At 69.7% G+C, this 56,116-nt stretch carries 52 protein-coding genes (1 of these 52 cut by a window edge); 27 read left to right on the top strand and 25 right to left on the bottom strand.

All coding sequences use genetic code 11. The features are described 5' to 3' along the window. Positions 1–290 precede the first annotated feature (290 nt). The 5 genes from ACG00Y_RS10655 to ACG00Y_RS10675 all read right to left on the bottom strand — a co-directional run bounded on the left by ACG00Y_RS10655 (position 291) and on the right by ACG00Y_RS10675 (position 5,511). Positions 291–1,802: a tripartite tricarboxylate transporter permease gene (locus tag ACG00Y_RS10655; RefSeq protein ID WP_394478615.1), complete on the bottom strand. Its 1,512-nt coding sequence runs from the start codon at positions 1,800–1,802 to the stop codon at positions 291–293. A gap of 11 nt (positions 1,803–1,813) precedes the next feature. Beyond that, positions 1,814–2,275: a tripartite tricarboxylate transporter TctB family protein gene (locus ACG00Y_RS10660; protein ID WP_394478616.1), complete on the bottom strand. Its 462-nt coding sequence runs from the start codon at positions 2,273–2,275 to the stop codon at positions 1,814–1,816. A gap of 97 nt (positions 2,276–2,372) precedes the next feature. Then, positions 2,373–4,172, bottom strand: a complete 1,800-nt coding sequence (gene tfpB / locus ACG00Y_RS10665; RefSeq protein WP_394478617.1) for a type IV pilus assembly ATPase TfpB — start codon at positions 4,170–4,172, stop codon at positions 2,373–2,375. Positions 4,173–4,182: 10 nt separating this feature from the next. Next, complete coding sequence (locus tag ACG00Y_RS10670; RefSeq protein ID WP_394478618.1) at positions 4,183–4,956, bottom strand: spermine/spermidine synthase domain-containing protein; 774 nt, start codon at positions 4,954–4,956, stop codon at positions 4,183–4,185. A 12-nt stretch (positions 4,957–4,968) separates the two neighbouring features. Further along, entirely contained in the window at positions 4,969–5,511 is a 543-nt protein-coding gene (locus tag ACG00Y_RS10675; protein WP_394478619.1) for a DNA-deoxyinosine glycosylase, read from the bottom strand. Positions 5,512–5,562: 51 nt separating this feature from the next. Here ACG00Y_RS10675 and ACG00Y_RS10680 point away from each other — a divergent pair, with 51 nt between their 5' ends. From ACG00Y_RS10680 to ACG00Y_RS10690, 3 genes are read left to right on the top strand one after another with little or no spacing between them, the layout of a single operon-like run. Next, the gene (locus ACG00Y_RS10680) at positions 5,563–6,378 is read left to right on the top strand and encodes a mechanosensitive ion channel family protein (protein ID WP_394479676.1); all 816 of its coding nucleotides are present in this window, start codon (positions 5,563–5,565) and stop codon (positions 6,376–6,378) included. Between the two features lie 6 nt (positions 6,379–6,384). After that, positions 6,385–7,200, top strand: a complete 816-nt coding sequence (locus tag ACG00Y_RS10685; RefSeq protein ID WP_394478620.1) for an MOSC domain-containing protein — start codon at positions 6,385–6,387, stop codon at positions 7,198–7,200. Then, complete coding sequence (locus ACG00Y_RS10690) at positions 7,197–7,559, top strand: hypothetical protein (protein WP_394478621.1); 363 nt, start codon at positions 7,197–7,199, stop codon at positions 7,557–7,559. The genes ACG00Y_RS10685 and ACG00Y_RS10690 overlap by 4 nt, the downstream gene beginning before the upstream one ends. Here the strand turns inward: ACG00Y_RS10690 and ACG00Y_RS10695 are convergent. The 7 genes from ACG00Y_RS10695 to ACG00Y_RS10725 form a co-directional block, all read right to left on the bottom strand. Next, positions 7,540–8,364 (bottom strand): TatD family hydrolase, encoded by an 825-nt coding sequence (locus ACG00Y_RS10695; protein ID WP_394478622.1) that lies wholly within the window; start codon positions 8,362–8,364, stop codon positions 7,540–7,542. The genes ACG00Y_RS10690 and ACG00Y_RS10695 overlap by 20 nt on opposite strands. A gap of 148 nt (positions 8,365–8,512) precedes the next feature. After that, on the bottom strand, positions 8,513–9,367 hold the full coding sequence (purU, locus tag ACG00Y_RS10700; RefSeq protein ID WP_394478623.1) for a formyltetrahydrofolate deformylase: 855 nt from the start codon (positions 9,365–9,367) through the stop codon (positions 8,513–8,515). Further along, positions 9,364–10,044: a lipoprotein-releasing ABC transporter ATP-binding protein LolD gene (gene lolD / locus ACG00Y_RS10705; protein ID WP_394478624.1), complete on the bottom strand. Its 681-nt coding sequence runs from the start codon at positions 10,042–10,044 to the stop codon at positions 9,364–9,366. The genes purU and lolD overlap by 4 nt, the downstream gene beginning before the upstream one ends. Beyond that, entirely contained in the window at positions 10,037–11,293 is a 1,257-nt protein-coding gene (locus ACG00Y_RS10710; protein ID WP_394478625.1) for a lipoprotein-releasing ABC transporter permease subunit, read from the bottom strand. The genes lolD and ACG00Y_RS10710 overlap by 8 nt, the downstream gene beginning before the upstream one ends. A gap of 170 nt (positions 11,294–11,463) precedes the next feature. Beyond that, a complete protein-coding gene (locus tag ACG00Y_RS10715) occupies positions 11,464–12,306 on the bottom strand; it encodes an HDOD domain-containing protein (protein WP_394478626.1) in 843 nt (280 codons plus the stop codon). Positions 12,307–12,382: 76 nt separating this feature from the next. Further along, positions 12,383–13,669 (bottom strand): glycerate kinase type-2 family protein, encoded by a 1,287-nt coding sequence (locus ACG00Y_RS10720; protein WP_394478627.1) that lies wholly within the window; start codon positions 13,667–13,669, stop codon positions 12,383–12,385. Then, on the bottom strand, positions 13,666–14,850 hold the full coding sequence (locus ACG00Y_RS10725; RefSeq protein ID WP_394478628.1) for a urate hydroxylase PuuD: 1,185 nt from the start codon (positions 14,848–14,850) through the stop codon (positions 13,666–13,668). The genes ACG00Y_RS10720 and ACG00Y_RS10725 overlap by 4 nt, the downstream gene beginning before the upstream one ends. 273 nt (positions 14,851–15,123) lie before the next feature. Here ACG00Y_RS10725 and ACG00Y_RS10730 point away from each other — a divergent pair, with 273 nt between their 5' ends. Beyond that, on the top strand, positions 15,124–15,849 hold the full coding sequence (locus ACG00Y_RS10730; RefSeq protein WP_394478629.1) for a substrate-binding periplasmic protein: 726 nt from the start codon (positions 15,124–15,126) through the stop codon (positions 15,847–15,849). 36 nt (positions 15,850–15,885) lie between these two features. Here ACG00Y_RS10730 and ACG00Y_RS10735 read toward each other — a convergent pair whose 3' ends face one another. From ACG00Y_RS10735 to uraH, 5 genes are all read right to left on the bottom strand, one after another. Then, complete coding sequence (locus tag ACG00Y_RS10735; RefSeq protein ID WP_394478631.1) at positions 15,886–17,481, bottom strand: methyl-accepting chemotaxis protein; 1,596 nt, start codon at positions 17,479–17,481, stop codon at positions 15,886–15,888. Between the two features lies 1 nt (position 17,482). Further along, positions 17,483–17,986 carry a Cache 3/Cache 2 fusion domain-containing protein gene (locus tag ACG00Y_RS10740; RefSeq protein ID WP_394478632.1) on the bottom strand — a complete coding sequence of 168 codons (504 nt, stop codon included), beginning with the start codon at positions 17,984–17,986 and terminating at the stop codon, positions 17,483–17,485. Positions 17,987–18,107: 121 nt separating this feature from the next. After that, positions 18,108–18,875 (bottom strand): xanthine dehydrogenase accessory protein XdhC, encoded by a 768-nt coding sequence (gene xdhC, locus ACG00Y_RS10745; protein ID WP_394478634.1) that lies wholly within the window; start codon positions 18,873–18,875, stop codon positions 18,108–18,110. Continuing rightward, complete coding sequence (locus ACG00Y_RS10750; protein ID WP_394478635.1) at positions 18,872–19,012, bottom strand: hypothetical protein; 141 nt, start codon at positions 19,010–19,012, stop codon at positions 18,872–18,874. Before ACG00Y_RS10750 ends, xdhC begins: the two co-directional genes overlap by 4 nt. Before the next feature lie 73 nt (positions 19,013–19,085). Then, on the bottom strand, positions 19,086–19,439 hold the full coding sequence (uraH, locus tag ACG00Y_RS10755) for a hydroxyisourate hydrolase (RefSeq protein ID WP_394478637.1): 354 nt from the start codon (positions 19,437–19,439) through the stop codon (positions 19,086–19,088). Between the two features lie 38 nt (positions 19,440–19,477). Between uraH and puuE the strand changes: the two genes are divergently transcribed. The 13 genes from puuE (at position 19,478) to ACG00Y_RS10820 (ending at position 32,805) form a co-directional block, all read left to right on the top strand. Beyond that, positions 19,478–20,434, top strand: a complete 957-nt coding sequence (gene puuE / locus ACG00Y_RS10760) for an allantoinase PuuE (protein WP_394478639.1) — start codon at positions 19,478–19,480, stop codon at positions 20,432–20,434. Further along, the gene (uraD, locus tag ACG00Y_RS10765; protein ID WP_394478641.1) at positions 20,431–22,182 is read left to right on the top strand and encodes a 2-oxo-4-hydroxy-4-carboxy-5-ureidoimidazoline decarboxylase; all 1,752 of its coding nucleotides are present in this window, start codon (positions 20,431–20,433) and stop codon (positions 22,180–22,182) included. Before puuE ends, uraD begins: the two co-directional genes overlap by 4 nt. After that, positions 22,179–22,673, top strand: a complete 495-nt coding sequence (locus ACG00Y_RS10770; protein ID WP_394478643.1) for a hypothetical protein — start codon at positions 22,179–22,181, stop codon at positions 22,671–22,673. The genes uraD and ACG00Y_RS10770 overlap by 4 nt, the downstream gene beginning before the upstream one ends. Beyond that, positions 22,670–23,902 (top strand): ArgE/DapE family deacylase, encoded by a 1,233-nt coding sequence (locus ACG00Y_RS10775; protein ID WP_394478645.1) that lies wholly within the window; start codon positions 22,670–22,672, stop codon positions 23,900–23,902. Before ACG00Y_RS10770 ends, ACG00Y_RS10775 begins: the two co-directional genes overlap by 4 nt. Then, entirely contained in the window at positions 23,899–24,852 is a 954-nt protein-coding gene (locus tag ACG00Y_RS10780) for a LysR family transcriptional regulator (RefSeq protein WP_394478647.1), read from the top strand. The genes ACG00Y_RS10775 and ACG00Y_RS10780 overlap by 4 nt, the downstream gene beginning before the upstream one ends. A 109-nt stretch (positions 24,853–24,961) precedes the next feature. Then, the gene (locus tag ACG00Y_RS10785; RefSeq protein ID WP_394478649.1) at positions 24,962–25,987 is read left to right on the top strand and encodes an ABC transporter substrate-binding protein; all 1,026 of its coding nucleotides are present in this window, start codon (positions 24,962–24,964) and stop codon (positions 25,985–25,987) included. 4 nt (positions 25,988–25,991) lie between these two features. Further along, positions 25,992–26,480: a nucleoside deaminase gene (locus ACG00Y_RS10790; RefSeq protein WP_394478651.1), complete on the top strand. Its 489-nt coding sequence runs from the start codon at positions 25,992–25,994 to the stop codon at positions 26,478–26,480. Positions 26,481–26,493: 13 nt separating this feature from the next. Beyond that, on the top strand, positions 26,494–27,471 hold the full coding sequence (locus ACG00Y_RS10795) for an isopenicillin N synthase family dioxygenase (RefSeq protein WP_394478652.1): 978 nt from the start codon (positions 26,494–26,496) through the stop codon (positions 27,469–27,471). 294 nt (positions 27,472–27,765) lie between these two features. Further along, on the top strand, positions 27,766–28,797 hold the full coding sequence (locus ACG00Y_RS10800; RefSeq protein ID WP_394478654.1) for an ABC transporter substrate-binding protein: 1,032 nt from the start codon (positions 27,766–27,768) through the stop codon (positions 28,795–28,797). Continuing rightward, complete coding sequence (locus ACG00Y_RS10805; protein WP_394478656.1) at positions 28,794–29,612, top strand: ABC transporter ATP-binding protein; 819 nt, start codon at positions 28,794–28,796, stop codon at positions 29,610–29,612. The genes ACG00Y_RS10800 and ACG00Y_RS10805 overlap by 4 nt, the downstream gene beginning before the upstream one ends. After that, positions 29,609–30,370: an ABC transporter permease gene (locus ACG00Y_RS10810; protein WP_394478657.1), complete on the top strand. Its 762-nt coding sequence runs from the start codon at positions 29,609–29,611 to the stop codon at positions 30,368–30,370. Before ACG00Y_RS10805 ends, ACG00Y_RS10810 begins: the two co-directional genes overlap by 4 nt. A gap of 26 nt (positions 30,371–30,396) precedes the next feature. Next, positions 30,397–31,377 carry a porin gene (locus ACG00Y_RS10815; protein ID WP_394478659.1) on the top strand — a complete coding sequence of 327 codons (981 nt, stop codon included), beginning with the start codon at positions 30,397–30,399 and terminating at the stop codon, positions 31,375–31,377. 84 nt (positions 31,378–31,461) lie between these two features. After that, complete coding sequence (locus ACG00Y_RS10820; protein WP_394478661.1) at positions 31,462–32,805, top strand: HipA domain-containing protein; 1,344 nt, start codon at positions 31,462–31,464, stop codon at positions 32,803–32,805. Here ACG00Y_RS10820 and ACG00Y_RS10825 read toward each other — a convergent pair. Genes ACG00Y_RS10825 through ACG00Y_RS10835 form a run of 3 tightly spaced genes read right to left on the bottom strand, consistent with a single transcriptional unit; the run spans position 32,759 to position 35,474 of the window. Next, entirely contained in the window at positions 32,759–34,048 is a 1,290-nt protein-coding gene (locus ACG00Y_RS10825) for a hypothetical protein (protein WP_394478662.1), read from the bottom strand. The two genes, ACG00Y_RS10820 and ACG00Y_RS10825, sit on opposite strands and share 47 nt — an antisense overlap. Beyond that, entirely contained in the window at positions 34,045–34,836 is a 792-nt protein-coding gene (locus ACG00Y_RS10830; RefSeq protein ID WP_394478664.1) for a hypothetical protein, read from the bottom strand. The genes ACG00Y_RS10825 and ACG00Y_RS10830 overlap by 4 nt, the downstream gene beginning before the upstream one ends. Continuing rightward, positions 34,833–35,474 carry a hypothetical protein gene (locus ACG00Y_RS10835; RefSeq protein WP_394478666.1) on the bottom strand — a complete coding sequence of 214 codons (642 nt, stop codon included), beginning with the start codon at positions 35,472–35,474 and terminating at the stop codon, positions 34,833–34,835. The genes ACG00Y_RS10830 and ACG00Y_RS10835 overlap by 4 nt, the downstream gene beginning before the upstream one ends. A gap of 239 nt (positions 35,475–35,713) precedes the next feature. Here ACG00Y_RS10835 and ACG00Y_RS10840 point away from each other — a divergent pair, with 239 nt between their 5' ends. The 9 genes from ACG00Y_RS10840 (at position 35,714) to ACG00Y_RS10880 (ending at position 49,308) form a co-directional block, all read left to right on the top strand. Continuing rightward, positions 35,714–36,661, top strand: coding sequence for a diguanylate cyclase domain-containing protein (locus ACG00Y_RS10840; protein WP_394478668.1), 948 nt, complete (start codon positions 35,714–35,716; stop codon positions 36,659–36,661). Positions 36,662–36,663: 2 nt separating this feature from the next. After that, positions 36,664–40,746: a PAS domain S-box protein gene (locus ACG00Y_RS10845; protein WP_394478670.1), complete on the top strand. Its 4,083-nt coding sequence runs from the start codon at positions 36,664–36,666 to the stop codon at positions 40,744–40,746. A 51-nt stretch (positions 40,747–40,797) separates the two neighbouring features. Further along, a complete protein-coding gene (locus ACG00Y_RS10850) occupies positions 40,798–41,190 on the top strand; it encodes a DUF2946 family protein (protein WP_394478671.1) in 393 nt (130 codons plus the stop codon). 90 nt (positions 41,191–41,280) lie between these two features. Continuing rightward, positions 41,281–43,605 carry a TonB-dependent receptor gene (locus ACG00Y_RS10855; protein WP_394478673.1) on the top strand — a complete coding sequence of 775 codons (2,325 nt, stop codon included), beginning with the start codon at positions 41,281–41,283 and terminating at the stop codon, positions 43,603–43,605. Between the two features lie 10 nt (positions 43,606–43,615). Further along, the gene (locus ACG00Y_RS10860) at positions 43,616–44,932 is read left to right on the top strand and encodes a PepSY-associated TM helix domain-containing protein (RefSeq protein ID WP_394478675.1); all 1,317 of its coding nucleotides are present in this window, start codon (positions 43,616–43,618) and stop codon (positions 44,930–44,932) included. A gap of 10 nt (positions 44,933–44,942) precedes the next feature. After that, positions 44,943–45,113 carry a hypothetical protein gene (locus tag ACG00Y_RS10865; RefSeq protein WP_394478676.1) on the top strand — a complete coding sequence of 57 codons (171 nt, stop codon included), beginning with the start codon at positions 44,943–44,945 and terminating at the stop codon, positions 45,111–45,113. After that, on the top strand, positions 45,110–45,565 hold the full coding sequence (locus ACG00Y_RS10870) for a copper chaperone PCu(A)C (RefSeq protein ID WP_394478678.1): 456 nt from the start codon (positions 45,110–45,112) through the stop codon (positions 45,563–45,565). Before ACG00Y_RS10865 ends, ACG00Y_RS10870 begins: the two co-directional genes overlap by 4 nt. A 30-nt stretch (positions 45,566–45,595) precedes the next feature. After that, positions 45,596–47,671 carry a TonB-dependent receptor family protein gene (locus ACG00Y_RS10875; RefSeq protein WP_394478680.1) on the top strand — a complete coding sequence of 692 codons (2,076 nt, stop codon included), beginning with the start codon at positions 45,596–45,598 and terminating at the stop codon, positions 47,669–47,671. A gap of 212 nt (positions 47,672–47,883) precedes the next feature. Next, a complete protein-coding gene (locus ACG00Y_RS10880) occupies positions 47,884–49,308 on the top strand; it encodes a PepSY-associated TM helix domain-containing protein (protein WP_394478681.1) in 1,425 nt (474 codons plus the stop codon). An 11-nt stretch (positions 49,309–49,319) separates the two neighbouring features. On the opposite strand, the gene ACG00Y_RS10885 is transcribed toward ACG00Y_RS10880, so the two are convergent. The 4 genes from ACG00Y_RS10885 to ACG00Y_RS10900 form a co-directional block, all read right to left on the bottom strand. After that, positions 49,320–49,937, bottom strand: coding sequence for a PEP-CTERM sorting domain-containing protein (locus ACG00Y_RS10885; protein ID WP_394478683.1), 618 nt, complete (start codon positions 49,935–49,937; stop codon positions 49,320–49,322). A 1,062-nt stretch (positions 49,938–50,999) separates the two neighbouring features. Then, positions 51,000–51,449, bottom strand: a complete 450-nt coding sequence (locus ACG00Y_RS10890) for a hypothetical protein (RefSeq protein ID WP_394478685.1) — start codon at positions 51,447–51,449, stop codon at positions 51,000–51,002. 31 nt (positions 51,450–51,480) lie between these two features. After that, positions 51,481–52,002, bottom strand: a complete 522-nt coding sequence (locus ACG00Y_RS10895) for a c-type cytochrome (protein WP_394478687.1) — start codon at positions 52,000–52,002, stop codon at positions 51,481–51,483. Then, positions 51,999–52,823, bottom strand: coding sequence for an SRPBCC family protein (locus tag ACG00Y_RS10900; protein WP_394478689.1), 825 nt, complete (start codon positions 52,821–52,823; stop codon positions 51,999–52,001). The genes ACG00Y_RS10895 and ACG00Y_RS10900 overlap by 4 nt, the downstream gene beginning before the upstream one ends. Positions 52,824–53,005: 182 nt before the next feature. Between ACG00Y_RS10900 and ACG00Y_RS10905 the strand changes: the two genes are divergently transcribed. After that, a complete protein-coding gene (locus tag ACG00Y_RS10905) occupies positions 53,006–53,680 on the top strand; it encodes a hemerythrin domain-containing protein (protein WP_394478691.1) in 675 nt (224 codons plus the stop codon). Here the strand turns inward: ACG00Y_RS10905 and ACG00Y_RS10910 are convergent. Then, positions 53,647–56,116: the 3' portion of a winged helix-turn-helix domain-containing protein gene (locus ACG00Y_RS10910; RefSeq protein ID WP_394478692.1), read on the bottom strand. 170 nt of this gene lie beyond the right edge of the window; only the last 2,470 of its 2,640 coding nucleotides appear in the window; the start codon falls outside the window, past its right edge — the gene reads right to left on this strand; its stop codon occupies positions 53,647–53,649. The two genes, ACG00Y_RS10905 and ACG00Y_RS10910, sit on opposite strands and share 34 nt — an antisense overlap.

The following is a 56,116-nucleotide window of genomic DNA, read 5'->3' on the forward strand; positions in this document are numbered from 1 at the left end:
CCGCTTTCAACCCGTCGCTTTCGCAATCAGTTGTCAGCAGCAAAGAGGCGAGATTTTGATCTGCTTTCGCAGCATCGTCAAGTACTTTGTTGAATTCTTTTCGAACCCCTCTCAGCACACGACGAACTCAAAGCCCGCCCCAAGCTTTTCAGCTTGGCCCCACCAACTCCAATCACTCAACCCCTGCGGGTCGCGTTGTTGTCATCAGCGAAGCCCACGACTGTAGCACAGGTTTCGTTGTCGATGCAAACATTCCTGCGTAAACCGTCGTGGACCAGGACGGAGGCCCGTCAGGCTTCGTCCTGGAAGGCCTCCTGGCGCTTGCTCTTGATGGAGGGCAGCATGACCACGACGATCATCAGCGCAGCGGCGATGAGCAGGCCAGCGGACAGGCCGCGCGTCAGGAAGGTGCTCCAGTCACCTCGTGCCAGCAATAGCGCGCGGCGGAGGTTCTCTTCCATCATCGGCCCGAGGATGAAGCCGAGCAGCAATGGCGCAGGTTCGCAACCCAGCTTGTAGAAGATGTAGCCCACCACCGCGAAGCCGGCCGTCAGGAAGACGTCGAAGTTGTTGTTGTTCAGCGAGTAGGTGCCTACGCAGCAGAAGACGACGATGGCAGGGAACAGGAACCGGTAGGGCACCGTCAGCAGCTTGATCCAGATGCCGATCAGCGGCAGGTTCAGCACGATGAGCATCAGGTTGCCGATCCACATCGACGCGATCAGGCCCCAGAACAGCTCGGGATTGCTGGTCATCACTTGGGGGCCGGGCTGAATGCCCTTGATGGTCATGGCGCCCACCATCAGCGCCATCACCGGGTTGGGCGGGATGCCCAGCGTCAGCATCGGAATGAAGCTGGTCTGCGCGCCGGCATTGTTCGCACTCTCCGGCCCAGCCACACCCTGGATCGCGCCCTTGCCAAATGGCACACGCGGGTTGCGGTTGATCTTCTTCTCGAGTGTGTACGCCGCGAACGACGCCAGCAGCGCGCCGCCGCCGGGCAACACACCGAGAACAGAACCCAGCGAAGTGCCACGCAGCACCGAAGGCCAAGCGTCCTTGAAGTCTTCGCGCGTCGGCCACAAGCCCTTGACCTCCTTGGTAAAGACCTCGCGCTGCTCAGCAGGCTGGCCGAGGTTGGCGATGATTTCCCCGAAGCCGAACACGCCCATGGCGATGACGACAAAGTTGATGCCATCGGTCATCTCGGGGATGTCGAAGGAGAACCGGGGGGTGCCGCTGATGACGTCGGTATTGATCTGACCGAGAAGCAGACCCAGCACGATCATTGCGATCGCCTTGAGCAACGAGCCCGAGGCCAGCACCACGGCGCCGACCAGACCCAGCACCATCAGCGAGAAGTACTCGGCCGAGCCGAACTTGAATGCCAGCTCCGTCAACGGCGGCGCGAAGGCCGCGATGATGATGGTGCCAACGCAGCCGGCGAAGAAGCTGCCCAGGCCGGCCGCCGCAAGCGCAGCGCCGGCGCGGCCGCGGCGGGCCATCTGGTAGCCGTCGATGGCAGTGACGACCGAGCTGGACTCGCCCGGCACGTTGATCAGGATGGCCGTCGTCGAGCCGCCGTACTGGGCACCGTAATAGATACCGGCCAGCATGATGAGTGCGGGCGTCGCGTCCAGCGCGTAGATGGACGGCAGCAGCATCGCGATGGTCGCGACGGGGCCGAGGCCGGGCAGCACACCGATCAGCGTGCCCAGCACGGTGCCAAAAAAGGCATACGCCAGGTTCTGCAGCGTGAGCGCGGTCTGGAAGCCGAGCGCGAGGTTGTTCAACAGATCCATGTCGCTCGCCTTCAGCCGAAGTAGATGGGCCAGACCGGAAGGGTCAGGTTGAGGCCCTTGATGAACAGCGCCCAACTGCCGACGGTCAGCAACGTGCTGCTGATCAGCACGTCGCGCCAGTGGAACTCACTGCTCGCGAGGGACGACAGCAGGACGGTCAGCGGCAGCGTGCAGATCAGGCCCAGGCGCGGCAGCGCGAGACCGAAGACGACGATGGCCATGACGATGACGATCAACGGGCGCCAGGCAAAGGGGCCGACCGGATCACCGCCTTCAGACTCAAGCGTCAGCGCCTTGAACAGCACGATCCCGCCGAGCAAGGCGAGCATGATGCCGAGGCCGAAGGGAAAGTAGCCTGGGCCGGGCCGCGCCGAGGTGCCGAAGGAATACTCCGTCGAACCCCAGGCGAATGCCACGCCGACCACCAGAAACATCAAGCCGGACCAGAAGTCCCGCTGGCTCTTGATCTTCATCGCGTCTTGTCTCCATGGCGCCGCGAGACGGGCGCCGCTTGTCGACCGGAATTCTGTCAGCGCAGCCCAGCCGCCGCGCTGTGGATTACACGTACCGTCAGCCCTCCCAGGCGGGCGTGCTGCGCAGCACCTCTTCCACGGTGGTCACACCTTCGGCCACCTTCATCGCACCGGCCAGGCGCAGCGGGCGCAGGCCTTCCTGCACGGCCTGGCGGCGTAGCGATGGCAGGTCGCCGAGAGCCGTCTTGACGCCCTCCGTCACCGTCAGCAACTCATACAGGCCGGCGCGACCGCGGAAGCCCGTGTTGCGGCACTCCAGGCAACCAACCGGCTTGTAGGGCTTGACGCCGCCGCCCAGGCGCCAGTGCTTGACCAGATCGTTGAGGCTCTCGCGCGTGACGAGCGGGTCGGGCTGCTTGCAATGCGGACACAGCGTGCGCACGAGGCGCTGCGCCAGCACGCCGATGATGGTGGCGCTGAGCAAATAGCTCGGCACGCCGAGGTCCAGCAGGCGCGTGATGGCCGAAACGGAGTCGTTGGTGTGCAGCGTGCTGAAGACCAGGTGACCCGTCAGCGACGCCTGGATGGCCATCTCGGCTGTCTCCAGGTCGCGGATCTCGCCGACCATGATGATGTCCGGGTCCTGCCGCATCAACGCGCGCAGGCCCTCGGCGAAGCCGAAGTCGAGCTGGTTCTGCACCTGGGTCTGGTTGAAGGCCGGCTCGATCATCTCGATCGGGTCTTCGATGGTCGTGACGTTGACCTCGTCGGTGGCCAGGCGCTTGAGCGTGGAATACAGCGTCGTCGTCTTGCCGCTGCCGGTCGGGCCGGTGACGAGGATGATGCCGTGCGGCTGCTTGACCAGACTCTCCCAGCGGTCCGAGTCGTGCTGGCCGAAGCCCAGCGAGGCCAGGTCCTTGACCGCCGTGTCGGGGTCGAAGATGCGCATGACCATCTTCTCGCCGAAGGCGGTGGGCAACGTCGACAGCCGCATTTCGACTTCGTCGCCGCTCGGGTTGCGCGTCTTGATGCGGCCGTCCAGCGGGCGGCGCTTCTCGACGACGTCCATGCGGCCCAGCAACTTGATGCGCGAGGTCATCGCTGCCATCACGGTGGGCGGCAGTTGGTAGACCGTGTGCAGCACGCCGTCGATGCGGAAGCGGATGACACCCATCTCGCGGCGCGGCTCCAGGTGGATGTCCGACGCGCGCTGGTCGAACGCGTATTGCCACAGCCAGTCGACGACCTGCACGACACCCTGGTCGTTGGCGTCGAGCTGCTTGTTCGTCCGGCCCAGTTCGACCAGTTGCTCGAAGCTCGCCACCTGGCTCTGCTCGCCGGCCTTGGTGGCGGCGCGGACCGAGCGGGCCAGCGTGAAGAACTCGGTCGTGTAGCGGGCGATGTCCAGCGGGTTGGCGATGACCAGCTTGACCGGCTTGCGCACGTGCGACTCGATCTGCGCCACCCAGCCGATGTCGAAGGGCTCGGACGTGGCGATGGTCACGTCGTTGATGCCGAACTGCACCGGCAGGCAGCGCTTGGCCTCGGCATAGCCGATGGACATCACGTCGCCCACTCGGCCCACATCGACCTTGAGCGGGTCGATGCGCAGATAGGGCAGGCCCGTGCGAATGGCCAGCCACTCCGACAGCGCATCGATGTCAAGCGGCTTGCCTGTCGCCAAGTGCACAAGGCTGGCGTGGCCCAGGCGCACCAGCGGATGCAGCGAGCTGTCGCCGGCGCCCAGTCGCTGCTCGGTGCGCTGAGCCTGGGCCTCGTCGATGAGCCCGTCCTTCAGCAGCCACTTCAGCAGCTGTCGCCACTCCAGGCGGCCCTCGGTCTTGGCGGACGACGCGGCGGACGTGGACGCCGGCTTGGGCTTGGGCTGGGTTGTCATCTTGTCGGGCTCAAAGCGCTTGGAGGATGCTCGTCGGCAGCGGCCGCACCAGATGAAGCCACTTGCGGGCCGGCAGCTTGAAACGCGATTCGATCGTAGCCGCGCGTTGCTCCAGCACCTCGCGGTGCGGCACCTGCACGCCACGCGCCGCGACCACGACGGTGTTGCCCTCCTTCGTCGGCGCCAGGCTCCAGACCTGGCTGGACCCGAAGACCCGGGCGATGCGCTGCGCACTGCGCGCAAAGCTGGCGCTGCGACCGAAGAGGTTGACCGTCATCAGCCCGCCTTCGGCCAGCACGCCTCGGCAAGCGGCGTAGAAGGCCTCGTCGTCCAGCACCGGCGAAGCGGCCTCGTGGTCGTAGAGGTCGACGTTGAGCACGTCCGCCGTCTGCAGGTTGGAGCCGTCGTTGACCCAGCGCGCGGCGTCCTCGTTGACGACCTTGAACCGCGCATCGTCGGCCGGCAGCCGGAACCACTGCCGGCAGGCGGCGATGACCTCGGGGTTGATCTCAACGGCCGTCGTCTGCATCTTCAGCTGGCCATGGCAGAAGCGCGTCAGCGCCGCCGCGCCCAGGCCCAGCTGCACCGCATGGCCTTCGCTAAGGGTGGCGGGGTCCCGCCACAGCATCCAGGCGCACATGTGCTGGATGTATTCAAGTTCGAGCTGGTCGGGCTTGCGGATGCGCATCGCGCCCTGGACCCAGATCGAGTCCAGATGCAGGTAGCGCACGCCGTCGAATTCGCTCAGCGTGGCTGGGCCCCAGGGTGGTGTCTTGGCTTTCATTGGCGCAGCATCCTAGGCCACGCGTCCTTCGCACGGCAGGTAAAGCTGCAGTGCCGCGCGCCAGGCGTCGGTCTTGGCGGCCAGGCTCAACCCGGCATGCGCCGGGCTGGTGGAGGGCAGGCGCAGCACGGGCAACGCCGAGTCGCCCAGCGCCAGCAGCGTCTGCCTGTGCGCCAACGCGCCGTTGCAGGCGATGGCACGCAGGCACGGCAGACGGGTGACGAGGTCGCGCAAGTCGCTGGGCTCGGCGGCCTCGATGGCCGTGTCCAGGCTGCCCTCGCGCCGGCAGGCCGCCACAGCGTCCCACAGCGCAACGCGGTGGCGGCGCAGCGTCTGCAGGCGCTCGGCATAAGGCCGTGCGATCAGGTCGGGCTCGTCGAGCAGCGCGCCCATGACCGGCCAGAAGGCATTGCGCGGATGCGCGTAGTACTGCGCCGCCTGCAGCGAGGCCGCGCCGGGGAAGCTGCCCAGCACCAGCAGGCGGGCCTGCGCGTCAAACACCGGCGCGAGGCCGACAAGACGCTCAATTTCGGGGTTTGGAGGCTTGGCAAACACGGTCGGTGGCTGCGACGATGCGCGGCTTTTCAAAGGGAGTGACTCGACATGTTGAACACGGAAGCCATCTGGCTGTTTCTCAGCACGCAAGGCGCAGACTTCGGCCTGAAGATTCTCGCGGCCATCGCCGCCTGGGTCCTGGGCCGCTGGCTCATTTCAATCGCGCTGCGCGTTTTCTCCGCAGCGCTGGAACGCGGCAAGCGCATCGACTCGACGCTGGCGACCTACCTGCGGTCCATCCTCGGCGTGCTGCTGAACCTCGTCCTCATCCTCGCGATCCTGGACATCTTCGGCGTCAAGACCACCTCCTTCGCCGCGCTGCTGGCCGGCGCGGGCCTGGCCATCGGCACGGCCTGGGGCGGATTGCTGACGCATTTTGCGGCCGGCGTCTTCATGCAGGTGCTGCGGCCCTTCAAGGTCGGTGACTTCGTGCAGGCCGGCGGCGTGACCGGCACCGTCACGGAGATCGGCCTGTTCGGCACGACGATCAACACGCCGGACAACGTGCACACGCTGGTGGGCAACAACACCATCTTCGGCGGCGCCATCCAGAACTATTCGACGCTGGCCTTCCGCCGCGTCGACTGCCTGGCCAAGGTCGCCAACAGCGTGGACCCGCTGGACGCCATCGCGCGGCTGCGCCCGGCCATCGCGGCGATCCCGAACGTTCTGGACAAACCGGCGCCAGACATCGAGATCCTGCAGTTCACGCCCGAAGGCCCGCTGCTGTGCGTGCGGCCCTACTGCCATACGGACCATTACTGGCAGGTCTACTTCGACACGCACAAGGCCGTCGTGGCCACCTTCGGCGCGGCCGGCTACCCGGTGCCGGAGACGCCGATCGCACCTCGCAATCGCGAGGGTTGATGCCCCGTGGCTGACCTGATCGCCCGCATCGCCGGCCTGTGGCGCTACCCCGTCAAGTCCTGCGCCGGCGAGGCGGTCGACACGCTGCAACTCGACGCCGATGGCTGGCCTGTGGGTGACCGGGGCTGGGGCATCGTCGATGCGGGCGGCGAGCTGACGTGGATGGGCGCCCATCCGCAGCTTGCCCTCGTCCATGCGCGGCTTGCCGGCCCGGACCTGGAGCTGCAAGCCTTGGGGCGCTCGCTGACCGTGCCGGGCGACGGTGGCGACAGGTTGGAAGTGCGCGGCTGGAATGGCGAGCGGCAGGACTTCGATGTCCTGCAAGCCTGGGACGCCGGCGAAGACGCTGCCGCGCTGCTGCATGCCACTACAGGCGAGCGGCTGCGGCTCGTGCGCTTGAGCATCGAGGCCCAGCGCCGGCCTATCCTGAATGCGCTGCATGTCGTCGGCAACGGCTCGCTGCAGGCCTGGCAGGAGGCGCTCGCACGTCCGCTGGACGGGCTTGCACAGCGCGCGCGCCCGAACCTGCTGCTTCGCGCGGAAGACGGCGGCGAGCTACCACCCTTCATCGAAGACCTCGTGACCGAGGTTCGCATCGGCGCGTTGACGTTGCGCCGCACGACGGTCTGCGTCCGCTGCGTCGTGCCGACGGTGGACCCGGCCAGCGGCAAGGCGCAACCATTCGCTCTCGACGCGCTGACCCAGCTGAGCGCCGAACGTGTGCCCGGCGCGCCAGTGCAGTTCGGTATCTATGCGCACGGCAGCGGCGCCGGGCGACTCGACGTGGGTGCCTGCGTGGAGCTGACGCTTGATTTCACTTGAACCTGATGACTCGACAACCCATGAAACAACTGCTTCTGCTCACCACGCTCTGCGCCACGCTGGCGTGCCAGGCGGCCGAACCTGCTAGCCCGGTGGCCGCAGCCGGGAAGGAGACCCGAAGCCGCTGCCCGACCCTGCCAAGACTCAATTTTGCAAAGATGCCCAGCGGCAACCTGAGCTTTGTCGTGCGCTTCCTGATCAAGGCGGATGGCAGCGTCGAGAACGTGCGCATTGAGGGCAAGCGCGCCAAGGACATCAAGCGCATCGTCATGGACGCTTTCAACGGCTATCGCTGCCTGCCCGGCGAGGCCGATCAGGAATCCACGATGACATTCGGCGTCAAGGAGACCAGCTACTAGCCAGCCTGGGCAAGGCGGCAAGCGCGTTGGCCGACGTGATCGCTGCGGTCTTCTTGGCCGACCAGCCACGCAGCTCGCCCAGGCTCTCGGCAATGCGCGGCAGTTCTGCCGGCTCGTTGCGCCCCTGGCCCGCATCGGCCTCGCGCTCTGCAGCGGTCTTGTAGAGCCAATGCGGCGGGATGTCCGGCGCGTCCGTCTCCATGACCAGCGCGGTCTCCGGCACGATGGTCGCGATACGGCGGATCTGCAGCGAGCGCTCGAAGGTCAGCGTGCCGCCGAAGCCCAACTTGAAGCCCAGGTCAATGAAGGCCAGCGCCTGCTGTTCGCTGCCGTTGAAGGCGTGGGCGATGCCGCCATGCGTGAAGCCCACACGGCGCAGGCCGGCCAGCAGCTTGTCGGCGCTGCGGCGCACATGCAGCAGCACCGGCAGGCCAAACCGCTTGGCGAGCTTGAGCTGCTCGACGTAGAAGTGCTGTTGGGTGTCGGGATCGATGCCTGGCACGAAGAAGTCAAGGCCGATCTCGCCCACGGCGACGAGGCGCGGGTCGATGTGATGCGTTTCCAGCGCTTCGGCCAGCTTGTCGAGATCACCCTCGGCGGCGCGCATCACACACAGCGGATGAATCCCCAGCGCGTAGGCAAAACCATGCTCGATGGCCAGCAGGCGTACCGTGTCGAGGTTGGCTACAGCGACGGCCGGAATGACGATCTGCGTGACGCCCGCAGCCCTGGCGCGGGCCACGACCGCGTCACGGTCGGCATCGAATTCGGACGCATCGAGGTGGCAGTGGGTGTCGATCCACATTGCTAAAGCTCACAGGCGCGTTGCTCTGCGAGCCATCGCCCACCGGCATCAAGACAGCGATCTTGCTGCACCCAGCTCCACAACAAGTACCCGCCCACGACGGCTGCCAAGGCGAAGGCGAGCGCGACAAGGCGGGCACGCAAGGGGTCTACCGGAAAACCACCGTCCGGTTGCCGTTCAACAGCACCCGATGCTCGGCATGCCACTGGATGGCACGGGCCAGTGCCACGCACTCCATGTCGCGGCCGATGCCGACGAGCTGCTCGGGCGGCATGCTGTGGTCGATGCGCGCGACTTCCTGCTCGATGATCGGGCCCTCGTCGAGGTCGCTGGTCACATAGTGGGCCGTGGCGCCGATGAGCTTCACCCCGCGCTCGTAGGCCTGGTGGTAAGGCTTGGCACCCTTGAAGCTGGGCAGGAAGCTGTGGTGGATGTTGATGGCCTTGCCCGACAGGTCGCGGCACAGCGCGGGCGACAGGATCTGCATGTAGCGGGCCAGCACGACGAGGTCGATCTGGTTGTCCGCCACCACTTCGCGGATCTTGTCTTCCTGCGCCGCCTTCTGCGCCTCGGTGGCGCCCAGCAGCGGGAAGTGGTGGAAGGGGATGTTGTGCGAGGCCGCGAGCTGATAGAAGTCGCGGTGATTCGACACGATGGCCGGGATCTCGATCGGCAGATGGCCCGTCTGCACGCGGAACAGCAGATCGTTCAGGCAGTGGCCCAGCTTGGAGACCAGCAGCAACACGCGCGTCTTGCGGGCGCGGGCCACCAGCTCCCAGTCCATGCCGAACTCGGCAGCCAGCGGCGTGAAGGCGGCCTGCAGCGCGGGTTCTTCGGCTTGGGCCTCGAACTCGATGCGCATGAAGAAGCGCGCATGGTCCGCGTCGCCGTGCTGGTGGGACGTCAGGATGTTGCCGCCCTGCTGCAGCAGCATGCCGGTGACGGCGTGAACGATGCCGGCGCGGTCGGGGCAGGAGAGCTTCAGGACAAAACGAGGATTCATGACACTTGGAATTGACCCGCAACCAGCAGCAGTTGCCGGTCGCAGCGCGCCGCGAGTTCGCGGTCGTGGGTGACGAGGACGAAGGCCGTGCCCTGCTCGCGGGCGCGCTCCAGCATCAGCGCGAAGACGCCGTTGGCGGTGTCGCGGTCGAGGTTGCCGGTGGGCTCGTCGGCCAGCACGCAGGCCGGCCGCGTGACGAGGGCGCGGGCGATGGCCACGCGCTGGCGCTCGCCACCGGACAGCTCCGACGGGCGGTGCAGCACGCGCTCCTTGAGGCCGACGCGGGCGAGCATCTCGGCCGCCACTTCGCGCGCCTGGGCCTGCGGCTGGCGGCGGATGCGCAGCGGCATCGCAACGTTGTCCAGTGCCGAAAACTCGGGCAGCAGGTGATGAAACTGGTAGACGAAGCCCAGCTGCTGGTTGCGCCAGCGGCCGCGCTCGGCCTCGTCCATGGACGCGAGCGACTTGCCCATCAGCGTGACGTTGCCGGCGGTGGGCGAGTCCAGCCCGCCCAGCAGATGCAACAGCGTGGACTTGCCCGATCCCGATGCGCCGACGATGGCCAGCGTCTCGCCGCGCTTCACGTTCAGGTCGACGCCGCGCAGCACGGTGACATCCAGGCCGCCTTCCTCGAAGCGGCGCGTCAGGCCGGTGGCTTGAAGAATCAACTCACTCATAGCGCAGCGCCTCCGCCGGCTGCACACGGCTGGCGCGCCAGCTCGGGTAGAGGGTGGCGAGGAAGGCCAGGCTCAGCGAGCCGATGGCGATGGGGATGATGTCGGCCTGCTGCGGGTCGCTGGGCATCTGGCTGATGAGATAGATGCTGCCGGGCAGGAAGCTGACGTTCAGCAAGCTCTCGATGGCCGGCACGATGATGTCGATGTTGAAGGCTACAGCCAAGCCCAGCACCACGCCGGCCAGCGTGCCGATGACGCCCGACACCGCGCCCTGCACGATGAAGATGCTCATGATGGAGCGCGGGCTGGCGCCCAGCGTGCGCATGATGGCGATGTCGCTCTGCTTGTCGGTCACGGTCATCACCAGCGTCGACACGAGGTTGAAGGCCGCGACCGCGACGATCAGCGTCAGCACGATGCTCATCATGCGTTTCTCGATCTGCACGGCGTCGAACCAGGTCGCGTTGGAGCGCGTCCAGTCGCGCACGCGGATGTCCGGGCCCATGCGGCCGGCCAGTTCGCTGGCCACGCGGCGGGCGTCGTGCACGTCACTGAGCTTGAGCTGCACGCCGGTCGGCCCGCCGGTGCGGAACAGCTTGGCCGCGTCGTCGACATGCACCAGCGCCAGGCCCGAGTCGTACTCGTAGTGGCCGGAGTTGAAGATGCCCACCACATTGAAGCTCTTCAGCCGCGGCACGACGCCGGCCGGCGTGACCTGGCCGCCGGGCGCCACGACGGTGATCTTGTCGCCCTCGCCCACGTTCAGCTGGCGGGCCAGCTCGGCGCCCAGCACGATGTTCCACGCGCCAGGCTGCAGCCTGGCGTAAGCCGTGTCCTTCAGCTGCTCGCCCAGGCCGGTCACGGTCGCCTCTTCAGCCGGCGAGATGCCGCGGATGACGGCGCCGCGCATGTCCTCGCCGCGGGCGATGAGGCTCTGGCTGGCGACGAAGGGCGCCACGCCGACGACGGCGGGGTTCTCGCGTGCCTTGGCCGCCAGCGCCTGCCAGTCCGGCAGCCCCTGGCCGGCGTAGTCCAGCAGCTCGACGTGGGCGATGACGTTGAGCATGCGGTCGCGCACCTCGCGCTGGAAGCCGTTCATGACCGACAGCACGACGATCAGCGCCATCACGCCCAGCGCGATACCGATCATGGACGCACCGGAGATGAAGCTGATGAAGCGGTTGCGCCGCCCGCCTCGGCCGGCGCGCACGTAGCGCCAGCCGACCTGGAGTTCAAACGGCAGGGACATGGGGCATTGGGCGGGCAGACTGCATGGGGCCGCGATGGTAACTGGGCGCCTGTGTCGCCCTTGTCAGACGGGAGGCCTTGCGGGCCAGGCAGCGCCCCACGAAAAGGCCAGCACAACGGCTGGCCAGGACGGCTCCACTTCCTCCAGGCATCCCCGGAAGATGAGCTGGGTCAATGCAGCATCTGCTCGACCTCGGCAGCCGGGTCGCCCGCCGCAGCCACCTTGGCAGCGAGCAACTCGAGGTCCAGATGCAGATGCTCGATCAGTTCGGGCACTGCCACCTTCAGCGCATGCACCGGCTCGTCGTGGTGCTCGGCGGCGTCGGCCAGCACCTCGGCCACGTGCAGCACGGCGGCGATCAGCGAGAAGGGGCGGATCTCCAGCGGCGTGTTCGCGTCCTTGAAGGCCTCCACCATGCGGTCCGGGAAATGCCAATGCTCGGCGAGCGATGCGGTCACGTCGGCATGGGTGCAGCCGAAACGGTGCTCCTCCAGCGAGAAGCGGCTGCCGGGCTCGGCGGCGTGGGCCTCCACATCGGCCACCAGTTGCGGCGCGTCGACGGCCATCAGCAGTTGGCCGGTGCGCAGCATCAGGCCGGCGAGGTAGGCGGTGTCGGCGGTCGCGCCGTCCGCGCCCAGCATGCGGGCGAGGATGCGCGAGTAGGTGGCGGTGGCGATGCTGTGGCGCCAGAAGGTGGTGCGGTCCAGGCCCTGCACCTTGGGGAAGGCGCCACTGAGGCAGGCGGCCATGGCCAGGTTGCGCAGCGTCTCCAGGCCCAGCGCATGGGCGGCGTCGATCACGGAGGCGATCTGGTGTGAGGGGCTGTAGTGGGCCGAGTTGGCCAGGCGCAGCACCTTGGCAGTGAGTGCCCCGTCCTTCTCGATCAGTGCCGCGATCTGGGCCAGGCCGACGTTGTCGTCATCGAAGCTCTTCAGCAGCCGCGAGGCGACCTCGGGCATGGTGGGCAGGGCGTTGTGCTTGACGAAGAAACGTTCTGCGGCAGCTGCACTCATCTTGTGGCCTCCTTTGGCGATGTGGCCGGGCCAGTCTAGGCCGAAGGATTCGGGCGCGCCACGGGCTTTGCCGGCCCTAAACGATCAGCAATGCACGGAAGTCATTGACATTCGTGAAGCTCGGGCCTGGCGTGAGCAGCTCACCCAGCGGCGCAAAGAAGCTGGCGCTGTCGTGCCCGTCCAGCAAGGCCTGCGGGTTGAGGCCCAGCGCGCGGGCGCGGGCCAGGCTGGTGGGCGTGAGCAGCGCGCCGGCATGCGGGCCCACGCCGTCGATGCCGTCGGTGTCGGCGGCCAGCGCCCAGACGCCCGGCTCGCCCTGCAAGGCCAAGGCGCAGCCGAGCAGGAACTCGGTCGCGCGGCCGCCCTGGCCCGTCGCTTTGTTGGGACCGACGGTGACCGTCGTCTCGCCGCCAGACAGGATCACGCAAGGCCTGGCGAAGGGCTCGCCGCGCTGCGCGACCGCGCGGGCCAGCGCGGCGTGCATGCCACCGATGACGCGGGACTCGCCCTCGATCTCGTCGCTGAGGAGGTGCGCCGCAATGCCCTGCGCGCGGGCCGCGTCGGCGGCGGCGGCCAGGCTCATCTGCGGCGTGGCCAGCATGATGAGTTCATGGCCGGCCTGGGCGAAGTCACCGGGCTTGGGCGTCTCGAACTCGCCCGATGTGAGGCCGGCGCGGGCCGCGTCGGGCAGGTGGATGCGGTAGCGGTGGCAGATGGCCAGCGCGTCGGCGCAGGTCGTCGCGTCCGCCACCGTCGGGCCGGAGGCGATGACGGCAGGGTCATCACCGGGCACGTCGCTGATGGCCAGGGTCAGCACGCGCGCCGGCACGCAGGCCGCCGCCAGCCGCCCGCCCTTGATGGCGGACAGGTGCTTGCGCACGCAGTTCATCTCCGCGATGCCGGCGCCGCTGTTCAGCAGCGCCCGGTTGACGGCCTGCTTGTCGGAAAGCGTCAGGCCAGGCGCCGGCAGGCTCAGCAGCGCGGAGCCCCCACCGGAGATCAGGCAGATGACAAGGTCGTCGGCCGTGAGGCCTTGCGTCAGCGCCAGCAGCTCTTGCGCGGCGGCCAGACCGGCGGCGTCGGGCACGGGGTGGGCGGCTTCAACGACTTCGAGCCGGCGCGGCTTGTAGCCCGGTGGCATGTGCCCGTAGCGCGTGATGACGAGGCCCGACAGCGGCGCGTCGGCCGGCCAGGCGGCCTCCAACGCCTGCGCCATCGCGCCGCCCGCCTTGCCGGCGCCGAGCACCAGGGTGCGGCCCTTGGGCGGCGGCGGCAGATGCGCCGCCAGCACGCGGCCCGGCAGCGCGCGCGCCACGGCCACGTCGTACAACTGACGCAGCAGCGCGCGCGGATCAACAATCATGGTTGCTTGGCCCACCGTCCCATCAAGGTGCGCTCATCTTCGGTCAAGCCGGTCGCGTTGTTCAGCGGCATGGCGCGCTGCACGACGACCTGCTGGTAGATCGCGGCCTTGTGTGCGGTCAGCGCCTCGGCCGAGTCCAGACGCACGCCCTTCTGCGCCACTTCGCCCATGTGGCAGGCCAGGCAACGCTGGGTGGAGATGGCCTGCACCTGCGCCAGCGTGACCGGCGCAACAGCGGCGACTACCGGCTGCGGTTTCGGCGCCATCCAGACGATGAGCCCGGCCAGCAGCGCCAGCGCCAGTGCCACCGCGCCCCAGCTGTTGACGCCCTTGTGCCGCTTGACGAAGAAGATGCGAATGGCGATGCCCGCCGCCATCAGCACGCACAGCACGACCCAGTTGTGCGGGTGCTGGTAGAGCATGCCGTAGTGGTTGCTCAGCATGGCAATCAGCACCGGCAGGCCGAAGTAGGTGTTGTGCACGCTGCGCTGCTTGCCGCGCTGACCGTAGATGGGGTCGGGCTGCTGGCCGGCGCGCATCTGCGCGATGACCTTCTTCTGGCCCGGGATGATCCAGTGCGCGACGTTGGCCGTCATCATGGTCGCCAGCATGGCGCCGACGATGAGGAAGGCCGCGCGGCCGGCGAACAGCTCACAGGCCAGCCAGCTCGCGAAGATGACGAAGGCCACCACCACGGCCATCACGCGGCCGTCGTTGCCGATGTTGCCGTCGGCCGTGCGGCCCAGGGCGCGGCAGGCGATGTCGTACACCAGCCAGCCGACGGCGAGAAAGCCCAGCGCCACGCACACCGCCTGCCAGGGCGCGCCCCAGGCGTAGACGCGCGGGTCGACCAGCATCTGGCCGGCGTTGAAGAGATACAGCACGACGAACAGCGCGAAGCCGCTCATCCACGTCCAGTAGCTCTCCCAGTAGAACCAGTGAAGGTCCTGCGGCAAGTTGCTGGGCGCCACCATGTACTTCTGCGGGTTGTAGAAGCCGCCGCCGTGCACGGCCCACAGCTCGCCGTCCACGCCCTTGGCCTGAAGGTCGGCGGCACCCGGCTTGACGAGGTGGTTGTCCAGCCAGACGAAGTAGAACGACGCGCCAATCCAGGCGATGACGGTGATGACGTGCAGCCAGCGCAGCAGCAGGCTGGCCCAGTCAAACAGGTAGATGTCCATGTCGCGAATTTCCACGGCCTCACCACGGCGGGTGCTGTGAGGCCTCCAGGGTCGCGTCCGCAGGCCCCTTCATCCCCTCAGATAGGCCTGACACCGCTGCGACGGCCCGGAGTGTATGCAGGCATCGTGCCCGCCACTGCCACATCGGACTCGCACAATCGATCCATGATCGCCCACCCGCCCCACACATCCCCACCGCCAGGGCGGCGCCTGCTCCTGATGTTGGCCGCAGCCCTGGCCCTGGGTACCGCCCAGGCTCAGGAGTCAACAGTCGTGAGCATCGCCACCAATGTCGAGCGCAGCTATTTCCCGCCGGCCGAGGCGCTGCTGCGCAAGGCCTACGCGGCACTCGGCCTGCAGGTCGAGTTCCTGCCCTGGCCGCTGCCACGTGCCCACGTCGAACTGCGCAGCGGCCGCATCGACGCCGTGGCCATGCGCGCGGAGACCTATTTCGACCAGGCACCCTTCCTCCGCAAGGTCGACGTACCGCTGCTCAACCTGCGCGTCTATGCCTACGGGCGGCCACCCTGCCCCAACGCGCTGCCAGCGGAGGAGCTGGCCAAGCACCGCATCAGCCATCAGCGCGGCATGGTCGCGGTCGAGGTCTTGATCCCCGAAGCCTCGCGCCTGCCGGCCAACACGCCGAGCGACGCCTTCCTCGACGTCAGCTCCGGCGCCGCCGACTACGCGCTGATGCTGACGACGCCATGGATGGCCGAAATACCGGTGGACACGCGCCAGGGCACGTTGTGCCGGGTGCCCGCGCCGCTGAGCCGCACCACCCTCTTCCACGGCGTGCACGAATCGCGCGCGGCCTGGGTGGCGCCGCTGGAACAGGCGCTGCGCGGGATGCGCGACCGCGGCGAGATCCAGCAGGCCTGGGCCGACTACGAACGCCAGACGGCGTTGCAGAACAACCGCCTGCAGGCCCAGCCCGGCCGCAGCCTGGCGGTGACGCCAGCAACGCCGGCATCGGCGCCCACACGGCCATCGCCGTAACGGCGGCGCCAGCTCGGCGCACACGGGTTCACCGTATCAGCGGCCCAGGCGGAAGAAGGCCACGGCGGCCACCAACTGCTGCGCCTGCTCCCGCAGGCTCTCGGCCGCAGCGGCGCTCTGCTCCACCAGCGCCGCGTTCTGCTGCGTGGCCTGGTCCATCTCGCCGACGGCCTCGCCGACCTCGTTGACCTGGGCCGCCTGCTGCGCACCGGCCGCGCTGATGTCGTTGACGATGCGGTCCACCTTCTGGATGGCCTGCACCACCTGCTGCATCGTGGCACCTGCGTTGTCCACCTGCGTGGAGCCCTTCTGGATCTGGTCGACGCTGGCGGAGATCAGCTGCTTGATCTCCTTGGCGGCCGTGGCGCTGCGCTGCGCAAGGCTGCGTACCTCGCCGGCCACGACGGCAAAGCCGCGCCCCTGCTCGCCGGCCCGCGCCGCCTCCACCGCCGCGTTCAACGCGAGGATGTTGGTCTGGAAGGCAATGCTGTCGATGACGCCGATGATCTCGGCGATGCGGCTGGAGCTGGTGGAAATGCCGCGCATCGTGTCCACCACACCGCCCACCACCTCGCCGCCCTTGGCTGCGACGCCGGAGGCCTGCGTCGCCACGCCGCTGGCGTCCTGCGCGTTGCTGGCGCTGAGCAAGGCCTGCTGGCGCAGCGTCTCCATCGAGCCCGCCGTGCGCTGCAGCGCCGCCGCCTGCACCTCGGTGCGCTGCGACAGGTCGCTGTTGCCCATGGCGATTTCCTGGCTGGCCGTGGCCACGCTCTCGGCGCCCTGGCGCACCTGGGCCACCACGCTGGCCAGGCGCTGCTGCATCTGCGCCAGGCTGGCCATGAGGCTGTCGTCGTCAGCGGGCTTGACCGACACCTGCTGCGTCAGGTCGCCCTCGGCAATTGCACGCAACTGGCGTGCCGCCTCGCGCGGCTCGCCGCCCAGTTCACCGACCAAACTGCGCGACAGCAGCACGGCAAAAGCCAGGCCGGACAGCAGGCTGATGCCCACGAGCGCCCAGGTCAGGCGCCGGGCTTCGATGAAGACCGCCTCGGCCTTCTGGCCGGCCGCCGCGCCGGCACTGAAGCCGGCCGCGGCGAGCTTGTCGAGCGCCGTCACCATGTCGTCGAAGTTGGACTTGCCCGCCCCCTCGCTGATCTCCTTGGCGTCTTCCTGCTTGCCGCCCTTGCCGAGCGAGACGACCTTGGTCGCAACGTCCAGATAGGCCTTGAGGCTCTTGTCCAGGCCCTCGCGCAAGCCCCGCTGTTCGTCATCGGCGATGAGCGGTGCCTGTGCCGTCAGCGCCTCCTGGGCGGCCTTCAGGGCCGTGCCCATCTTTTCGCCGTACTCGTCCATGTAGCCGGCATCGGCCGCCGTCGAGTGCTTGACCTCGAACTCCCGGTACTCCAGCAGCGACGCACGGGCTCCCGCCAGATGACCCGCGCCCGGCAGCGAGCGCTGCGCCAGCACGCCCGAGGCCTCGTGCACACGACTCAGCGACGTGAGCGACGCGACGCCCAGGCCAGCGCTGAGCAACAGCAGCCAGCCGAAGGCGAGCGCGAGCTTGTGGGCGGTGGCGAGACCGGCGAAACGGCGACGCATGGCCGCCAGCAGGCCTTTGGCAGGGCCGAACACTTCAGTTCTTCTTGAAGCCGACGTAGGTCACGCCGATGACGGCGCCCTTGTCATCCTTCACCGGGTTGTAGCAGGCGGAGAACGGCGTGCCGAGCACGTCCACGTCGCCGCAATAGCCCTGGCCCTTGCTGACCGCGTCATAGGCCTTGGCGCGCGCCAGCGGCGTGCCGACGCCGCGCTTGCCCTCGGGGGTCAGCACGTTGGTGCTGACGCGGATGAACTCGTCGCCGCTCTTGACGAAGATGGTCGCCGTGGCGCCGCTCTTCTTCTTGATGTCGTCCACCACGTCGTAGTTGTTGTTCAGCTTGCGCGTGCCAAAGAAGATGCCCGGCACCTCCTTGTCACCGGCCTTCTCCTTGCCATCCAGCTTGGCGGCACCCAGCTTGGCCAGGCGGGCGTCCAGGTCGGCGATGGTGGCCTTGGGGTCGTTGGCCTGGGCCCAACTGGCACAGGACAGCGCCGTCAGGGTCAGGGCAAGAAGCGATTTGATGGCGTGGGTCTTCATGCAGGCTCTCCAAGGTTGACGAACATTCCCCGGCCTGGGGCCGACTGGTGAGGCGATCTTCGCAGCGCGGCGCCAAGCTGCAACCGATTTCAGCGCTCTCACGTCAACCGCCGCGCATAAATCATCGCAACGCGAGAACTTGTGCCAACACAGCCACAGCGATGACCGCCGGCTGCTTGCCGGCAAGACCTGGCACGCCGATGGGGCAGACGACCTGGGCCAGGTCGGCCTCCGTGAAGCCGCGCGCCTGCAACCGTTGTCGAAAGCTCGCCCACTTGGTGCGGCTGCCGATGAGGCCGATGAGGGTCAGGTCTTGCCGCTGCCGCTGGCGCTTCAGGCAGGCAGCCACGATGTCGAAGTCCTCTGCATGGCTGTGGCTCATGATGAGCACGGCCGAGCCGGGCGCAAGGTCTGGCACCGCGTCGGCGGGCGGGTCCAGCGCCTCCTGGCGCCAACCGCGCGCGGGTGGCTCAGCGGGGAATTGGTCGAGCCGGCTGTCGATCCAGTGCAGGGCCAAGGGCAGGTCACGGGTGATGCGGGCGATGGCCAGGCCAACGTGGCCGGCGCCAAACAAGGCCAAGGGCCGCAGCGGCTCTTGCGGCAGATGGGCGGCCAGGTCTTCACCCGCCGCGATGCGCTCGAAGCGCAGCCACACGACGCCGCCACAGCACTGGCCCAGCGTGGGGCCGAGCGGGTAACGCACCTCGCCTTCCAGTTCGCCGCCCGCCAGCGCGGTGCGGGCGCGGGCGATGGCATCGAACTCCAGATGCCCGCCGCCGACCGTGCCGGTGATGCCGCAGGGCGTCACCGTCATCCAGGCGCCGACCTCGCGAGGCACGCTGCCGGACGTTCGGGCAACCGTGACGAGCACGCAGGCTGCCGCGCTCATGGCTGGCCCTTCTTCCTGCGCATGCGCAGCCGCTTGAAGCGCAGGAAAACACCCAGCCCCAGCATCGCAAGCACACCGCCCAACATGAAGTTGCCCAAGGCCGCCGCGACGGCACCCCCGCTCCACAGGCCGAACATCGCCAGCCCGTCTACGAGTCCGTAGAGGCTATCGCCGAGACCCTCACTCCAGCGAGAGCGCCTCTTGGAGGGTTCAGCTGCCACGGTAGGTCGAGTACGCCCAGGGCGAGGCCAGCAGCGGCACGTGGTAATGGCTGTTCTCGTCGGCGATGCCGAAGTCCAGTGGCACCTCGTCCAGAAAAGCCAGCTCGGGCAGCACCGCGCCGAGCGCGCGGAAATAGGCGGCCACTTCAAAGACCAGGCGGTAGCGGCCGGCCGTCAGCGTCGGGCCGTCCAGCAGCGGCCCATCGGCACGGCCGTCCCCATTCAGGTGCAGGCTGCGCAGCCATTTGGGGCCTTCTGCATCAAAGCGGTAAAGGCGCACGGCCATGCCGGCGGCGGGGCAGCCGTTGGCGGTGTCGAGCACATGTGTTGTCAGTTTGCCCATCGGGACTCCAAGGCGATTTCTTGATGCAAAGTTTAGGGATGAGTACAGCACGCTACCCCCGCGACCTGATCGGCTACGGCGAGAACCCGCCTCACGCGCAATGGCCGGGCCAGGCCCGCGTGGCCGTGCAGTTCGTCCTGAACTACGAGGAAGGCGGCGAGAACTCGGTGCTGCACGGCGATGCCGGCAGCGAGCAGTTCCTGTCCGAGATGTTCAACCCGCCCAGCTTCGCGGCGCGGCACCTGAGCATGGAAGGCATCTACGAATACGGCTCGCGCGTGGGCGTGTGGCGGCTGCTGAAGGAGTTCGAGCAGCGCGCGCTGCCGCTGACCGTCTTCGGCGTCGGCATGGCGCTGGAACGCCACCCGGACGTGACGCAGGCCTTCGTCGAGCTGGACCATGAGATCGCCTCGCACGGCTGGCGCTGGGTGCATTACCAGAACGTCGACGAGGACACCGAACGCGCCCACATGGCCCAGGCGATGGCTTCTCTCAAGCGGCTGACGCTGGGCCGCGACCCGCACGGCCTGGGCTGGTACACCGGCCGCGACAGCCCCAACACGCGGCGCCTGGTGGCGGACTTCGGCGGCTTCGAGTACGACAGCGACTACTACGGCGACGACCTGCCCTTCTGGCTGCAGGTGAGGAAGACCAATGGCGAGCTAGCACCGCATCTCGTCGTGCCCTATACGCTGGACTGCAACGACATGCGCTTCGCGCTGCCGCAGGGCTTCAGCCACGGCGAGCCCTTCTTCGAGTACCTGAAGGACAGCTTCGACGTGCTGTATGCCGAAGGCGCGGAGAGCCCCAAGATGATGAGCATCGGCATGCACTGCCGCCTGCTCGGCCGCCCAGGGCGCATGCGCGCCCTGCAGAAGTTCCTGGACCACATCGAGGCGCATGACCGCGTGTGGGTGTGCCGGCGGCTGGATGTCGCGCGGCACTGGAAGACCGTCCACCCCTTTGATGCCCGCACCGCTTTTGTCTGGGAATGATGAAACTCGACGATCTCAACAACGCCAGCGCCACCGACTTTGTCGCGCTGCTGGATGGCACCTACGAACACTCGCCGTGGATCGCCGAGCGCGCTGCGGCGGCTCGGCCTTATCTGTCGCTGGCCGCGCTGAAGGTCGCGCTGGCCCGCGTCGTGCGCGAGGCCAGCGTCGATGAACAGCTGGGCCTGATCCGCGCCCACCCCGAACTGGCCGGCAAGGCCGCCGTCGCGGGCGAGCTGACGGCGGAGTCGACGAATGAGCAGCAGAAGGCGGGGTTGACGGCCTGCACGGCGGACGAGTTCGCCAAGCTGCAGAAGCTCAATGCCGACTACAACGCGCGCTTCGGCTTCCCGTTCATCCTGGCGGTGCGCGGCCCGCGCGGGACTGGCTTCACGCGCGCCGAGATCATCGCGACCTTCGAGCGCCGGCTGCGCGCCCATCCGGACGTGGAGCGGGCCGAATGCCTGCGGCAGATCCACCGCATCGCCGAGATCCGGCTCAACGACAAGTTCGGTGTCACGCCGATCCTGGGCCAGCAACTGTGGGACTGGGCCGCCGAGCTGGCGGTGCACAGCGAGGACGAGGCCTTCCTGACCTGCACCTACGCCTCGCCTGCCCACACGGCGGTTGCCGAGCAACTGATGGCCTGGATGCGCGACTGCGGCTTCGACGACGTGAGCCGCGATGCGGTGGGCAATGTCGTGGGCGTCTACAACGGCACCGGCGACCAGCGGCTGCTGACCGGCAGCCACTACGACACCGTGCGCCGCGCCGGGCGGTTCGACGGGCGGCTGGGCATCTTGGTGCCCATGCTGGTCGTGCGCGAGCTGCACCGTCAAGGCAAGCGCCTGCCGTTCGGCATCGAGGTCGTCGGCTTCTCCGAGGAAGAGGGCCAGCGCTATGCCGCCACCTTCCTCGCGTCCAGCGCACTCACCGGCGCCTTCGACCCAACGTGGCTGGAGCAGACCGATGCCCACGGCGTGACGCTGCGCGACGCGATGCGCGCTGCCGGGCTACCGGCCAAGGCGGCAGCCATCACCGCACTGAAGCGGGACCGCAGCCGCTACCTCGGCTTCGTCGAGGTGCACATCGAGCAAGGCCCGGTGCTGGACAGCCTGGACCTGCCGCTGGGCATCGTCACGTCAATCAACGGCAGCCGCCGCTACACCGGCGAGATCGTCGGCATGGCCAGCCACGCCGGCACCACGCCCATGGGCCAGCGCCGCGACGCGGCGGCGGGCGTGGCAGAGCTGATCCTGTTCGCCGAGAAGCGCGCGGCGACCGTGCCCGACATCGTGGCCACGGTGGGCATGCTGGAGGTGCCCTCGGGCTCCATCAACGTCATCCCAGGCCGCTGCCGCTTCAGCCTGGATCTGCGCGCGACCACCGACGAGGCGCGCGATGCGCTCGACGCGGACGTGCGCGCGGAGCTGGAGGCGATCTGCGCTCGACGAGGGCTGAGCTTCACGCTGCAGCCGACGGTGGCCGCCAACGCCGCGCCGAGCGACTCGGCCTGGCAGTCGCGCTGGGAGGCCGCCGTCGCCGAGCTGGGCCTGCCGATCCACCGCCTGCCCTCGGGCGCCGGCCACGACGCGATGAAGATGCACGAGCTGCTGCCGCAGGCCATGCTGTTCGTGCGCGGTGGCAATGGCGGCATCAGCCACAACCCGCTGGAGTCGGTGACGGTGGATGATGCGGAGCTGGCGGTTGCCGCTTTTCAAGAACTCTGTTCGTCCATTCAAGCGTGACAACCAGAGATCTGGGTGGCTTCTCGCTCGCCCGCTTTCCCTCTTGGCACCCGTTGCATGCGCTGAAACAGCGATTGCTCTTCAACGGGCGGCAGCTTGGAGTCCATGTGAATGGAGACGATATCGATCACATCCAGAAGCTGGATTCATTCCACATCATTGCAACGGTGTACGACTACTTCGACGCATGCAATCACTGGATCTATCTGCTGGACGAACACATGAAGTTGAAGGACGCCGTGACGATGCCGAACTATTTCGGCTTTCTTCAGGATGTCGAACAACACGGGCACGATCAGATCTCCTTCGGCTACTACGGAACGCATGACCGATGGCGACTGAAGGTTGAGAAGCAGGGGCACTGGCGATATTCGCCAGGAGATCTGCTGCTTCGCCCCAATCGCTTTCTCTCAAGGAAGCGACACATGCTGCTCAGTTGCGTCAAAGGGCCGAAGTGGCAAGGTGAGCCAGACAACTTGGACAAATCATGAATTCACTCGATAACGCGATCAGCCAGCGCTTCGACGACGAAGTCCGCTTCCTCCAGCAACTCGTCCGCATCCCCACCGACACCCCGCCCGGCAACAACGCGCCGCATGCCGACCGCACCGCCGAGCTGCTGACCGAGCTGGGTTTCGAGGTCGAGAAGCATGCCGTCCCAGCCGCCGACGTGCAGGCCGCCGGCATGCAGTCCATCACCAACCTCATCGTCCGCCACCGCTTCAGCGACGACGGTCCGACGATTGCGCTGAATGCTCACGGCGACGTGGTGCCCCCGGGCGAAGGCTGGACGCACGACCCCTATGGCGCGGAGATTGAAGACGGCAAGCTGTATGGCCGCGCGTCCGCCGTCAGCAAGAGCGACTTCGCGACCTTCACGTTCGCGTTGCTGGCGCTTAAGAACTCGGGCCTACCACTGAAGGGCGCTGTCGAGCTGCACTTCACCTACGACGAGGAGTTCGGCGGCGAGCTGGGCCCGGGCTGGCTGCTGCAGCAAGGCCTGACCCGGCCCGATTACCTGATCGCCGCCGGCTTCAGCTACCAGGTCGTCACGGCCCACAACGGCTGCCTGCAGATGGAAGTGACGCTGCACGGCCTGGCCTCGCACGCGGCCTATCCGGAGACGGGCGTGGACGCGCTGCAGGCCGCCAACAAGCTGCTGACGGCGCTCTACGCGCACAACGAAGTGCTGAAGGCGCGGCGCTCCGAGGTCGAAGGCATCACGCATCCCTACCTCAACGTCGGCCGCATCGAGGGCGGCAGCAACACCAATGTCGTGCCAGGCAAGGTGGTGCTGAAGCTGGACCGCCGCATGATCCCGGAGGAGCAGCCCGCCGCAGTCGAGGCCGAGGTGCGGGCGCTGATCGAGAGCACGGTCGCACAGTGCCCCGGCATCCGGCTGGAGATGAAGCGCCTGCTGCTCGCCAACTCGATGAAGCCGCTGCCCGGCGCCGCGCCCCTCATCGCCGCGCTGCAAAAGCATGGCGAAGAAGTCTTCGGCGAGCCCATCCCGACCTCGGGCACGCCGCTCTACACCGACGTGCGCCTCTACACCGCGCAAGGCATCCCCGCCGCCATCTACGGCGCCGGGCCGCGCACGGTGCTGGAGAGCAATGCCAAGCGCGCCGACGAGCACCTCGTGCTGGACGACCTCAAGCGCGCAACCCAGGTGGTGGCGCGCACGCTGGCGGAGCTGCTGGAGCGCCGCTCCGGGGCATGAACACGCGTCGCCGTGACGGCGCCGATCTGCGGGAGTTGCTGGCGCTGAACCTCGCCGACCTGCAGTTGCTGGCCGTGCTGCTGCAGGAAGGCAGCGTCACGCGGGCCGCCGAGCGCACCGGCCAGCCACAGCCGGCGGTCAGCCGCAAGCTGCAGCGCCTGCGCGCGGTGCTGGGGGACCCGCTGCTGGTGCGCAGCGGGGCCAGCCTCGCGCCGACCGAGCGCGCCGCGCTGTTGCGCGAGCCGCTGGCCGAGATCCTGTCGCAGGTGGCGCGCCTGAGCGCCGGCAGCGGCTTCGACCCGGCAACGACGCAGCGCGCCTTCGTCATCGCCTCGGCCGACAGCCTCGCGCCAACCTTCCTGCCCGAGGTGATTGCGCGCGTCACGGCGGCGGGCTCGCGCATCGCCGTCCATGTGCGGCCGATCGACCCGGCCTTCGACATCGCCCAGGCGCTGGACGCCGGCCACATCGACCTGGTCGTCAGCAACGAGCCGCGCCCGCGCGAGGACCTGCGCCTGGGGCCGCTCTACAGCGACGAGGTGGTCTGCATCATGCGTGAAGGCCACCCCCTCGCACAGGAACGGCGGCTGTCGCTCGCCCGCTACCTGCGCATGAGCCACCTCGTGCCGCACGCCGGCACCGCACCACGCACCGGCCCCATCGACGGCGAGCTCGCCAAGACGGGCTACCAGCGGCGCATCACCGCGACGGTGCCCGAGTTCAACCTCGTGCCCTATGTGCTGACGCGCTCGGACCTCGTCTTCACGACAGCGCGCCGCTTCGCCGAGCACTACGCGGCCATGATGCCGCTGGTCATCGTGCGGGCGCCGGGGGAGCTGCCACCGATGAACTTCTACCAGCTCTGGCACGAGCGCAGCCAGGCCAGCCCGGCGAGCCGCTGGCTGCGCGAGCAGGTGAGCGCGGTCGCGCAGCATCTGACGCGCCCCTGAATCGCCGGGCCGGTATGGCCCGCGCGATATGGCTCACATGGCCGACGCATGGCTTTTGCCATGCACCTGCGGTTCCTAGACTGAATGCAATTCATCCAGGAGCCCGCCCATGCAACGCCGCCAATTGCTCAAGTTCGCCGCCGCCAGCGCGCCGGCCCTCCCCTTCACGGCAAGCACCGCCGCCCCCAAGCTGACGCCGATCAAGTTCACGCTGGACTTCCGCGTCAGCGGCCAGGTCGCCCCCTTCTTCGTCGCGCTGGCCAAGGGCTACTACCGCGAACAGGGGCTGGACGTGAGCATCGACGTGGGCAACGGCTCGGTCGCGTCGATCACGCGCGTGGCCAGCGGCGCCTACGACATGGGCTTCGGCGACATCAGCTCGCTGGTCGAGTTCAACGCCGACGCCGGCCGGGCCGACCTCGTGCGCGCCGTCTACCAGTACTACAACCGCGCGCCCTTCGTCATCATCGGCCGCCGCGACCGGGGCCTGGGCAACGACTGGCGCAGCGTCGCCGGCAAGCGCATCGCCGCCGGCGCCGTGGAATCGACGCGCCGCGCCTGGCCCATGGCCGCCAAGCAGCTGGGCATGAAGACGGACGCCTTCGAGTGGGTCACGACCGACTTCTCGCAGCGCGACAACGTCATCATCCGCGGCGACGTGGACGGCGCGACCTACTTCCACGACTCCGCCGTGTCGCTGTTCCAGCGCGTGCCGGTCGAGCAGCTCGCGGTGCTGAAGTATTCGGACGCCGGCCTGCAGCTCTACGGCAACGCCATCCTCACGTCGACCAAGCTGGCCGCCGCCAACCCTGGCGCCGTCGCCGCCTTCCTGCGCGCCACGCAGCGCGGGCTGCACGACACGCTGGCCGACCCGGCGGCTGCGATGGCGCATGTCATCGCCCGCGAGTCCCTGCTGTCCGCAGCGACCGAGATCGCGCGCTGGAACATCACCGCAGGCTACGTGACCGGTGCCGACACGCGTCAGCACGGCCTGGGCGGTGTGCACCGCGCGCTGGTCGAGCAGCAGATTGCGGCGGTCAGTGAGACCTTCGGTTTGAAGGCCAAGCCGGCCTTCGATGCGGTCTACGACCTGCGCTTCCTGCCCGCCCTGAACGAGCGGACGCTGAAGGTCTGACGCCATGAGCGAATCCCTGAACGACACCGACGCGCTCTACCTGCGCCGCGCCATCGAGCTTTCCGCGCAGGCCGGCAAGCGTGGCAACCGGCCCTTCGGCGCGGTCATCGTCGCCGGCAGCGGCGCGGTGCTGGGCGAGGCACGCAACGACAACACCGAGACCGGCGACTGCACGCGGCATGCCGAGGTCAATGCGCTGAGCGCCGCCTCGCAGGCCCACCCGCGCGCCGCCTTCGTCGGCGCCACGATGTATGCCTCCGGCGAACCCTGTGTGATGTGCGCAGGCGCGATCTTCTGGTCGGGCATCCGCCGCGTCGTCTTCGGCATCGATGCCGTCAGCCTGCGGTCTTTCCGCGCGCTGCAGGCCGGCGCCGACGACCTGGAAATGTCTTGCCGCGACGTCTTCAAGACCACCTCCCAAACCTTCGAGGTGCTCGGCCCGGCGCTCGCCGACGAAGCCACCGCCCCCCACACCGCCTTCTGGCAACGCTGAAACGGACATTGCAATGAACACGATGCAGGAACTGCAGAAGGAGTCGCGCATGGGCGCGATGGGCTCCGAGACCCACCAGCGCGAGGTCCGCGTCATCGACCTGGCCAACTTCGACGCCCGCCGCGCCGAGATCGCCGACCAGCTCTGGGACGCGGCGGTCGATGTGGGCTTCTTCCAGTTGAAGAACCACGGCATCGCGCCGGCCACGATCACGCAGGCGTTTGCGCAGACCGAGCGCTTCTTTGCACTGCCCGACGCGGTCAAGGCCCGGCACCCGTTGAAGAAGCAGTTCAACGCTGGCTGGGAAAGCCGCGCCCAGGTGCGCCCGTCGACCGGCACACCGGACCAGAAGGAGTCCTACCAGATCACCCGCCCGCACATGGACGGCCTGTGGCCAGACGACGAGCTGCCGGGCTTTCAGGACACGATGCTGGGCTTCGAGAAGCAGGCTTGGGGCGTGGGCATGCGCGTGCTGTCGTGCTTCGCGGCCAAGCTGGGTTTTGCGGACGACTTCTTCACCACCGCGCACGACCCATCCAAGCCCGGCTACCAGAGCACGCTGCGCCTGCTGCACTACTTCGCAATCGATCCCGCTCAGCGCGACCGCCTGGGCCTGTGGCGTGCCGGTGCGCACACCGACTTCGACTGCCTGACGCTGCTGTTCCAGCGCGCCGGCCAGGGTGGCCTGCAGGTGTTGCCGGGCAAGGACATGGCCTCGCAGGCCTGGACGCCGATCACGCCGGCCGACGACCTCATCACCTGCAACATCGGCGACATGCTGATGCGCTGGAGCGACGACCAGTTGCCCTCCAACTTCCACCGCGTGAAGAACCCGGCGGCCCACGAGTACCAAGGCGCGCGCTACAGCCTGGCCTTCTTCGCGCAGGCCAACCGCGACGTGCTGATCGAAAGCCCTTCCGGCAAGTACCCGCCCATCACCGCTGAGGACTACCTGCAGCAGCGCGTGGCCGCGAACTTCGCCAAATATTGATGGAGCCCCTCGTCCAACGAGTACGTTGGCCGGCCCCCCGGGGGGACGGCGATGCTTGCGGCATTGAGCCGCAAGCACATCGCCCACCGGGCCGGCTTGGGGCGGCCCGGCGCTCGGCCCGAATACGCGCCATGGAGCACTGAGACGCGCGGGCCACCGCACTACATCAGGGCGAAGCACTCCCGAGCACCGCTCATCCGTGGTGCAGGCACCGCCACAAGCCGGCCGCACCGCAGGCATGGAACTTGTATACCAGGGTGAACACCGCATCACTCGCCCCTTCAAGGAAACCGAATGACCCTCTCCCAGCACGTCGGCAAGCTGTTCGTTTCCCTTGCCATGCTCGCGGCGCCACTGGCGCAGGCACAGACAACGCCGATCAAGTTTCAGCTCGACTGGCGCTTTGAAGGCCCGGCCGCCCTCTTCCTGCTGCCCGTCGCCAAGGGTCACTTCAAGGCCGAGAAGCTGGACGTGACAGTCGATGCCGGCAACGGCTCCGGCGGCGCGGTGACGCGCGTGGCCTCGGGTGCCTACGACATCGGCTTTGCTGACATGGCCGCGCTGATGGAGTTCCACGCCAACAACCCCGATGCGCCGAACAAGCCGGTCGCCGTCATGGTGGTCTACAACAACACGCCGGCGGCAGTGCTGGCGCTGAAGAAAAGCGGCATCAAGACGCTCGCCGATCTCAACGGCAAGAAGCTCGGCGCGCCGGTGTTCGACGCCGGCCGGCGCGGCTACCCCATCCTGTCCAAGGTCAACAAGCTCGGCGCGGCGACCTGGATCAGCATGGACCCGCCGCTGCGCGAGACCATGCTGCTGCGCGGTGACGTGGACGCCATCACCGGCTTCTCCTTCACGTCCCTGCTCAACCTGGAAGCGCGCGGCGTGAAGGCGGCGGACGTGGTGGTCTTCCCGTATGCCGAGAACGGCGTGAAGCTGTACGGCAACGTCATCATCGCCAGCCCGAAGTTCCTCAAGGAAAAGCCCGAGGCGCTGAAAGCCTTCCTGCGCGGCTTCACCAAGGGCGCCAAGGAAGTGTTGGCCAAGCCGGACGGCGCCATCGCCTTCGTCAAGGAGCGCGACGGCATCATCAACGTGGACCTGGAGAAGCGCCGGTTGCGCATGGCCATCGACGCGGTCATCGCCAGCCCGGATGCGCGCGCCGAGGGCTTCGGTCAGCTGAACGCGGCGCGGCTGTCGCTGATGGCCAGCCAGGTGTCGGACGCCTATGCGACCAAGACGCGGGTGGACGCCAATGCCGTGTGGAACGGCGGCTTCCTGCCCTCCGCCGCCGAGCTGAACATCCTGCCGGCCAAGAAATGAGCACCGAAGCGTTCGTCGATTTCCGCGACGTCTGGCTGGCCTACAACGAAGAGCTGCTGGCCCAAGGCAAGTTCGCCGTCGAGGCCATCGACCTGAAGGTCAGGCGTGGCGAGTTCATCGCCATCGTCGGGCCGTCGGGCTGCGGCAAGTCCACCTTCATGAAGCTGGCCACCGGGCTGAAGCCGCCGTCGCGCGGTGAGATCCGCGTCGATGGCAAGACCGTGCACGGGCCGCTGAAGATCAGCGGCATGGCCTTCCAGTCGGCCTCGCTGCTGCCCTGGCGCACGACGCTGGCCAACGTCATGCTGCCGCTGGAGATCGTCGAGCCCTTCCGCTCGGAGCTGAAGACCAAGAAACAGGAGTTCGAGGCCCGCGCCCGCGCGCTGCTGGCCCGCGTGGGCCTGGCCGGCTATGAAGACAAGTTCCCCTGGCAGCTGTCCGGCGGCATGCAGCAGCGCGCCAGCATCTGCCGCGCTCTCATCCACGAGCCGCAACTGCTGCTGCTCGACGAGCCCTTCGGCGCGCTGGACGCGTTCACCCGCGAGGAGCTGTGGTGCATCCTGCGCGACCTGCAGGCGGCGCAGGGCTTCAACGTCATCCTGGTCACGCACGACCTGCGCGAGTCGGTCTTCCTGGCCGACAGCATCTACGTGATGACCAAGAGCCCGGGCCGCTTCCTGATGAAGCGCGAAGTCAACCTGCCGCGCCCGCGTGACCTGGACATCACCTACACGCCCGAGTTCGGCGAGATCGTGCTGGAACTGCGTGGCCACATCGGCGCCCTCAAGAAGGCCGGCGCGGAGATTGCCCAATGAAAGCCAAGCGACTTCAAGCCCAGGCGCACTGGTTCCTGCTGTTCGCCATCCTGGCGCTGTGGCAGACCATCTGCGGCCTGTTCGACGTGTCGGAGTTCCTGTTCCCCAGCCCGTCGCGCATTGCGCAGCAATTCTGGGAGCACCACGCCACCATCCTCGGCCACGCGTGGCGCACCTGGTGGGTGACGATGCTGGGCTTCGGCATCTCCATCGTCGTCGGCGTGCTGCTGGGCTGCCTGATGGGCAGCTCGCGCCTGGCCTACGACGCGATGTACCCGCTGATGACGGCCTTCAACGCGCTGCCCAAGGCGGCCTTCGTGCCCATCCTCGTCGTCTGGTTCGGCATCGGCGTGGGCCCGGCGGTGCTGACGGCCTTCCTGATCAGCTTCTTCCCCATCATGGTCAACATCGCCACCGGCCTGGCCACGCTGGAGCCGGAGCTGGAGGACGTGCTGCGGGTGCTGGGCGCCAAGCGCACCGACGTGCTGTGGAAGGTGGGCCTGCCGCGCTCGATGCCCTATTTCTTCGGCGCGCTGAAAGTGTCCATCACGCTGGCCTTCGTCGGCACGACGGTGTCGGAGATGACCGCCTCCAACGAAGGCATCGGCTACCTGCTGATCTCGGCCGGCTCGTCCATGCAGATGGGCCTGGCCTTCGCCGGCCTGCTGGTGGTCGGCGCGATGGCCATGGCCATGTACGAATTCTTTGCCGTGGTGGAGCGCCGCATGACCGGCTGGGCGCACCGCGGCCAATCCTGATTTCACACAACGAGGAGAACCCACTGATGAACAAGAAGACCCTGTTGGCCGCCCTGCTCGCCTGCACTGCTGGCCCCGCACTGGCCCAGAGCAGCGTGACCGCCTACGGCCTTATCGACCTCAGCGTCGGCAGCAGCAAGGCGGCCGGCTCGACCGTCACCATCAAGAGCGCCGACAGCGGCAAGATGTCGACGAGCTACTTCGGCTTCCGCGGCGTGGAAGACCTGGGCGGCGGGCTCGCCGCCACGTTCAACCTGGAGGGCTTCCTGCGCGCGGACATCGGCGCGAGCGGCCGCTCGAACACCGACAACTACTGGGCGCGCGCCGCCAACGTCGGCCTCACGAGCAAGGAATGGGGCAGCATCCGCCTGGGCCGCAACACGACGACGCTGTTCCTCGCGACGATCAACTTCAACGCCTTCGGCGACTCCTTCGGCTACTCGCCCAGCGTGCGCCACATCTTCACCAGCAATACCGTCACCGGCGACTCCGGCTGGAGCGACTCGGTGCTCTACACGACGCCCAACATGGGCGGCTTCACGGCCAGCGCCTTCGTCGCTGCCGGCGAAGGCCAGGGCGGGCGCAACATGGCGGCCAGCGGCACCTACGTGAACGGCCCCTTCGGCGCCGCGCTGGTCTACCAGGAAGTGAAGAAGGACGGCGGCGCCACGCCGGTGGACGACACCACCGTGTGGTCGGCCAACGGTTCCTACGACTTCGGTGTCGTCAAGCTGTTTGCCCAGTACGCCGACGCCAGCAACGACACCAAGAAGATCGACTACAAGATCTACGAGGCCGGGGTCGCCATCCCCGTCGGTCTGGGCAAGGTGCTGGCGCAGTACGGCCAGATCAAGCCCAGCGCCGGCGCGGGCCGCAAGACCTGGACGGTGGGCTACGACTACTTCCTGTCCAAGCGCACCGACGTGTACGCGATGGCCATGAGCGACAAGATCGCCGGGCTGGCGGGCGGCAACAGCTTCTCGGTGGGCATGCGGCACCGGTTCTAGAACCCGAGGGCGCGGCGCCCAGGCAGATTGGCGCCGCCATTTCATCGCTGTAGTATCCATTCAGGATCTATTCACAATCCAGCGATGAGCCCCGCTCCCGACCATCAACTTGTCCTCGGCGCCCTGGCAGCCCAGGGGCCGTTGACGTCGGCGGATCTGCAGCAGATTACCCATAAGAGCCAGCCCAGCGTGTCACGCCTGCTGGCGGAACTGGGCGGCCAGGTGGTGGCGTTCGGGCAGGCCCGCGCCACGCGCTACGGGCTGCTTAAATCTATTCACGGATCGAGCGGCCAGCAGCCTCTTTTCCACACCACGGCAGACGGCCGCATCGAGCGGATCGGCGACGTGACGCTGCTGTCGCCCGAGGTGCTCCACGTCGGCGGGCCCGGTGCCGACCTCGCCACCCAGGGCCAGCTGCCGTGGCTGCTGGCGCCGCTGCTGGCGCAGGGCTTCCTCGGGCGGCTGCTGGCGCAGCGGCTGTCGGCGCCGGGCATCGCGGCGGACCCGGCCGGCTGGCGGTTGGAGACGCAGCTCTTCGCGGCCCTGCACCTGGACGACGGCCCCGGCGCGCTGACGCTGGGCGAGCCGGCCACCGGACCCGCCGTCATGCTGCCGGCCGCCGACGAGGCCGCTGCCTTCGACGCGCTGGCCGCCGATGTCGCACGCACGCTGCCCGCCGGCTCCTCGGCCGGTGGCGAGCAACCCAAGTTCCTGACCCACGGCGCGAGCGGCGAGGCGCTGCTGGTGAAGTTCACGCCGCCGCGCGGTACGCCGTTTGGTGAGCGCTGGCATGACTTGCTGCACGCCGAGCACCTGGCCCTGCGCGTGCTGGCCGAGCACGGCGTGCCGGTGGCGGCCAGCCGCATCGTCTCCACCGCCGCGCGCACCTACTTCGTCAGCACGCGCTTCGACCGCATAGCGCCGCAAGGGCGGCGGCATGCCGTGGCCATCGGCGGCGTGCACGCCGGCTTCGTGCCAGGCGGCTACTGGAGCTGGCCGCGCACCGCCGAGGCGCTGGCCCGGCAGCGGCGCCTGCCGGCACTGGACGCCGCACAGGTGCAGGCGCTGTGGCATTTCGGCCGGCTGATCGGCAACACCGACATGCACGCCGGCAACCTGTCGCTGTGGGTGGCGGGCCAGAGCCTGGCGGAGCTGCTGCGCGGCCGCTTCACGCTGGCGCCGGTCTACGACATGCTGCCCATGCGCTGGCGGCCCGACCCGATGTTGGGCGGCGCGGCCGACTACTCGCCCTTCGAGCCCGACGCACTGGCGCTGGGCAGCGGCGCGCGCGGGCCGGCGCGGGCGTTCTGGATCGCGCTTGCCGGCTCGGCGGACGTGAGCCGCAGCCTGCGCGCCGTGGCCGGCGAGATGGCCGAACGGCTCAGCCGCCCAGCAGCTGCTGGCGCATCGCCAGTTCTTCCGCATTGAACGGGCTCCAGTCGGGCCGCTGCGCATAGAGGCGGTACAAGGCCTGCAGGTTGGCCCGCACCAGCGGGTCGCGCGGGTCCAGGGCCAGCACGGCCAGCAGTTCGTCGGCCAGCGCCTTGGCCGCTGCCGCATCGAGCGGCCCTTGCGCCGCCTTCATCACGGCAGCCGTCTGGCGCGCGGCGGCCGAGCCGGGCAGGCGCTCGGCCGCCTGCGTGAACTGCCGGGCGGCGGCCTCGCGTTGCTCGTAGCCCCAGGCCAACTGGCCACGCAGGCCGGCAGCAACACCCCAGGCCGACGGCGCCTGGTCCGCCGGCACCGCGCGCTCGTAGCGGGCCAGCGCGGCGATGGCCGCGTCCGCCATGGGCTGGCGCTGCGCGGTCGGCACGCCGCCGGTGCGCAGGCGCAGCCAGCCGGCCACGCCCTCGGCAAAGTCCAGCTCCGGCAGCCAGCGCGACAGCGACCACTCGGGCGTGTCGTCCCCCGTTCGTGCCCGCACCCAGCCGGCCGGCAGGCCCGGCCGCATTGGCGCCAGCCGCAGCCAGTCGCCGCGGGTCTCGGTCACCCAGTAGGGGAAGCTCTGGCTCGTCGACCGGCCGATCTCCACGCCGGGCGCCGCCAGGTCGGGCGACGGCCGCACCAGCAGCGCGGCGCGGAAGGCGGTGTCGATGCGGGCCAGGTCGTCCAGACGGATGCGGCGCGGCGCAAACGACAGCGCCTGCGCGGGCAGCGCCGCCTGCAGTTGCAGCGTCGCGTCACCCGCACGCACCGGCACCTTCAGCACCTCAGGCTCCAGCCCGGCGGCGCCCTGGCGGGCGAAGCGCAGATAGCTCTGCAGGAAGAGCTCGCCGTCCTGTTCGAACAACCGCCCCCACAGCACCACCACGCCCTGCCCGGCCTTCAGCCGGCCACTGGCGACGCCGGTCTGGCTGACGCGGCGCAGCACCTGGTCCACGTCACAGACCTGGCGCGGCTCGGCCACCAGATCCACCACGCCAATGGAGCCGAACTTGAGCATGCCCATCAGCAGCTGCAGCTGCGCCAGCGCCGACATCTGCCGGCTGGCCGCCTCCAGCGCCGGCGGGCCGGCCTGGGCGCGCCAGGGCAGCACCAGCGCATTGACCGCCGCGCCGCTGAAGACGACGGGGTCGGAGCAGGGGCGGATGTCCATCGCCAGCGCCCGCAGGGGCAGCAGGGCCAGGCACAGCAGGGCCAGGCAAAGCAGGGCGATAGGGCGGCGCATCATTCGCCCCCCGCGCAGGGCTGGGCGGGTTGCTGCAGCCGCAGCAGCCCGGTCCTGGGATAGGCCGCATCGGCCAGCGCCTCGCGCAGCGTGCGGCCGGCGCTGGCCAGCACATGCTCGCGCAGCGCCGTCAGCTCGGTCTTGCTGCGGCCGGTCAACCCGCGCTTGAGCATGCCGCCGAGCAGGCCGTGGGCGCGGCACAGGTTGGCGTGCGCCGGCTCGAAGGCGCGCTCGCGCAGCAGCTTCAGGCCCAAGGCGGTGGCGATGAAGGCGTCCAGGTCCAGCGGGCGGGAGACCAGCTGCACGGCGTCCTGCGTCGGCGCCGCGCCGGCCTCGGGGTAGCGCAGGCGCTGCAGGCCTGCCGGCACCGGCTCCCGCTGGTCGGCCGCGAAGCGCAGCGGCACGAGCAGGTAGTTGATCTGCGCGCTGAGCACCGGCGGCGTGCCGTCCTTGTCCACCGCGCCCCAGACCTCCAGCAGCACACGCTGGTCGTCGAGCTGCTCGACCAGCGCGGGGCTGAACTCGCTGCCGTCCAGCGCCGGCGCCCGCTTGGGGCAGGCGCGGAAGGCCACGGGCGTGGCGCCGGGGTTGACCCAGCGCTCATCGCGCTCCTGGTCCAGCTCGAACTGCAGCTTGTTCAGGAAGCGCTCGACGGCTGCGCGGTCCGGCATGGCCCCGCCGCTGGGCTCGCTGAGCAGCACCGTGAAGCGGTTGGACGCGGGCGCGCAGTTGACGACGGCGGCCTGCGCGGTGGCGCAGCCGAGCAGCAAGGCGAACAGGAGGACTCTCATGGGTTGTCCAGGTTGGTGATGGCTTCGTCCACCACCTGCTTCAGGCGCGCGTAGGCCTCGGCCGGCGCGGCGATGTCGCCGCCGATGCGCTGGCGCAGATCGTCGGGCTTGCCCGCCACGGCCAAGTTGACGAGGTCGCGGTAGCGGCGCAGCTGCGGCAAGGCCTTGCCGCAACCGTTGTCGCCGATGAGGGTCACCAGCGTGCGGTGGGCGCCGATGTCGTAATGCTGGTTGCGCTTGAGCAGCAGCGGGGGCAAGACCCGGCACAGCGTCTGCGGCTCGCGCACGGCCATCGCCTCCAGGCCGCGCGTGGCCGCCACGGCATGCAGGTCGGGCCGGCGCAGCTCCATCAGCAGCGCGGGCAGCGCCGGTTCGCCGAACGAGGCCAGCACGACGGCGCTGTTGTTGAGCTTGCCGAGGTCTTCCTCCTCGGTGAGCTTCTGCAGCAGGCCCAGCATTTCCTTGGTGTAGGACAGGTCAAGCTGGCGCTGCTTGATGGCCAGGTCCACCGAGTCCTTGATCCAGAAGCCCAGCACCAGGATGGTGATGCTGGCGATCAGCTTGGGTGCCTCCGCACCCATCCAGCCGAGCAGGCGGGCGGGCCAGGGCTTGGGCGGCGGCGGGGTGGGCTCCTGCATCGCCGCAGTGTGTGGTGTGCAGGCCGGCGGCCACAACCCCAGGATCATGGACGCGCCGCAGGGCGACATCTGCGGTCGCCACCTCGTTTACCCGAATGAGATCGGCATACCGTGCTGTTGTTATCAATTTCAAGCGCAGCAAATGCGCACACATTCGGCCAAATCAGCACAATTGATAAAAACATCCAGCAAGCAAACCCGGACTCCCGGCGCGCAGCCGCTTGCACAGGGAAGCCACCATGCAGTCCATCCTCATCGTCGACGACAACGTGCCACTAATCCAGGTGCTCGCCCCCATGCTGGCGGGCCAGGCCAGGGTGCGCTTTGCAACGAGCGGCGCTGCGGCGCTGCAGCAGATGCGCCGGGACCCGCCTGACCTGGTGCTGCTGGACGCCGAGATGCCCGACATGGATGGCTACCAAGTCTGCCGGGCGATGCAAGAGGACCCTGAGCTGCACCCCATCCCGGTGATCTTCGTCACCGGCCATGACGACCTGGACGCCGAGCTGCGCGGCCTGGCCTGCGGTGCGGTGGACTTCATCAGCAAGCCGGTGCGCGAGCCGCTGCTGGCGGCGCGCGTGTCCACGCAGCTGCGCGTCAAGCGCCTGACGGACGAGCTGCGCCGCCTGGCCGCGCTGGACGCACTCACGTCGCTGCACAACCGCGGCAGCTTCGACCAGCGGCTGAGCCAGGAATGGCAGCGCTCGGTGCGCACGGGCGAGCCACTCGCCCTGGTGCTGCTGGACGTCGATCACTTCAAGCGCTTCAACGACCACTACGGCCACCCGGCCGGCGACGCCTGCCTGCGCGCCGTGGCCCAGGCCATCGATGCGCAGGCTCGGCGGCCAGGCGACATGGCCGCCCGCGTCGGCGGCGAGGAGTTCGCCGTGCTGCTGCCCAACACGACGGCCGCCGGTGCGCGGGAGGTGGCGCAGAGCATCCGCCACGCCATCAGCGGGCTGCAGATCCCGCACGCGGCCTCGCTGCACGCCGCCCACGTGACCGCCAGCCTGGGTCTTGCCGTGTGCGTGCCGAAAGATGCAGCCCCCGGCACCGACGAGCAGGCCCTGATCGGGGCCGCCGACCGGGCGCTGTACGAGGCCAAGCAGGCCGGCCGCGACCGCGTCTGCGCTGCCCCGCTGCTGCAGGGCAGGCTGGCCGACGCCGTGACCTGCTGCGAGGCTTGACCGTGAACGCCTCCTGGCAGCGACTGCGCGGCGCGCTGGGGCCCGGCACACGCGCGGTCGCGGTCATCGCCATCATGCTGGCGACCAGCATCTGCACGGCCACCATTGCCTACTTTGCCCAGGTGCACAACAACCGGAACGACGCCGCAGAGCGCTTTGCCGCGCTGGCACAACGGGTCAAGCTTCAGATCGACGAGCGGCTGCATCGCTACGAATACGGGCTGCGAGGCGCGCGCGGCGTGGTGGTCGCGGCCGACGGCACGACGACGCGGGAGGCCTTCGGCCGCTACGCGTCCTCGCGCGTCATCGAGCAGGAATTCCCTGGTGCACGCGGCTTCGGCATCATCTGGCGCGTGGCCGAAAGCGACGAGCGGCGCTTCGTGCAGGGGATGCACGCCAGCGGCCTGCAGGACTTCAGCGTGCGCCAGTTCGGGCCGCACACCGGCGAGCGCTTCGTCATCACGTACGTGGAGCCGCTGGCGCTGAACAAGGCCGCCATCGGCCTGGACATCGCTTCCGAACCTAAGCGGCGCGAGGCCGCACAGCTGGCCGCCGCCAGCGGCAATGCCACGCTGAGCGCGCCCCTGACGCTGGTGCAGGCCTCCGGGAGCAGCTCGCGCGGCCTGCTGCTGCTGCTGCCGATCTATCGCACGGGCCTGCCCGGGCTGCTGCCGCAGGACCGGGAGCGGGCGCTGATCGGCTGGTCCTACGCGCCGCTGCTGATCGACGAAGTGATGCGCGGCCTGGACGTCGAGGAGGCCCAGTTCTCACTGCAGCTGCACGACATGGACGCCGATGCGTCCACCGCCTTCTACAGCGCGCGCCAGCCCGACGCCATCGACGACCACACGCTCGAAGTCCAGCAGGCCGTGAACCTGTATGGCCGCCGCTGGGAGGCCAGGCTGCGGCCCACGCAGGCCTTCATCACGGCGCTGCACCAGAACTCGCCGCGGACCGAGGCGCTGGAGGCGCTGCTGCTGGGCCTGGCCTGCTCGGGGCTGATCGCCACGCTGCTGCAGCTGATGGACAGGGCGCGCGGCCAGCGCCTGGAACAGGCGCGGCGCGCGGCCATCGTCGACGGCAGCAGCGACGCGGTCATCGTGCAGACGCTGGACGGCGTCATCACCGACTGGAACGACGGCGCCGCCCGGCTGTTCGGCTATGCCATCGACCAGGCCAAGGGCCGCACCGCCACCGAGCTGCTGCTGCCGCCGGGCCTGGAAGGTGAGGACGAATCCATGCGCACCACCGTCGCCCGCGGCGAACGGGTGCAGGTGTTCGAGACGGTTCGCCGCGCCAGCGACGGCGAGCTGATCCCGGTGTCGATCACGGCGTCGCCCATCCGCGACGGCAAGGGCCAGGTCGTCGGCGCCGCCAAGATCCTGCGCGACGTGCGCGAGGCCCGCGCGGCCGAGCAGCGCATGCGCGAGCTCAACGCCAGCCTGGAAGACCAGGTTCGCGAACGCACCGCGCTGCTGGAAGCCGCGCAGCGGGACTCCGCTGCCCTGCTGCAGACCCTGCACCAGCACGCCATCGTCTCCGTCGCGGACCGCGCCGGCCGCATCATCGACGTCAACGAGGGCTTCTGCCGCATCTCGGGCTACACCCGCGACGAACTGCTCGGCCGCAACCACCGGGTCGTCAACTCGGGCAGCCACCCGCCCGAGTTCTGGCAAGGCATGTGGGCCACCATCAGCAGCGGCCGCAGCTGGCGCGGCGAGGTGTGCAACCGCGCCAAGAACGGCTCGCGCTACTGGGTGGACAGCGTCGTGGCGCCCTTCCTGGACGCCCAGGGCCGCGTCGAGAAATACATCTCCATCCGCACCAACATCAGCGACCGCAAGCGCACCGAGCTGGAGTTCCAGCGCACGATGACGCTGCTGCGCACGGTGCTGGAGGCATCGACCCAGGTGTCCATCATCGCGGCCGACCCGGCCGGCAAGGTCAGCGTGTTCAACAAGGGCTCGGAGCTGCTGCTGGGCTACCGCGCGGCCGAGGTCGTGGGCCAAGTCAGCGCATTGCAGTTCCTGGACAACACCGGGCTGCCTGACGACGGGCGGCAGGGTCCGCCCGATGCCCTCCCGCTGCCCGACGGCAGGCTGGCGCTGCTGCACGATGCCACGCTCAGCGAGCCGCGCGTCTGGTCCTATCTGCGGCGCGACGGCAGCCAGGTGCCGGTCTCCATGGCCCTGACCCGCATGCGCGACGAGCACGGCGAGCTGCTGGGCTACCTGGCCATCGCGCACGACATCAGCGCCCGCCTGGCGCACGAGGCCTCGCTGCGCAGCGCCATGCAGCAGGCCCGCGAGGCCAACGAGGCGAAGAGCCGCTTCCTGGCCAACATGAGCCACGAGATCCGCACGCCGATGAACGCGGTGATCGGCCTGTCCCACGTGCTGGGCAAGAGCGCGCTGAACCCCGACCAGGCCGGCCTGCTGGCGCGCATCGACGTGGCCAGCAAGGGCTTGATGGCCATCATCAACGACGTGCTGGACCTGTCCAAGATCGAGGCCGGCGAGATGCGCCTCGAAGCCGCGCCCTTCGACCTCGACGCGCTGGTGCGCGACGTGACCTCGCTGATCAGCGTGGCGGCCGAAGACAAGGGCATCGCCTTCGCCGCCGACGTGCAGGGCGAGCCCACCCGCACGCTGGTGGGCGACAGCACGCGGCTGCGCCAGGTGCTGCTCAACCTGCTCAGCAACGCCGTCAAGTTCACCGTCGCCGGGGGCGTGCGCCTGCTCGTGCAGGTGGCAGCGGCGGACGCACCGGGCGAACCGGCCGTGGACCTGTGCATCCGCGTGAAGGACAGCGGCATCGGCATCCCGGCCGACGTGCAGGGCCAGCTCTTCCAGCCCTTCGTGCAGGCCGACACCTCCACCACGCGGCGCTTTGGCGGCACCGGCCTCGGCCTGTCCATCGTGCGCCAGCTGGTGGCGCTGATGGGCGGGCAAATCACGCTGAGCAGCACGCCGGGCCAGGGCAGCGAATTCCAGGTCCGGGCGCGCCTGCCCGTCAGCAGCCAGCCCCTGGAGCCGGCCGCCACCGGGCCGCTGCAACGCCGCGCCGGCCCGGGCCTGGCTGGCCTGCGCCTGCTGGTGGTGGACGACATCGAGATGAACCGCGAAGTGGCCGCGCGCATCCTGCAGGGCGAGGGCGCCCGCGTGGTGCTGAAGGCCAACGGCCAGGAGGCCGTCGACGCGCTGCTCGGCGACGGCCCGGCCTTCGACGCCGTGCTGATGGACGTACAGATGCCGGTGCTGGACGGCCTGCAGGCCACGCGCCGCATCCGCCAGGCACCAGGCCTGCTGGCCCTGCCCGTCATCGGCCTCACGGCGGGCGTCGCGGCCGACGAGCAGCGGCTGGCCCTGGCGGCCGGCATGAACACCGTCGTCGGCAAGCCCTTCGACCCGGAGACGCTGGTGCTGGCCATCCGCCGCCTCGCGGCGGCCGCGCCCGCCAGCGCGGAGGACATGAGCGAGCCCCCTGCAGCGGCAGCCGGCTGCCCGGCAGACTGGCCGCGCCTGGACGGCGTGGACGCCCGCCTGTCCTTCCGGCAGCTCAAGGGCGACACGGCGCTGCTGCGCCGCGTGTTCGAGCACACCCTGGCGACGCTGCGCGAGCTGGCTGCGGCAGCCGACACAGGCGCGGCACCGGACCGCCTGGCCGGGCTGCTGCACGACCTCAAGGGCATGGCCGGCACGCTGGGCGCGGCGCCCCTGCGAGCCCTGGCAGGCGAGGCCGAACGGCTGCTGCGCGCTGGCGACAGCGCGGCAGCGCAGCCGCTGCTGGCCGCCATCGCGGCGCTCGCGGCCGGCCTGGAGGGCCAGCGCGAACGACTGCCCGCCGCCGCGCCTGCAGCAGCAGCCGCAGCAGCACCGGCACCGCTGCAGCAGCAGGCGCTGGCGGCACTCATGCAGCGGCTGACCGCCAACGACCTCAGTGCGCAAGAGGCCTTCCGCCCCTTGATGCCCGCGCTGCGGCAGCGCCTGGGCGACGAGGCCTTCGCGCGGCTGGAGACGGACATCGACTCGCTGGCCTTCGATGCGACACGGCAGACCCTCGAGGACGCGCGGCTGGCGGCTTAGCAAGGTGGAGCGGCACGGCACTGTGGCAAACCCTGCCTAGAATCGCCGCCCATGTTCCGTCAGCACCGCGCCCGCGCTCGCCACCATGCCTGGTGGTGTGTGGCCGTGCTCGTGCTGGGCATGCTGGCGCCGGGCATCAGCGCGGCGTTGGCGCATGCGCGGGGCGACTTTTCGGCGTGGCAGGACGTCTGCCGCGCGCCGACGGCCTCGCCAGCCGGCCAGAAGGCCCAGCCCATCGAGGCGGCGCTGGACCTGCTGGCCAAGGGTCATTGCCCCGCCTGCCACATCGGCGGCGCCGACCTCGCCGGCCCACCGCCGGCGCCGGCCCAGGTGCTGCTGCGCAACGACCTCGTGGCCGAGGCGCCCGAGCGCTTCTGGACCGCCCCGGTCACCGCCCACGCCTGGCGGCCTGCCAGCGCCCGCGCACCTCCTGCATTGATCTGAGCACTGTGCCCGCCCCGGCGGCCTGACGGCCCCGGGCACTGCCCCATGCCGCACCGGCAGGGGCCTGACTCCGATCACTGCAGTTTTCCAATGACCAAGCACACCCTCACGGGGCTGGCGCTCGCCTGCCTCGCCCCCGCCCTCGCGCACGCCCAGGGCGTGGCCACCGACGCCCAGCTCACCCCCGTCACCGTCAACGGCACGGCCAGCAAGACCGGCCTGCCCGCCGCCGTGCCCGGCACCACGGCCAGCAAGACGGCCGAGCAGCTGCGCGAGCAAAACCTCTTCAACCCCGAAGACGCGCTGAACTACGCGCCCGGCACCACCGTGCGCAAGCGCTACCTCGGCGACCGCAATGCGCTGCTGGCCGGCCGCAGCTTCGGCACGCTGCAGCCGTCGCGCGCGCTGGTCTACCTTGACGGCTACCTCATCAGCAACTTCCTGGGCCGCTTCGACGCGCCGCGCTGGAACATGATCTCGCCCGAGGCCATCGCCCGCGTGGACCTGCTGTACGGCCCGTTCTCGGCGCTGTTCCCCGGCAACTCCATCGGCACCACGGTGGCCGTGAGCCAGCGCGTGCCGCAGGGCTTCGAACTGTCCGGCCGGCTGATCGCCAGCAGTCAGACCTTCAAGCAGTACGGCCAGGCCGAGCGCTTCAATGCCGGCCAGTTCTCGCTGCATGTGGCCAACCGCTTCGACGGCGGCCTGTGGCTGAGCGCCGACCTGAACCACCAGGACGCCACCTCCCAGCCCATGCAATACCAGACCGTCGTGGCCAACGCGGCGGGCAGCTTCCCCAACGTGACGGGCACGCCCACCACCGTCACGGGCATCGTCTACGACACCGACCCCAAGGGCCTGAAGCGCGCCGTGTTTGGCGCCAACGCCGGCGCCATCGACCACACCGTGCAGGACACCCTCAACCTGCGCGGCGGCCTCATGCTCACGCCCACGCTGGAGGCCAGCGCGATGGCTTCCTGGTGGCATAACGACACCGAAACGCGCAACGACAGCTGGCTGCGCGATGCGTCGGGCAACACGGTCTGGTCCGGCGTGGTGACCGACGGCACCAACCGCTTCAGCATCCCCGCCAGCGGCTTCGCGCCCTCCACGAGGCTGGAGACCCACCAGCAGCTCGGCGCCACGCTCAAGACCAAGCGCGGCCCGGGCTGGAACGGCTCCCTGGTGGTGTCGGACTACCGGCTGCTGAAGGACGACAACCGCCAGGCCAACAACCCCGACCCTGTGGCGGCAGGCGGCGGCGCCGGCAGCCTGACGCTGCGCGACGGCACCGGCTGGAACACCGCCGAGGTGCAGGCCAGCTACACGCCCACGGCAGGTGACTCGGGCGGTGGCCGCCACAGCCTGGCCCTGGGTCTGCACCGCAACGGCTACCGGCTGGAAAACGCCGTCAACAACGTCGCTGACTGGCGCAGCGACACGGGCACCCAGGCGCAGTTCTACGGCGGCAAGACCGAGATCACGGCGGTCTATGTGCAGGACGCCTGGCGCGTGGCCGACGACTGGCTGCTGACCCTGGGCTGGCGCGAGGAGCGCTTCAAGACCTTCGCCGGCCGCCAGCTCGGTGGCGGCGTGACGGTCAACTATGACGGCCGCACGCTGACCGGCAGCTCGCCCAAGGCCGCACTGGCCTGGGCCGCGACCGACCGCCTGCTGCTCAAGGCCAGCCTGGGCCGCGGTGTGCGCTTCCCCAACGTGGAGGAGCTGTACAACGGCACCGTCACCGCCACCAGCCAGACGCTGTCCGACCCCACCCTGAAGGCCGAGACGGGCGACGCCTTCGAGCTCAGCGCCGAGCAGGACTGGGACCGCCAGCGCCTGCGCGTGTCGCTGTACTGGGACGACGTGCGCGACGCCATCCTGCGCCAGTCCACCACCGACGCCGCCGTCTGCAAGACCACGGCCACCGGCGCCAGCAACTACACCTGCGTGCAGAACGTGGACCGCGTGAAGACCCGCGGCATCGAGCTGGCCTGGCAGGCGCAAGACCTGGTACTGAAGGGCCTGACGCTGGAGGCCAGCGCGGCCTACACCTTCAAGAGCGAAGTCACCGCCAACAGCCGCGACCCGGCCATGGTGGGCCAATGGTGGCTGCGCGTGCCGCGCACCCGCGCCGCGCTGCAGGCCAGCTACCGGCCCGATGCGCAATGGCTGCTCGCTGCCGGTTTTCGCCACCAGGGCCGCGCCTACAACGACACCTACAACCTGGACGTGAACCCCTACGTCTACGGCGGCGTCTCCAAGGTCAACCAGCTCGACCTGCGCGGCGCCTACAAGTTCAGCCGCCAGCTGGAACTGGCCCTGGGCGTCAACAACCTGACCGACCAGCTGGCCTACCAGAGCCACCCCTACCCGGGCCGCACGCTGTTCGCTGAAGTGCGCTTCAACCGCTGAGGGACAGCACATGAGCACGCTCTCCTCGTCGTCCGCGCTGAACCGGCTGTTCTGGCGCCTCCACTTCTGGGCCGGCCTCATCAGCTCGCCCATCATCCTGTTCGCCGCGCTGACCGGCCTGCTCTACGTCTTCACGCCGCAGATCGAGGCCTGGCGGCATGCGGACGTGGACCGTGTGAATGTGGGTTCACAGCGCCTGCCGCTCGATGTGCAGGTGCAGGCCGCGCTGGCCGCAGCACCCGATGCGGCGCTGCGCCACGTCGTGTCGGCCCATGCGGCGGATGACAGCACGCAGGTCTGGCTGCGCGCGCCGCACGCCCACCACGGCGCCGGCGGCGAGCATGACCACGGCTTGCCGTCGGGCAGCATCGTCTACGTGAACCCCTACACCGGCCAGGTGCTGGGCCAGCTGCAGGAGATGGACCGCTTCAAGACCTGGGCCAAGAAGCTGCACTCCAACGCGTTGCAGGGTGACGGCTGGCGCTGGCTGATCGAGCTGGGTGCGAGCTGGATGCTGGTGCTGTTTGCCACCGGCCTGGTCATGTGGTGGCCCAGGCCGCAGGCCCGAGGCGGCGACGGCTGGCGCGCGCTGGTGCCCCGCTGGGGGCGCGGACGGGCCACCTGGCGTGACCTGCATGCGGTGGTGGCCATTGCGCTGGGCCTGGTGCTGGCCGTCGTGCTGGTGACCGGGCTGACCTGGGCCGAGCACAGCGGCAAGCGCTTTCGCGACATGCAGCGTTCGTTGTCCCAGGACGCCCCGAGGGCGCCCAAGGGCTTGCAGTCCACCGCCGCTGAAAGCCCGCACCTGAGCTGGCAGGCTGCCTACGACACGGCGCGCAGCCGGGCACCCGACATCGCCATGCAGCTCACGCCGCCGGCCGGCAAGGACGGCGTCTGGCGCGCCGAGAACTTCGACCGCAGCCAGCCCACCGGCCGCTTCAGCCTGGCGCTGGACGCACGAACCGGCGCCACGCTGTTTGCGAGCGGCTGGTACGACTTCCCCGCGCTGGCCCAGGCCACGGCGGTGGGCATCCCCTTCCACCGCGGCGAGTTCGGCGTATGGAACCAGGTGCTGCTGGCCTTGGCCGCGCTGGCGGCGGTGTTCTCGGTCGTCTCCGGCTTCGTCATGTGGTGGCAGCGCCGGCCGCGCGGCAAGGTCGCTGCGCCCACGCTGCCGGCGCGCACGCTGAAGGCCGTGCCGCTGTGGCTGTGGCCGCTGATGGCTGCGCTCGGCTGGGCGATGCCGGTGTTTGGCTGGAGCCTGCTGGCCTTCGTGGCGCTGGAGGGGCTGGCCGCCCTGGCGCCGCGTCGCAAGACGGCGCACTGAGCCCCCACCCATGAGGTTCACCCACCTGCTGCTGCGCGCCGCCGCGCACGGGCTCATCGGCATCACGCTGGGCCTGGCCACCTGGCTGATCGCCGACAGCCTGCCGCTGGCCTTCCAGGCACCCGCTGGCACGGCCAGCTGCCCCAGTCCCTCTTTCCTCACCCCTGGAGAAGCCACATGAATATCCGCCCCATCCTGCTCGCCACCTGCATCGCCTGCGCCGCCGCGCCGGCCGCCGCGCAAGTCGTCGTCAAGGACGCCTGGGTGCGCGCCACCGTCGCCCAGCAAAAGGCCACCGGCGCCTTCCTGCAGATCACCTCGCCCAGCGATGCCCGGCTCGTGGCCGTCAGCGCGGTTGGTGTGCCCATCGTCGAGATCCACGAAATGTCCATGCACGACGGCGTCATGAAGATGCGCGCGGTGCCGTCGCTGGCCCTGCCGGCCGGCCAGGCCGTCGCCCTGAAGCCCGGCGGCTACCACGTGATGCTGATGGACCTGAAGCAAGCCCTGCCCGCCGGCAGCACGCTGCCACTGACGCTGGTCGTCGAAGACAAGGCCGGCAAGCGCGAGCGCATCGAGGTGCAGGCCCAGGTCCGCGCGCCAGGCGCCGCCCAGCCCGCGCACGGGCACTGACACCGCAACCTCCAACCACCGAATCCCGCCATGCACCCCATCTCCCGCGCTCTGCTGTCCGCGCTCGTCATCAGCCCCTGCGCCGTCGCGCAATCTCCCACCACCCCGGCCGGCCAGTTGCCGGCCGTGCTCGTCACCGGCAAGACCACGGCCGACCCCGTCGGCAAGGTGCTGGCCGCCGAGCAGGCCGCCACACCCGGCGCCGTGACCCTCGTCGACGGCGAAGACCTGCGCCAGCGCAACGTCACCAGCCTGGCCGACGCGCTGCGCTATGTGCCCGGCCTGTGGGTGGCCAGCGGCTCCACCGGCGACTCCACCTTCTTCTCCGCGCGCGGCTCCAACCTGGACGCCACCAACTACGACGGCAATGGCATCAAGCTGCTGGTCGACGGCTTGCCCGTCACCGCCGCCGACGGCAACAACCACAACCGTGATGTCGACCCGCTGTCGGCCCGCTATGCCGTCGTCGCGCGCGGCGCCAACGCGCTGACCTATGGCGCCAGCACGCTGGGCGGCGCCATCGACTTCATCACGCCCACCGCCCGCGACGGCGCGGCCAACGAGGTGCTCGTCAATGGCGGCAGCCACGGCCAGCGACAGGCCCGCGCCACCGTGGGCACGGTGGCCGGCGCCTTCGACGGGCTGCTTACCGTCGAGGGCAAGCGCAGCGACGGCTACCGCGACCACCAGCGCCAGCAACGCAGCGGCCTGTATGCCAACGCCGGCGTGCAGTTGGGCGACGGCGTGCAGACCCGCTTCTACGCCACCGCCATCGACAACGAACAGCAGCTGCCAGGTGGCCTGACGCGCGACGAATGGCAGGCCAACCCGCGCCAGGCCCAGGCCGCCGCCGCGGCTGGCGACTACCAGTACAACGTCAAGACCTGGCGCCTGGCCAACAAGACGAGCTGGCAGATCGATGCCGACAGCAGCCTCACCGCCGGTCTGTCCCACGAGCGCCAGCAGCTCTTCCACCCCATCGTCTACGCGCCACCCTACTTCAGCCTGCTGATCGACACCGAACAGCGCAACACCGGCGCCACGCTGCGCTACCAGCGCCGCGCTGGCGCGCACGACCTGCTCATGGGCCTCAACTACGGCCGCATGACGGTCAAGGGCACAAACGACAGCTACACGCCAGGCACGTGGTTGCAGACGCCGTTCACGCGTGTGGACAACAGCGCCGACAGCCTGGAGTTGTTCCTCATGGACCGCTGGCAGTTCGCGCCGGGCTGGACAGCCGTGTACGGCGCCCAGGCCGTCAACGCCAGCCGCGAGATCCGCAACACCAGCGTGCCGGGCGGCGTGCTGCGCAACCCCAAGGCCGACTACGACAGCATCAACCCCCGTGCCGGCCTGATCCGCCAGCTCACGCCAGCAGTGCAGCTCTTCGCCAACCTGAGCCGCCTGTACGAGGCGCCCACGACCTATGAGCTGGAGGACGACGCGCGCGCCGACGGCTCGACGCTCAAGGCCATGAAGGGCACCGTCGCCGAGATCGGCACGCGCGGCAGCCTCACCGAGGGCCGCCACCGCTGGCACTGGGAGACGGCGCTGTACTGGGGCAAGCTCAGCGACGAGATCCTGTCGCGCGAGAAGCCGGGCGCGCCGGGCACCAGCCTGTCGATGAACGCCGGCGGCACCGTGCACGCGGGCGTGGAAGCCCTGCTCGGGGCCAGCCTGGCACTGGACGACGCGGGCACGCACCGCATCGAGCCGCTGGTCAACGCGACGCTGAATCACTTCAAGTTCAAGGGCGACACCGTCTACGGCGACCGCGACCTGCCGGCCGCGCCGAAGTACGCGGTCAAGGGCGAGCTGCTGTACCGCCATGCCAGCGGCTTCTTCGCCGGCCCGACCTTCGACATCGTCGGCGCCCGCTGGGCCGATTTCAGCAACACCTACAAGGTCGATTCGTACACGCTGTGGGGCCTGCGCGCCGGCTTGAGCGGCCAGCGCTGGGAGGTCTATGCCGAGGCGCGCAACCTGGCGGACAAGGCCTATGTGTCGCTATTCAGCGTGCAGGACAAGGCGGCGGCCAATGCCGCCATCCTGTCTCCGGGCGAGCCGCGCTCGTTCTACGTCGGTGCGCGCCTGAAGTTCTGAAGTGAAACTGAAGCCCCTCGCTCAGTCTTGCCGCGCTGAACGCGCGCACGCCCAGTCGGCCCCCCGAGGGGGCGGCGATGCTTGCGGCATCGTGCCGCAAGCATCGCCAACGCGGGCCGGCTTGGGAGCGGCCCGGCGCTCGGCCCGAAATGCACCCGTTTCATCCCCTGCGGGTGACGCGTAGCGCCATGAAAAACTGAAATGCAGACCCGATGAGCACCACCACCGCCACCCCGCCCGAGGCCGCCGCCGGCAGCGGCGAGTCCTCGCTCTACCGGCGCGTCTGGCGCTGGCACTTTTATGCCGGCCTCGTCTGCCTGCCCTTCCTGGTGCTGCTGGCCGTGACCGGTGGCCTCTACCTGTTCAAGGACCCCATCGAGGGCTTGCTCTATCGGCAGCTGCTGACTGCCGACAGCCGCCCGGGTGCAAGCCAGAGCGCCGAGGCGCTGGTGGCCCGCGCGCTGGTGGCAGAGCCCGGCCATGCCGTGCGCTTCGTCGCGCCAGCCGCGCCGGGGCGCAGTGCCGAGGTGGGCGTGCGCACGGCGGCCGAGGGCGTGGTGGCGGTCTACCTGGACCCGGCCGACGGCCGCGTGCTGGGCCGGCTGCCGGACGAGTGGCGGCTGATGAGCGTCGTCAAGCGCATCCACTCGCTGGCCATCGCCGGCCCGGTGGCCAACTACTGGATCGAGGTCGTCGCCGGCTGGGCCATCGTGCTGGTCGCGTCGGGCCTGTTCCTGTGGTGGCCGCGCGGCCGCTCCGGCGGCGTAATCAGCGTGCGCGGCGCACCCGCGCAGCGGCTGTGGTGGCGCGACCTGCATGCGGTCACCGGCGTCATCGCTGCGGTGGCCATCCTGTTCCTGGCCGTCACCGGCATGCCGTGGTCAGCGTTCTGGGGCGAGCAGTTCGGGCGCCTCACCAGCACCTGGGGCGTGGGCGCGCCCAAGTACATCTGGGGCGGCACGCCGCAGTCCAGCCTGCCGCTGGCCGGGCTGCCGGCCGTGCCCTGGGCGCTGAGCGAGCGGCCGCTGCCGCAGTCGCAGGACCCACACGCGGGCCATGACGGCGATCACGGTGAACAACCCCCCGTGCCTGCAGCGCCCAAGGCCGCGGCGGCGCCGTCCCTCGGCATCGACCGCGCCCTGCAGGTGTTCGCCGGCCTGGGCCTGCCGGCCGGCACGCCGGTGCGCCTGCCTGCGGGGCCGCAGGGCGTCTACACCGCCATGCGCTTTGCCGACGATGTGCGCGACCTGCGCGTGGTGCACCTGGACCGCTACAGCGGCGCCGTGCTCGCCGACGTGGGCTACCGGGACTACGGCGCCGTCGGCCGCGTGACCGAGTGGGGCATCAGCCTCCACACGGGCCGACAGTTCGGCTGGGCCAACCAGCTCGTCATGCTGGCCGGCTGCCTGTCCATTGTGTTGCTGGCCGTGTCGGCCGTGGTGATGTGGCTCAAGCGCCGCCCGCGTGGCCGCCTGGCGGCGCCGCCGCGACGTGCGGGTGATCGCGCGGCGTGGGGCGCGGTGGCTGTGGCGGTGCTGCTCGGGCTGCTCTACCCGCTGTTGGGCGCGTCGATGCTCGTGGCGCTGACGGTGGATGCACTGCTGCCCGGACGCTGGCGGCGGCAGCTGGGCCTCTAGCACCGGCTGCCTCAGGCGGGCGCCTTGAACGCCCGCCGGCGCAGCCAGCCGGCGAGGGTCAGCAGGCCGGCGAACATCAGCGCGGCCTCGCTGGGTTCGGGCACTGCGCTGAGGATGAGCTGCGACGGTAGACCCTCGTTGATCTCAAGCGAACTGAAGAGGTCGACCGCACCTGTCGAATACAGGTTGAAGGACAGATAAGCCGCCGGGGTGCTGCGCACGAAATCGGTGACGTCGAGGAAGACCTCCTGGCCAGCCGAAAGACCGGCCGGAATCTGAAGCTCGCCAAGCAGGCTGCCGGCACGCAGCTCGCCGATGGCCAGTTGCACTGAATCAGAGCCGACGCCGAAAACGCTGACGGCATGCGCATCCGCCGTCCCACCGAGACGGTTCAGCGACAGCCACGCCCGGCCGACATTCGTGCTCAGTGGCGTCGCGAACTTGACCTGGCCGGTAAGACTACCCACCACATACACGAAGCTGCTCTCCACGAAGTAAGCGCATCCCGCGCAGGCGTCGCCGTCGCTGACGGGGTTCTGCCGCAGCGCCGTGGCCGGCGGCAGGTCGACAGGCGACGGCGCCGGGGCTGGCGTGGGTACCGGAACAGGCGACGGTGCAGGCGTCGGCACCGGCGCGGGGGGCGGCGCGGGCCAAGGTGTGGGCGCTGGCGCAGGGCTCGGCGCGGGGACTGGCGCAGGCGCCGGTCCCGGCGGGGTGGGAACCGGAGCCGGAGTCGGTGCAGGCCACGGGCTGGGCGACGGCGTCGGGCTCGGTGTGGGCGCGGGACTCGGCACTGGTGCTGGCGGCGGCGACGCGTACACAGGCGGCGGGGGCGGCAGCGTGTTCCCCGTCGTCGGCCCGTTGCCCGGAGACGGGTTCGTCGTCGGCGGCGGGGGCTGCGTAGGCACGGGCGCTGGAGTGGGAGCCGGAGGCGGCGCTGGCCATGGCCACGGTGCGGGCGCGGGAGGAGGCGGAGGCGGCGGTGTGGGCGTAGGCGCCGGGCTCGGCACAGGAGCCGGCGCCGGTGGTGGGACGGGCGTGGGTGTCGGCGCCGGGCTGGGTGCAGGACCCGGCCCGCCAGGGATGCCGGGCGCTAGCGGCAGACTTTCGCGTGTCGAAAGGTCGCCATTGCCGGCCGAGGGATGCGCGGCAAGAGACTGAGGCACGCGCGCCACGCGCTGCGCCCAGGCCATGCCGTTGGCTGCGCACAGCAGCGCCGCAGCGACCGCAGTGGTCGTCTTCTTCATGGCTCCACTCCCGAAAGGTTTTTGTCTCCCGAATTTGAAGGTTGAACACAACGCCGTCATGACAGCGCCAGAGCCGAACGGACCACCGGTGGCGTGCCTTCAGCCGAATTAGCGGCCTGCGGCCCACGCTGATCGCGGCTTTGTTCACGGACCACCGCGCCGATGATTCAGCCCGTCACCAGTGCATGGCCCCCGGCAACGTTGCGGCCCCTGGCGAGGCGGCACCGCGAGCCGCCCGCGACCCACGAGAAGCACGAGCTCCGGCCCGCAACGCGGCACCTCCCGGTGTCGCTCGCGCCAGCCACCTGCGCTGTGATGAACGCCGCAGCCCTATGCACCTTCGCCGGTGTGTCCCGGGCGGTGTGAAGCGCTCTTTTGCCCCGACCGGGTTTGCTGGTCGGGGCTTTCCTTTTTCGATTTTGCGAAGAGCAAACGAACTACCACTCACCGCATCGCCACGATCCCCCCCTCGCGCCCATGCGCCAGCAGGAACAATCCCGCCTCGCTGCGCTCCCCACTGCGGACGATCACATCCACAAGGCAGGCCCGCCCGGCATCCACCGCGCGCACGACCTTGGTCTGCCTCGGCGCCGACGACCGCCCCAGCCGTTCGATCAACTCGCGATAGACGGCCTGGCGCCCGGCCTCGCCGGCGGCGCCCAGACTGCCGTCCATCGCAAACTGCGCCGTCAGGCCCCAGGCGTCGCTGGCGTTCCAGCGCGAATCGAAGTCGTCCAGCCGGCGCTGCAACGCGGCCTTGTCGTCACAGGCCGAGGCCGAAGCAAAAGCCTCGGACGGCAGGCTGAGCACACCCGCAGCTACGACGGCCAGCGCGGTCACGAGGGCCGAGAACAGGCCCAACGGGGCCGACGAAGAAGAATAGAAACGCTTCATGATGAATCTCCAGGATTGAGGTCGAAAGGGTTCAGGGCTGGGCCGGCGCCAGCGGCTCGGGCACCTTGTTGCGGATGGCCGGCACGCTCTTCAGGTAGGCGAACACGGCCTTGAGGTCGTCGTCCGTCATCTGGCTGTAGACGGGGATGGGCATGGGCGGAAGCACCGGCCGGCCGCGGCCGAGGTGGCGGCCGGTGCGGATGGTCTGCACGAAGTCGTTCTCGCTCCAGCGGCCCAGGCCGGTCTCGACATCGGGCGTCAGGTTGGCCGAGAAGCTCACGCCCCAGGGGCCGGAAAACGCCGTCGCCGTGGCGGCGGTGACCACCATCCACGGCCCCGGCGGCGGCGTGACCGGCGCGGTGATGACGAGCTGCTGCGGGTGGCCCGAGAACAGCCGCGTCATGTCGGGCTCGGGGCCGTGCGGGCCCTTCTTCAGCGGCGTGTGGCAGTCCATGCAGCCGCTGGTGTTGACGAGGTAGCGGCCGCGCTCGATGCGGTCGGTGGCCTGGGCAGTGCCGGCCAGCAGCAGGAGCAGGGGAATGAAGATTTTCATTCGGGTTTCTCAAGGTTGAAGTGATGGGCCAACAAGGCCAGGCCCTTGGCGTCGATCTCGCGGGTGCCCAGGGGCGGCATCTGCTGATAGGGGTTGCGGGTGCCGGCGCGGCGCATGACAGCGGCGCCGTCCACCGGCGCGGGGGCAGCGCCCACGTCCAGCGCCAGCCGCAGCGGCACCGGCACGCCGCCATCGAAATGGCAGTGGCCGCAGTTGGCGTGCAGGTAGCCACGGGCCGCGTGTTCGACGGGGGTGGTCGCGATGAAGTCCGGCGCCTGCGCAGCCCAGGTGGCGGGCGCGCCCTTCAGCAGGCCTTCGCGCAACAGCGCCGGCACGGCTGGGCCCAGCTGCAGCGCGGCGAAGCCCAGCACGGGGCTGCGCGCGCCGGCGTGGCAGGCCATGCAGTCGCCGACCGACGGCACGTCGTAGCGCTTGCCGCCGGGCAGCGCCAGCACCTGGCCGCGGGCAGGCGCACGGATGGCGTCGTCGCCCTGCCAGACGTAGCTGGCGAATTCCCAGCGACCATCGGCAGCCAGCGTGATGACACGCGTCTCGACCGGCCGGCCGTCGACGCTGAACTCCTTCCACAGCCGCGTGCCGGCGGGGAAGCGCAAGGCATTGGGCTGGCTCGCGTCGACCTGGCCACCGGGCGGCAGCGCGATCCAGCGGCGCTTGGCCGCGCCATCCGACCACAGCGCAAAGCGCGGCTCGAAGGCGCGCACGCCGGCCTCGGCCAGGCCGGTCTGGCTCAGGCGCTCTGGCAACGCCGCGCCGGCCGGGGCGGCGAGGCAGAACAGCAGGAGAAGGGCAAGGCGTGGCATGGAGCGGCACTGTGCCGAGTGCCCCTCCCCCGGGCATCGCCCCGACGGGCCAATGTGAGGAATACCAAGGAGCCATGACTTGGGTCATGGCATGGCCCATCGGCGATGGCCCGTCAGGGCGATGGCAGCGGCGGCGCCGGCCGGAACACTGGCGGCCACCAACCCACCACCGGAGTTCCTCCATGACCGCCACCCGCCCCGACCTCTACGCCCACATCCACAAGGCCCTGCGCCTGTTCATGACCGACACGCTGCAGCAGCTCGGCTGCATCGACGTGGACGACCCGCTGGACCTGGCCGCCGGCCTGGCACAGCTGGACGCGCTGCTGGACGCGGCCAAGCACCATGTGGAGAAGGAGAACACCTTCATGCACCCGGCCATCGAGGCGCGCCGCGCCGGCGCCAGCGCCGCCATCGAGGCCGAGCATGACGAGCACCTCGACACCATCGCCACGCTGCGCGCGGAAGGCGCCGCGCTGCGCGCCATGCCGTCAGCGGCTGCTGCCCAGCGCCTGTACCGGCGGCTGGCGGCCTTCGTGGCTCACAACTTCGAGCACATGGCCGTGGAGGAGAGCCGCCACAACCAGGCGCTGTGGGCGGCCTACTCCGACGACGAGCTGCTGGCGCTGCACGGCCGCATCATGGCCAGCATCGGCCCGCGCGAGATGAGCGACGTGCTGCGCTGGATGATCCCGGCCCTCAACCCCGCCGAGCGCGCCATGGTGATCGGCGGCCTGCCGCCGGCCGTTCAAGCACCCGTGCTAGCCTCGGCGCGGGCGCTGCTGAACGACAGCGCCTGGGCCAAGCTGTGCCGGGCCGTCGGTCAGCCGAGCGTGCCGGGTCTCGTCGCCGCGTGATGACGCTGGCTGTTGAACCACGCGGCGGCTTCGCCACGTGAGTTCAGCCCCAGCTTGTCGAGGATGTTGGCCACATGCCGCTTGACGGTGTGCGGGCTCAGGTCCAGCGCGCGGGCGATGTGCTTGTTGCTGGCACCGGCGGCGATCTGGGCGATGACCTCGGCCTCGCGCTGCGACAGGCGCTCGTCGGCCAGTGCACCCGGCGCGGCATCCACCGCCGCCTGCGTCGCGGGCCGCACGGCATCGGCCCAGCCGCGCAGGCGGGCCAGGTCGGCCGCGTCCAGCAGGTCGCCCCAGTCGCGCGCAGCCATCTGCAGCAGCAGCGGCACGGCCCACAGCAGGCCGCCGGGCTCGCGGCGGGCCAGCGCCGGTGCCAGCGCCTCGGCCGCACCCGTGCGGTCGCCCGCGTCGAGCAGCGCCGCCGCCAGGCGCAGGCGGGCCTCGGCCAACTGGCCCAGCAGGTCGCCGCTCTCGCCATCGGCCAGCAGCGCGCGCCAGCCGGCTATTGCCTCGTCGCGCCGGCCATCGAGTGACGCGAGCTGCGCCTGCAGCCCCTGCAGCGGGCGCGGCCGGTGCGGCATCAGCAGGTCCGGCAGGTCGGCGCCGATACGCACCAGGCGCTCGAGGCCGTCCGCCAGCGCGGCGCGGTTGCCGCAGGCCGCCGCCATGCGGCTCATGAAGAACGTGGCATGCCACTGCCCCCAGGCACCGTAGCCCGGCACATGCTCAGCCAGGCGCAGCCGCATCAGCTCCAGTGCCGAGTCGTGCCGGCCGCCGATCAGGTCCAGCATCGCGTGCAGCGCCTGGCCGTGGTTGCGGGCGATGATGAGCCGGCCGAACCAGGCCGCGTCGGCCTCGGCGCGGGCCAGCAGCTGCTGCGACTCGGCCAGCCGGCCCTGCCAGAACAGGTTCCAGGCTTGCGCCATGTGGGCGTTGACGCCGAAGGGCAGCGGCCGCTCGCCCAGCACCTGCATGGCGCCGCGATACCAGCGGTCCACCACCGGCGCCATGTTGGCGCAGGCAATCTGGCGCGGCGCCGGCGAGCCGGTGTACCAGGCCTCCAGCGACGTCGCCTGCAGCAGCTCCGTGACGAGCGCCTCCATCAGCGGCGCGACGGCGTCGAAGCGGCACACCTCCAGCGCATGCCAGGTGCGGCCCAGCAGCGTCATGCGGCGCAGCTCACCGCTGAGCGCGAAGGGGTCGAGGTCGCGCAGCAGCGCCTCGGCCTCGTTCAGGCGGCCCTGCGCGATCAGCAGGATGCTGCGGTGGGCGCGCGACGCACGCAGCCCGGCCTCGTCGCCACGCGCGTCGAACAGGACCTCGGCGCGGCTCAGGTGCCACTCGGCCTGCTGAGCCTCCCACAGCACCCACAGCGCCAGCGCCTTGACGCGGTGCAGCTCGGGGCTGGACTCGGCGAAGTCGGCGTCGAAACGGCGCGTCAGGTCCAGCAAGCCTTGCGCGCCCAGCTGGTTCATCAGCAGCGCGCCATCGCCCAGCAGCAGCTCGGCGGCGCGCTCGGGCCGGCCGGCGGCCAGCAGCAGGCCTTGGCGGCGCAGCGCGTCGGCCTCCAGCACAGCGGCGCGCTCCAGCAGTTGGCGGTGCGCCTCGGGCTGCTCCTGGCGCAGGCGCTGCTGCAGCATGTCGCGGAACAGCTGGTGCAGGCGCAGCGTGTGCGGCGCCAGGTCGACGACGGTGACGAACAGCGACAGCCGCTCCATCTCGGCCAGCCAGTGGGCGGCGTTGCTGTCCTCGCCCAGCGCCTGGCAGCGCGCCGCGTCCAGCTCGTGCAGCACGCTGGTGCGCAGCAGGAAGCCGCGCAGGCCGGCGTCCAGGCGGTCCAGAACCTCGGCGGCGAGGTAGTCAAAGGTGGCGCGGTCGATGGCTGCGGGCAGGCGCTGGCCCTGGCTCATGCCCAGCGCCAGGCGCAGCCCGGCGGGCCAGCCCTGGCAGCGCTCGTACAGCCCGGCCGCGTCGCCCTCGCCCAGGCCCGCCGCCTGCGCCAGTTGCTCCACTTCACCACGCGCCAGCGCCAGCTGCGCCGGGCCCAGGTCGGCCAGCTCGCCGGCCGCGCGCAGCCGCGCCAGGCGCAGTTGCGGCTCGTGGCGGGCCGACAGCACCAGCCGCCAGCGCCAGCCCATGCGCGCCAGCCAGCGGTCCAGGAACTGCAGCGAGGCGGCGTCGACGAGGTGGTGCACGTCGTCCAGCACGATGAGGCCGCGCTCGACCTCGCAGGCCTCCAGGGCGTTCAGCATCGCGTCAGCCGCGGTGACGACCTCGCTGCCGCCGCGCAGCGCCGTGTCGCGCAGGCCCTCGGGCGCCGTGCGCCACGGCGGGTCGAAGGGCTCCAGCGCGGCGAACAGGCAGTCCAGCAGCCGGCCCAGGTCGTCACCCTCGTCCAGCGCCACCCAGGCGACGGCCGTCTCGGCCGACTGCGCG

It is taken from the genome of Pelomonas parva (genome assembly GCF_043555835.1).
Classification (GTDB): Bacteria; Pseudomonadota; Gammaproteobacteria; order Burkholderiales; family Burkholderiaceae_C; genus Pelomonas; species Pelomonas parva.

Coding starts and splice junctions, on each gene's coding strand:
- ACG00Y_RS10860 (WP_394478675.1), top strand. CDS start 43,616: ATGAGCACGCTCTCCTCGTCGTCCGCGCTGAACCGGCTGTTCTGGCGC.
- ACG00Y_RS10865 (WP_394478676.1), top strand. CDS start 44,943: ATGAGGTTCACCCACCTGCTGCTGCGCGCCGCCGCGCACGGGCTCATC.
- ACG00Y_RS10870 (WP_394478678.1), top strand. CDS start 45,110: ATGAATATCCGCCCCATCCTGCTCGCCACCTGCATCGCCTGCGCCGCC.
- uraH (WP_394478637.1), bottom strand. CDS start 19,439: ATGGGCAAACTGACAACACATGTGCTCGACACCGCCAACGGCTGCCCC.
- lolD (WP_394478624.1), bottom strand. CDS start 10,044: ATGAGTGAGTTGATTCTTCAAGCCACCGGCCTGACGCGCCGCTTCGAG.
- ACG00Y_RS10850 (WP_394478671.1), top strand. CDS start 40,798: ATGTTCCGTCAGCACCGCGCCCGCGCTCGCCACCATGCCTGGTGGTGT.
- ACG00Y_RS10810 (WP_394478657.1), top strand. CDS start 29,609: ATGAAAGCCAAGCGACTTCAAGCCCAGGCGCACTGGTTCCTGCTGTTC.
- ACG00Y_RS10795 (WP_394478652.1), top strand. CDS start 26,494: ATGAACACGATGCAGGAACTGCAGAAGGAGTCGCGCATGGGCGCGATG.
- xdhC (WP_394478634.1), bottom strand. CDS start 18,875: ATGAGCGCGGCAGCCTGCGTGCTCGTCACGGTTGCCCGAACGTCCGGC.
- ACG00Y_RS10725 (WP_394478628.1), bottom strand. CDS start 14,850: ATGGACATCTACCTGTTTGACTGGGCCAGCCTGCTGCTGCGCTGGCTG.
- ACG00Y_RS10905 (WP_394478691.1), top strand. CDS start 53,006: ATGACCGCCACCCGCCCCGACCTCTACGCCCACATCCACAAGGCCCTG.
- ACG00Y_RS10655 (WP_394478615.1), bottom strand. CDS start 1,802: ATGGATCTGTTGAACAACCTCGCGCTCGGCTTCCAGACCGCGCTCACG.
- ACG00Y_RS10855 (WP_394478673.1), top strand. CDS start 41,281: ATGACCAAGCACACCCTCACGGGGCTGGCGCTCGCCTGCCTCGCCCCC.
- ACG00Y_RS10780 (WP_394478647.1), top strand. CDS start 23,899: ATGAACACGCGTCGCCGTGACGGCGCCGATCTGCGGGAGTTGCTGGCG.
- ACG00Y_RS10825 (WP_394478662.1), bottom strand. CDS start 34,048: ATGATGCGCCGCCCTATCGCCCTGCTTTGCCTGGCCCTGCTGTGCCTG.
- ACG00Y_RS10840 (WP_394478668.1), top strand. CDS start 35,714: ATGCAGTCCATCCTCATCGTCGACGACAACGTGCCACTAATCCAGGTG.
- ACG00Y_RS10660 (WP_394478616.1), bottom strand. CDS start 2,275: ATGAAGATCAAGAGCCAGCGGGACTTCTGGTCCGGCTTGATGTTTCTG.
- ACG00Y_RS10785 (WP_394478649.1), top strand. CDS start 24,962: ATGCAACGCCGCCAATTGCTCAAGTTCGCCGCCGCCAGCGCGCCGGCC.
- ACG00Y_RS10715 (WP_394478626.1), bottom strand. CDS start 12,306: ATGAGTGCAGCTGCCGCAGAACGTTTCTTCGTCAAGCACAACGCCCTG.
- purU (WP_394478623.1), bottom strand. CDS start 9,367: ATGAATCCTCGTTTTGTCCTGAAGCTCTCCTGCCCCGACCGCGCCGGC.
- ACG00Y_RS10900 (WP_394478689.1), bottom strand. CDS start 52,823: ATGCCACGCCTTGCCCTTCTCCTGCTGTTCTGCCTCGCCGCCCCGGCC.
- ACG00Y_RS10800 (WP_394478654.1), top strand. CDS start 27,766: ATGACCCTCTCCCAGCACGTCGGCAAGCTGTTCGTTTCCCTTGCCATG.
- ACG00Y_RS10720 (WP_394478627.1), bottom strand. CDS start 13,669: ATGATTGTTGATCCGCGCGCGCTGCTGCGTCAGTTGTACGACGTGGCC.
- uraD (WP_394478641.1), top strand. CDS start 20,431: ATGATGAAACTCGACGATCTCAACAACGCCAGCGCCACCGACTTTGTC.
- ACG00Y_RS10695 (WP_394478622.1), bottom strand. CDS start 8,364: ATGTGGATCGACACCCACTGCCACCTCGATGCGTCCGAATTCGATGCC.
- puuE (WP_394478639.1), top strand. CDS start 19,478: ATGAGTACAGCACGCTACCCCCGCGACCTGATCGGCTACGGCGAGAAC.
- ACG00Y_RS10830 (WP_394478664.1), bottom strand. CDS start 34,836: ATGAGAGTCCTCCTGTTCGCCTTGCTGCTCGGCTGCGCCACCGCGCAG.
- ACG00Y_RS10775 (WP_394478645.1), top strand. CDS start 22,670: ATGAATTCACTCGATAACGCGATCAGCCAGCGCTTCGACGACGAAGTC.
- ACG00Y_RS10820 (WP_394478661.1), top strand. CDS start 31,462: ATGAGCCCCGCTCCCGACCATCAACTTGTCCTCGGCGCCCTGGCAGCC.
- ACG00Y_RS10670 (WP_394478618.1), bottom strand. CDS start 4,956: ATGAAAGCCAAGACACCACCCTGGGGCCCAGCCACGCTGAGCGAATTC.
- ACG00Y_RS10805 (WP_394478656.1), top strand. CDS start 28,794: ATGAGCACCGAAGCGTTCGTCGATTTCCGCGACGTCTGGCTGGCCTAC.
- ACG00Y_RS10875 (WP_394478680.1), top strand. CDS start 45,596: ATGCACCCCATCTCCCGCGCTCTGCTGTCCGCGCTCGTCATCAGCCCC.
- ACG00Y_RS10880 (WP_394478681.1), top strand. CDS start 47,884: ATGAGCACCACCACCGCCACCCCGCCCGAGGCCGCCGCCGGCAGCGGC.
- ACG00Y_RS10740 (WP_394478632.1), bottom strand. CDS start 17,986: ATGAAGACCCACGCCATCAAATCGCTTCTTGCCCTGACCCTGACGGCG.
- ACG00Y_RS10710 (WP_394478625.1), bottom strand. CDS start 11,293: ATGTCCCTGCCGTTTGAACTCCAGGTCGGCTGGCGCTACGTGCGCGCC.
- ACG00Y_RS10815 (WP_394478659.1), top strand. CDS start 30,397: ATGAACAAGAAGACCCTGTTGGCCGCCCTGCTCGCCTGCACTGCTGGC.
- tfpB (WP_394478617.1), bottom strand. CDS start 4,172: ATGACAACCCAGCCCAAGCCCAAGCCGGCGTCCACGTCCGCCGCGTCG.
- ACG00Y_RS10890 (WP_394478685.1), bottom strand. CDS start 51,449: ATGAAGCGTTTCTATTCTTCTTCGTCGGCCCCGTTGGGCCTGTTCTCG.
- ACG00Y_RS10750 (WP_394478635.1), bottom strand. CDS start 19,012: ATGTTCGGCCTGTGGAGCGGGGGTGCCGTCGCGGCGGCCTTGGGCAAC.
- ACG00Y_RS10790 (WP_394478651.1), top strand. CDS start 25,992: ATGAGCGAATCCCTGAACGACACCGACGCGCTCTACCTGCGCCGCGCC.
- ACG00Y_RS10895 (WP_394478687.1), bottom strand. CDS start 52,002: ATGAAAATCTTCATTCCCCTGCTCCTGCTGCTGGCCGGCACTGCCCAG.
- ACG00Y_RS10835 (WP_394478666.1), bottom strand. CDS start 35,474: ATGCAGGAGCCCACCCCGCCGCCGCCCAAGCCCTGGCCCGCCCGCCTG.